At 63.9% G+C, this 55628-nt stretch carries 53 protein-coding genes, 1 tRNA gene and 1 pseudogene (1 of these 55 running past the window's edge); 26 read left to right on the forward strand and 29 right to left on the reverse strand.

The genetic code is table 11. From position 1 onward, the window contains the following. Window positions 1–235 precede the first annotated feature (235 nt). A complete protein-coding gene (locus ACTEK7_RS34375) occupies window positions 236–556 on the reverse strand; it encodes a response regulator transcription factor (protein WP_225124938.1) in 321 nt (106 codons plus the stop codon). A 281-nt stretch (window positions 557–837) separates the two neighbouring features. Between ACTEK7_RS34375 and ACTEK7_RS34380 the strand changes: the two genes are divergently transcribed. Continuing rightward, entirely contained in the window at window positions 838–1059 is a 222-nt protein-coding gene (locus tag ACTEK7_RS34380; protein ID WP_036013472.1) for a hypothetical protein, read from the forward strand. A 174-nt stretch (window positions 1060–1233) separates the two neighbouring features. Then, window positions 1234–1683 (forward strand): hypothetical protein, encoded by a 450-nt coding sequence (locus ACTEK7_RS34385; protein ID WP_225147650.1) that lies wholly within the window; start codon window positions 1234–1236, stop codon window positions 1681–1683. A 1-nt stretch (window position 1684) separates the two neighbouring features. On the opposite strand, the gene ACTEK7_RS34390 is transcribed toward ACTEK7_RS34385, so the two are convergent. Next, window positions 1685–2527 (reverse strand): GNAT family N-acetyltransferase, encoded by an 843-nt coding sequence (locus ACTEK7_RS34390; protein WP_225114983.1) that lies wholly within the window; start codon window positions 2525–2527, stop codon window positions 1685–1687. Between the two features lie 116 nt (window positions 2528–2643). On the opposite strand from ACTEK7_RS34390, the gene ACTEK7_RS34395 reads away from it, so the two are divergent. Next, window positions 2644–3348: an SDR family oxidoreductase gene (locus ACTEK7_RS34395; RefSeq protein ID WP_225147649.1), complete on the forward strand. Its 705-nt coding sequence runs from the start codon at window positions 2644–2646 to the stop codon at window positions 3346–3348. A 9-nt stretch (window positions 3349–3357) separates the two neighbouring features. On the opposite strand, the gene ACTEK7_RS34400 is transcribed toward ACTEK7_RS34395, so the two are convergent. Next, entirely contained in the window at window positions 3358–4527 is a 1170-nt protein-coding gene (locus ACTEK7_RS34400) for a serine hydrolase (protein ID WP_463671664.1), read from the reverse strand. A gap of 169 nt (window positions 4528–4696) precedes the next feature. Between ACTEK7_RS34400 and ACTEK7_RS34405 the strand changes: the two genes are divergently transcribed. Next, entirely contained in the window at window positions 4697–5083 is a 387-nt protein-coding gene (locus tag ACTEK7_RS34405; RefSeq protein WP_036029077.1) for an ArsR/SmtB family transcription factor, read from the forward strand. Between the two features lie 2 nt (window positions 5084–5085). Then, entirely contained in the window at window positions 5086–5577 is a 492-nt protein-coding gene (locus ACTEK7_RS34410; RefSeq protein ID WP_225147648.1) for an SRPBCC family protein, read from the forward strand. A 108-nt stretch (window positions 5578–5685) separates the two neighbouring features. On the opposite strand, the gene ACTEK7_RS34415 is transcribed toward ACTEK7_RS34410, so the two are convergent. The 3 genes from ACTEK7_RS34415 to ACTEK7_RS34425 form a co-directional block, all read right to left on the reverse strand. Further along, window positions 5686–6573 carry a manganese catalase family protein gene (locus ACTEK7_RS34415; protein WP_225147647.1) on the reverse strand — a complete coding sequence of 296 codons (888 nt, stop codon included), beginning with the start codon at window positions 6571–6573 and terminating at the stop codon, window positions 5686–5688. A gap of 140 nt (window positions 6574–6713) precedes the next feature. Next, the gene (locus tag ACTEK7_RS34420) at window positions 6714–7562 is read right to left on the reverse strand and encodes an MBL fold metallo-hydrolase (RefSeq protein ID WP_057029681.1); all 849 of its coding nucleotides are present in this window, start codon (window positions 7560–7562) and stop codon (window positions 6714–6716) included. A gap of 29 nt (window positions 7563–7591) precedes the next feature. Then, window positions 7592–8158, reverse strand: a complete 567-nt coding sequence (locus ACTEK7_RS34425; RefSeq protein ID WP_225124950.1) for a NuoB/complex I 20 kDa subunit family protein — start codon at window positions 8156–8158, stop codon at window positions 7592–7594. Window positions 8159–8418: 260 nt separating this feature from the next. Between ACTEK7_RS34425 and ACTEK7_RS34430 the strand changes: the two genes are divergently transcribed. Together ACTEK7_RS34430 and ACTEK7_RS34435 are read left to right on the forward strand one after the other, a co-directional pair. Beyond that, a complete protein-coding gene (locus ACTEK7_RS34430) occupies window positions 8419–8916 on the forward strand; it encodes a ferritin-like domain-containing protein (protein ID WP_036013491.1) in 498 nt (165 codons plus the stop codon). Window positions 8917–9045: 129 nt separating this feature from the next. Beyond that, a complete protein-coding gene (locus tag ACTEK7_RS34435) occupies window positions 9046–9312 on the forward strand; it encodes a hypothetical protein (RefSeq protein ID WP_081493004.1) in 267 nt (88 codons plus the stop codon). Between the two features lie 17 nt (window positions 9313–9329). Here the strand turns inward: ACTEK7_RS34435 and ACTEK7_RS34440 are convergent, their stop codons facing one another. The 4 genes from ACTEK7_RS34440 to ACTEK7_RS34455 are packed head-to-tail and all read right to left on the reverse strand — an operon-like array spanning window position 9330 to window position 13690. Then, the gene (locus tag ACTEK7_RS34440; RefSeq protein WP_225147646.1) at window positions 9330–10544 is read right to left on the reverse strand and encodes an ABC transporter substrate-binding protein; all 1215 of its coding nucleotides are present in this window, start codon (window positions 10542–10544) and stop codon (window positions 9330–9332) included. 21 nt (window positions 10545–10565) lie between these two features. Beyond that, a complete protein-coding gene (locus ACTEK7_RS34445; protein ID WP_036013495.1) occupies window positions 10566–11552 on the reverse strand; it encodes a Bug family tripartite tricarboxylate transporter substrate binding protein in 987 nt (328 codons plus the stop codon). A gap of 52 nt (window positions 11553–11604) precedes the next feature. Continuing rightward, window positions 11605–12801: a CaiB/BaiF CoA transferase family protein gene (locus tag ACTEK7_RS34450; protein ID WP_225147645.1), complete on the reverse strand. Its 1197-nt coding sequence runs from the start codon at window positions 12799–12801 to the stop codon at window positions 11605–11607. 1 nt (window position 12802) lies between these two features. Next, window positions 12803–13690 (reverse strand): IclR family transcriptional regulator, encoded by an 888-nt coding sequence (locus ACTEK7_RS34455; protein ID WP_036029094.1) that lies wholly within the window; start codon window positions 13688–13690, stop codon window positions 12803–12805. Window positions 13691–13906: 216 nt separating this feature from the next. Between ACTEK7_RS34455 and ACTEK7_RS34460 the strand changes: the two genes are divergently transcribed. After that, entirely contained in the window at window positions 13907–14749 is an 843-nt protein-coding gene (locus ACTEK7_RS34460; protein ID WP_036013504.1) for a hypothetical protein, read from the forward strand. Window positions 14750–14812: 63 nt separating this feature from the next. Here the strand turns inward: ACTEK7_RS34460 and ACTEK7_RS34465 are convergent, their stop codons facing one another. The 4 genes from ACTEK7_RS34465 to ACTEK7_RS34480 all read right to left on the reverse strand — a co-directional run bounded on the left by ACTEK7_RS34465 (window position 14813) and on the right by ACTEK7_RS34480 (window position 19329). Next, window positions 14813–16024 (reverse strand): ABC transporter substrate-binding protein, encoded by a 1212-nt coding sequence (locus ACTEK7_RS34465; RefSeq protein WP_225147644.1) that lies wholly within the window; start codon window positions 16022–16024, stop codon window positions 14813–14815. Between the two features lie 42 nt (window positions 16025–16066). After that, a complete protein-coding gene (locus ACTEK7_RS34470; protein ID WP_225147643.1) occupies window positions 16067–16918 on the reverse strand; it encodes a fumarylacetoacetate hydrolase family protein in 852 nt (283 codons plus the stop codon). Window positions 16919–16941: 23 nt separating this feature from the next. Then, window positions 16942–18465, reverse strand: coding sequence for a bifunctional 3-(3-hydroxy-phenyl)propionate/3-hydroxycinnamic acid hydroxylase MhpA (mhpA, locus tag ACTEK7_RS34475; RefSeq protein ID WP_225147642.1), 1524 nt, complete (start codon window positions 18463–18465; stop codon window positions 16942–16944). A gap of 72 nt (window positions 18466–18537) precedes the next feature. Beyond that, window positions 18538–19329, reverse strand: a complete 792-nt coding sequence (locus tag ACTEK7_RS34480; RefSeq protein WP_036029106.1) for a DNA-binding transcriptional regulator — start codon at window positions 19327–19329, stop codon at window positions 18538–18540. Between the two features lie 148 nt (window positions 19330–19477). Between ACTEK7_RS34480 and ACTEK7_RS34485 the strand changes: the two genes are divergently transcribed. Further along, on the forward strand, window positions 19478–20461 hold the full coding sequence (locus ACTEK7_RS34485; protein ID WP_225147641.1) for a VOC family protein: 984 nt from the start codon (window positions 19478–19480) through the stop codon (window positions 20459–20461). 15 nt (window positions 20462–20476) lie between these two features. On the opposite strand, the gene ACTEK7_RS34490 is transcribed toward ACTEK7_RS34485, so the two are convergent. Both ACTEK7_RS34490 and ACTEK7_RS34495 read right to left on the reverse strand, forming a co-directional pair. Then, entirely contained in the window at window positions 20477–21139 is a 663-nt protein-coding gene (locus ACTEK7_RS34490; protein WP_036029111.1) for a response regulator, read from the reverse strand. Beyond that, window positions 21136–22518 carry a sensor histidine kinase gene (locus tag ACTEK7_RS34495; protein ID WP_225114973.1) on the reverse strand — a complete coding sequence of 461 codons (1383 nt, stop codon included), beginning with the start codon at window positions 22516–22518 and terminating at the stop codon, window positions 21136–21138. Before ACTEK7_RS34495 ends, ACTEK7_RS34490 begins: the two co-directional genes overlap by 4 nt. Before the next feature lie 186 nt (window positions 22519–22704). On the opposite strand from ACTEK7_RS34495, the gene ACTEK7_RS34500 reads away from it, so the two are divergent. Further along, complete coding sequence (locus ACTEK7_RS34500; protein ID WP_225114972.1) at window positions 22705–23589, forward strand: DUF3280 domain-containing protein; 885 nt, start codon at window positions 22705–22707, stop codon at window positions 23587–23589. On the opposite strand, the gene ACTEK7_RS34505 is transcribed toward ACTEK7_RS34500, so the two are convergent. The 3 genes from ACTEK7_RS34505 to ACTEK7_RS34515 are packed head-to-tail and all read right to left on the reverse strand — an operon-like array spanning window position 23579 to window position 26616. Then, the gene (locus tag ACTEK7_RS34505; RefSeq protein WP_225147640.1) at window positions 23579–24610 is read right to left on the reverse strand and encodes an L-idonate 5-dehydrogenase; all 1032 of its coding nucleotides are present in this window, start codon (window positions 24608–24610) and stop codon (window positions 23579–23581) included. The genes ACTEK7_RS34500 and ACTEK7_RS34505 overlap by 11 nt on opposite strands. 26 nt (window positions 24611–24636) lie before the next feature. Continuing rightward, the gene (locus tag ACTEK7_RS34510) at window positions 24637–25404 is read right to left on the reverse strand and encodes a glucose 1-dehydrogenase (protein WP_225147639.1); all 768 of its coding nucleotides are present in this window, start codon (window positions 25402–25404) and stop codon (window positions 24637–24639) included. A gap of 12 nt (window positions 25405–25416) precedes the next feature. Continuing rightward, entirely contained in the window at window positions 25417–26616 is a 1200-nt protein-coding gene (locus ACTEK7_RS34515) for a mandelate racemase/muconate lactonizing enzyme family protein (protein ID WP_225147638.1), read from the reverse strand. 178 nt (window positions 26617–26794) lie between these two features. Between ACTEK7_RS34515 and ACTEK7_RS34520 the strand changes: the two genes are divergently transcribed. Both ACTEK7_RS34520 and ACTEK7_RS34525 read left to right on the forward strand, forming a co-directional pair. Beyond that, window positions 26795–27559, forward strand: a complete 765-nt coding sequence (locus ACTEK7_RS34520; RefSeq protein ID WP_225114303.1) for a GntR family transcriptional regulator — start codon at window positions 26795–26797, stop codon at window positions 27557–27559. Window positions 27560–27680: 121 nt separating this feature from the next. Next, on the forward strand, window positions 27681–29045 hold the full coding sequence (locus ACTEK7_RS34525; protein WP_057029694.1) for an MFS transporter: 1365 nt from the start codon (window positions 27681–27683) through the stop codon (window positions 29043–29045). Window positions 29046–29054: 9 nt separating this feature from the next. Here ACTEK7_RS34525 and ACTEK7_RS34530 read toward each other — a convergent pair whose 3' ends face one another. Beyond that, a complete protein-coding gene (locus ACTEK7_RS34530; RefSeq protein ID WP_225132550.1) occupies window positions 29055–30305 on the reverse strand; it encodes an arsenic transporter in 1251 nt (416 codons plus the stop codon). Window positions 30306–30430: 125 nt separating this feature from the next. After that, window positions 30431–32908: a hybrid sensor histidine kinase/response regulator gene (locus ACTEK7_RS34535; RefSeq protein ID WP_036013532.1), complete on the reverse strand. Its 2478-nt coding sequence runs from the start codon at window positions 32906–32908 to the stop codon at window positions 30431–30433. A gap of 217 nt (window positions 32909–33125) precedes the next feature. Here ACTEK7_RS34535 and ACTEK7_RS34540 point away from each other — a divergent pair, with 217 nt between their 5' ends. From ACTEK7_RS34540 to ACTEK7_RS34555, 4 genes are all read left to right on the forward strand, one after another. Continuing rightward, window positions 33126–34196 (forward strand): zinc-binding metallopeptidase family protein, encoded by a 1071-nt coding sequence (locus ACTEK7_RS34540; RefSeq protein ID WP_225147637.1) that lies wholly within the window; start codon window positions 33126–33128, stop codon window positions 34194–34196. A 179-nt stretch (window positions 34197–34375) separates the two neighbouring features. Next, window positions 34376–36391: an acetyl-CoA carboxylase biotin carboxylase subunit gene (locus ACTEK7_RS34545; RefSeq protein ID WP_225147636.1), complete on the forward strand. Its 2016-nt coding sequence runs from the start codon at window positions 34376–34378 to the stop codon at window positions 36389–36391. A gap of 164 nt (window positions 36392–36555) precedes the next feature. Next, window positions 36556–37425: an isocitrate lyase/PEP mutase family protein gene (locus tag ACTEK7_RS34550; RefSeq protein WP_225147635.1), complete on the forward strand. Its 870-nt coding sequence runs from the start codon at window positions 36556–36558 to the stop codon at window positions 37423–37425. Continuing rightward, window positions 37422–37721: an acylphosphatase gene (locus ACTEK7_RS34555; protein WP_225144571.1), complete on the forward strand. Its 300-nt coding sequence runs from the start codon at window positions 37422–37424 to the stop codon at window positions 37719–37721. The genes ACTEK7_RS34550 and ACTEK7_RS34555 overlap by 4 nt, the downstream gene beginning before the upstream one ends. A 129-nt stretch (window positions 37722–37850) precedes the next feature. Here the strand turns inward: ACTEK7_RS34555 and ACTEK7_RS34560 are convergent, their stop codons facing one another. After that, window positions 37851–39368 (reverse strand): PAS domain-containing sensor histidine kinase, encoded by a 1518-nt coding sequence (locus tag ACTEK7_RS34560; RefSeq protein ID WP_225147634.1) that lies wholly within the window; start codon window positions 39366–39368, stop codon window positions 37851–37853. Between the two features lie 136 nt (window positions 39369–39504). Here ACTEK7_RS34560 and ACTEK7_RS34565 point away from each other — a divergent pair, with 136 nt between their 5' ends. The 3 genes and pseudogenes from ACTEK7_RS34565 (at window position 39505) to ACTEK7_RS34575 (ending at window position 42173) form a co-directional block, all read left to right on the forward strand. Continuing rightward, window positions 39505–40062, forward strand: a complete 558-nt coding sequence (locus ACTEK7_RS34565; RefSeq protein ID WP_225147633.1) for a GbsR/MarR family transcriptional regulator — start codon at window positions 39505–39507, stop codon at window positions 40060–40062. Window positions 40063–40078: 16 nt separating this feature from the next. After that, window positions 40079–40740 (forward strand): annotated as a pseudogene (locus ACTEK7_RS34570) (DUF4166 domain-containing protein). Next, entirely contained in the window at window positions 40737–42173 is a 1437-nt protein-coding gene (locus ACTEK7_RS34575; RefSeq protein WP_225147631.1) for a TIGR01777 family oxidoreductase, read from the forward strand. The pseudogene ACTEK7_RS34570 and the gene ACTEK7_RS34575 overlap by 4 nt, the downstream one beginning before the upstream one ends. A 4-nt stretch (window positions 42174–42177) precedes the next feature. Here ACTEK7_RS34575 and ACTEK7_RS34580 read toward each other — a convergent pair whose 3' ends face one another. Then, a complete protein-coding gene (locus ACTEK7_RS34580) occupies window positions 42178–43032 on the reverse strand; it encodes a LysR family transcriptional regulator (protein WP_225147630.1) in 855 nt (284 codons plus the stop codon). A 112-nt stretch (window positions 43033–43144) separates the two neighbouring features. Between ACTEK7_RS34580 and ACTEK7_RS34585 the strand changes: the two genes are divergently transcribed. Then, window positions 43145–43567, forward strand: a complete 423-nt coding sequence (locus ACTEK7_RS34585) for a tautomerase family protein (protein WP_036029153.1) — start codon at window positions 43145–43147, stop codon at window positions 43565–43567. A 45-nt stretch (window positions 43568–43612) separates the two neighbouring features. Here the strand turns inward: ACTEK7_RS34585 and ACTEK7_RS34590 are convergent, their stop codons facing one another. Both ACTEK7_RS34590 and lipB read right to left on the reverse strand, forming a co-directional pair. Continuing rightward, the gene (locus ACTEK7_RS34590) at window positions 43613–44326 is read right to left on the reverse strand and encodes a DNA helicase (RefSeq protein ID WP_225147629.1); all 714 of its coding nucleotides are present in this window, start codon (window positions 44324–44326) and stop codon (window positions 43613–43615) included. A gap of 197 nt (window positions 44327–44523) precedes the next feature. After that, a complete protein-coding gene (lipB, locus tag ACTEK7_RS34595) occupies window positions 44524–45261 on the reverse strand; it encodes a lipoyl(octanoyl) transferase LipB (protein WP_225147628.1) in 738 nt (245 codons plus the stop codon). A gap of 82 nt (window positions 45262–45343) precedes the next feature. Here lipB and ACTEK7_RS34600 point away from each other — a divergent pair, with 82 nt between their 5' ends. Together ACTEK7_RS34600 and ACTEK7_RS34605 are read left to right on the forward strand one after the other, a co-directional pair. After that, the gene (locus ACTEK7_RS34600) at window positions 45344–45586 is read left to right on the forward strand and encodes a FliM/FliN family flagellar motor switch protein (RefSeq protein WP_018647371.1); all 243 of its coding nucleotides are present in this window, start codon (window positions 45344–45346) and stop codon (window positions 45584–45586) included. Between the two features lie 196 nt (window positions 45587–45782). After that, window positions 45783–45867: transfer RNA gene (locus tag ACTEK7_RS34605), tRNA-Leu, on the forward strand. 983 nt (window positions 45868–46850) lie between these two features. Here the strand turns inward: ACTEK7_RS34605 and ACTEK7_RS34610 are convergent. Next, complete coding sequence (locus ACTEK7_RS34610) at window positions 46851–47066, reverse strand: hypothetical protein (protein ID WP_074448160.1); 216 nt, start codon at window positions 47064–47066, stop codon at window positions 46851–46853. 695 nt (window positions 47067–47761) lie between these two features. On the opposite strand from ACTEK7_RS34610, the gene ACTEK7_RS34615 reads away from it, so the two are divergent. The 3 genes from ACTEK7_RS34615 to ACTEK7_RS34625 all read left to right on the forward strand — a co-directional run bounded on the left by ACTEK7_RS34615 (window position 47762) and on the right by ACTEK7_RS34625 (window position 50397). Further along, window positions 47762–48007, forward strand: a complete 246-nt coding sequence (locus tag ACTEK7_RS34615) for a hypothetical protein (RefSeq protein WP_036013565.1) — start codon at window positions 47762–47764, stop codon at window positions 48005–48007. A 283-nt stretch (window positions 48008–48290) separates the two neighbouring features. Continuing rightward, complete coding sequence (locus ACTEK7_RS34620; protein WP_225147627.1) at window positions 48291–49331, forward strand: PqqD family peptide modification chaperone; 1041 nt, start codon at window positions 48291–48293, stop codon at window positions 49329–49331. A gap of 37 nt (window positions 49332–49368) precedes the next feature. After that, on the forward strand, window positions 49369–50397 hold the full coding sequence (locus ACTEK7_RS34625; protein WP_050996056.1) for a nucleotidyltransferase family protein: 1029 nt from the start codon (window positions 49369–49371) through the stop codon (window positions 50395–50397). A gap of 146 nt (window positions 50398–50543) precedes the next feature. Here the strand turns inward: ACTEK7_RS34625 and ACTEK7_RS34630 are convergent, their stop codons facing one another. Continuing rightward, window positions 50544–50930, reverse strand: coding sequence for an H-NS histone family protein (locus ACTEK7_RS34630; protein ID WP_081493007.1), 387 nt, complete (start codon window positions 50928–50930; stop codon window positions 50544–50546). A 716-nt stretch (window positions 50931–51646) separates the two neighbouring features. Between ACTEK7_RS34630 and ACTEK7_RS34635 the strand changes: the two genes are divergently transcribed. After that, the gene (locus tag ACTEK7_RS34635) at window positions 51647–52015 is read left to right on the forward strand and encodes an H-NS histone family protein (protein WP_036013596.1); all 369 of its coding nucleotides are present in this window, start codon (window positions 51647–51649) and stop codon (window positions 52013–52015) included. Between the two features lie 62 nt (window positions 52016–52077). Here ACTEK7_RS34635 and ACTEK7_RS34640 read toward each other — a convergent pair whose 3' ends face one another. Then, window positions 52078–53547 carry an exopolysaccharide biosynthesis polyprenyl glycosylphosphotransferase gene (locus ACTEK7_RS34640; RefSeq protein ID WP_225147626.1) on the reverse strand — a complete coding sequence of 490 codons (1470 nt, stop codon included), beginning with the start codon at window positions 53545–53547 and terminating at the stop codon, window positions 52078–52080. Between the two features lie 148 nt (window positions 53548–53695). Beyond that, on the reverse strand, window positions 53696–55628 hold the 3' portion of the coding sequence (locus tag ACTEK7_RS34645) for a hypothetical protein (protein WP_225147625.1). Its footprint extends 80 nt past the window's final position; only the last 1933 of its 2013 coding nucleotides appear in the window; the start codon falls outside the window, past its right edge — the gene reads right to left on this strand; the stop codon is at window positions 53696–53698.

The raw sequence follows: 55628 nt of genomic DNA on the forward strand, positions 1-55628 counted from the left end.
TTTGCTCACGGCTCTCCGCCCTGCAAACCCTTTCGCGCCAACGCCATCAGCGTCCACCGCCCCCCGGCCCGCGTTCGTGACGATCGCGATACGCCCCTCTTCCTTGGGCCGGGTTGCGCGACACATAGGCGATTTCCGAATTTCGGTAAAGCGGAATATTTTGGGCCGCGTGCGTTGACCCATAGATTGGATGTTTTGCCCGTCGGGCAACGCAAGGGATGGTAGCTGCAACCATTCAATCCGGCGCGGTCTGCGCCGCCGGTGGATTCGGTGCAAGCGCCTGCGCCGGCTTCGTCGCGGCCGGATAGAGCTCGGTCTTGGCGAGATCGCGGCGGAGCGACGATGGCGCCGCGTGCAGGGCAAAGGCGATCGCGATCTGCGTTCTGTTCTGAAGCCGGTACTTGCGCATGATGTTGCCGATATGCGCCCGCACCGTGTTCTCCGAGATGTTGAGCTCGTAGGCGATGTTCTTGTTCTGCATTCCCCGCGCGATCAGCGTCATCAGCTCCCGTTCGCGCGGCGTCGGTGCGATCAAGTCCTTCGGATCCGAGCTCATGGCTGATGCCTCCCTGGCCTTTGCGAACATCCCGGCATGCTCTCACTCCGTCTTGAGCGCCTCGATCGGGCTCAGCTTGGACGCCTTGTGGGCTGGATAGACCAAAGACGAGGCCGGTCGCGATCGAGAAGACGAGAGACAGGCCGATCGCCTGGCCGTCGATCGAGGTGACCCAACCGGCCATGCGGGCGACCGTCATCGAGAGCGTGATGCCGCCGGCGACGCCGATGGCGCCGCCGAGCAGGCAGAGGACGAGCGCTTCGGAGAGAAACTGCAGACGGATGTCGCGCATTCGCCCACCGAGCGCCCCGGGCGACGGTCACACCACAATGGTCCAGGACGAGAACGGCACGTCGGTGATCACGCAGAGCGGCGATCGGCAGAAGGAGCCCGGGCGCACGACGGTCACTCGCCGCAGCGGCGGCAACACCGCGATCGTGACACAGGGCAGCGCAAGCCCGCAGGACATGCTCGACTGGCTGCGCAAGCTGCAGGGCCACTGATGCACGAAGCCATTGAAATGAGAGAGGAATTCCGGGCGTTCTGCCGCACCTTGTTCCCGGTTATTCGCGTGCCTTAACCAATAATTAATTATACGTTTGCGGGTGGGCGACAGCCCGGCCTAGCCTCCTTTCGGGGAGCCGCTATCGCGAAGCCAAACGAGTGTGGTGCGTATCATGATTGCCAGATCATATGGGGCGTTGTTCGCCTCGCTCAGCGCAGCTGCGCTGCTGCTTAGCTCCAGTGACAGTCTTGCCGGACCCGCCGGCGCCACTGCGTCAGGCGCCGCAACTGCCGCCGCGCCGCCGGCTGCGGCACGTCCGGCGATCGGGCCGGGCGCCAGGTTCCACCGCCGCAGCGCTCCCTGGGTCTATTGGCCGGGCGGCGGCAGCTACTTCTACGACGGCGCCGGCTACAGCCAGCCCTTCGCCGATGTGAACCAATCGCTCTCCGCCGATGTGCGCTACACCTACACCTATGATGTGCCCTGGGACTGGACGCATCGCTATCCGCCGAACGTCGTGCCGTCCAATCGGCCCTACGTGCCGAGCTGCCCGACGGAGCAGGTGACGGTGCCCGGCCGTGGCGGCAGCGAGCACACCGTCAACATCATGCGCTGCTACTGAGTTAGCCCAACTCGAAGCTGGTGACGCCGAAGACGCGGTCGAGCCGCAGCGGCGCGATCTGCCCCGTATACATCCGCGCCGTCTCGAACACCGGCTCGAGGCCGAGCTCCTCGGCGAGCGCGATCGCGACGGGATTGACGGCGGGGACGTCGAGGAAGACCTCGCCGGCGCCCGCGCTTCCGAGCAGCGCCTGCACGACTTGATCCGCGGCGTCGCGGTCGTCGGCGACGAGCGGGCCGATCTTGTAGCCCGTCCGGCAGGGCCGGATCACACCCCATGCAGCGAGCCTGCCCTCGCGCAGCAACGCGCGGCCGACATGACCTCGCGTGTTGATCCAGGCGCGCAGGAAGGCGCTGCGCGCGGCGGGGAATACACGGGCGTCATCGGCGTCCACCAGCGCAAACGGGACCTTGTCGAGCGCCACGACATCGGCCGGCGGCTTGACGGATCCCGCAACGGTGCCGCCATAGCGGATGTTGGCGTAGGCGAGCCGGAATCCCGACTTCTTGTAATTCTCCTGCTGCGCCACCACGCCGTCGAGGCCGATCACGCGCGCGCCTGCATGCGCAATCGCGGCATTCCAGATGCGTAGGCCATGGCCCGCGCCGCGAAAGCGCTCGCGCACGATGTAGAACCCCAAAAAGGCGAAGCGGTCGTCGTAATTGACGCAGGAGACGGTCGCGACCGGCTCGCCGTCGATCTCGCCGACGAAGAAGCCTCGGGCATCGGGGATCGCGAAGCAGGCGGCATCCGCCAGCCCCGGATTCCAGCCCTCCGCCGCGGCCCAGTCGACGGCGAGGGCGATTTCGTCGGGGCGCAAATTGCGGATCTGCAGATCACTCATTTCAAGCGCCTCATGATGGATGTCTTCGGCCATGGACCTGCCGACGGGTCTGGCTGTAGAAGGCCTCATGATAGGCCGAGCCTGCGGCTCGCCTCAACTGAAGGGATCATCGGATCATGGCAGTAGAGAAGGTTGCGCTCGTCACCGCCGGCGGCAGCGGCATGGGGGCGGGGGCTGCGCGGCGGCTGGCGGCGGACGGGTTTCGCGTCGCGATCCTGTCGTCCTCGGGCAAGGGCGAGGCGCTGGCGGCCGAGCTCGGCGGGCTCGGCGTTACCGGCTCGAACCAGTCGAACGACGACCTGAAGCGCCTCGTCGAGGCTGCGATGGCGAAGTGGGGACGGATCGACGTTCTCGTCAACAGCGCCGGGCACGGGCCGCGTGCCCCCATCACCGAGATCACCGACGAGCAGTGGCACACCGGCCTCGACACTTATCTCTTGAACGTGATCCGTCCGACCCGGCTGGTGACGCCGCTGATGCAGGCGCAGAAGGGCGGCGCCATCATCAACATCTCGACCGCTTGGGCGTTCGAGCCCAGCGCGATGTTCCCGACCTCGGCGGTGTTCCGCGCAGGGCTCGCCGCCTTCACCAAGATCTTCACCGACGCTTACGCGGCCGACAATGTCCGCATGAACAACGTGCTGCCGGGCTGGATCGACAGCCTGCCGCAACAGGACGCGCGGCGCGACAGCGTGCCGATGAAGCGCTACGGCAAGGTCGAAGAGGTCGCGGCGACAATCTCGTTCCTGGCCTCCGACGGCGCCGCCTACATCACCGGCCAGAACATCCGCGTCGACGGCGGGCTGATGCGCTCGGTCTGAGCGGCGGCCTCAATGTGAGGCGATGAGCCGCGCCAGCTCCGGCAGGATCTTGTAGCGGGCGATCTCGTGCGGATACTCGCCGCGATTGGCCAGCAGGACGATGCCGATCCGCCGCGCCGGCACCAGGCCGATATAGCCGGAGGCGTTGTTGAGGCCGCCCGGCTTGTCGACGATGGTGACGCCTGGAAGGCGCACGGTCTCCCAGGCCAGGCCCTGTCCGAATTTTTCGTCGACGCGGAAGGCCTCACGCTGCGTCAGCCGCCGCAGGGCTTCGCGCAAATGCGGGTCGATCGCGCGGCCGTCGACGCAGGCGGCCGCGAAGATGGCAAGGTCGCGGGCGGAGGCGAACATCTGGCCCGTGCCGGGAAAATCGAAGTAGCTCTGCTGGTTGCCGATCGGCCCGATCGCCATGCCCTGGTCGGAATAGCCCTGGACCACGCGCTGCATCGCCGCCGCGTCCATGACGGCGCGATGGTCCGGACCGCGCTCGGGGAGGAAGGTGGAGCCCATGGCGAGGGGGCGGAGAATGCGGTGCTGGATCAGCGCATGGATCGGCTTGCCGTAGCAACGCTCGAGCACGAGCTGAAGCAGCACATAGCCGGCATGGGTGTAGACGCGTTGCCGGCCAGGTGCGATGCCGGGTGCCGGCGTGAAGGCGTTCAGCAGGGCGATGAACTGCTCGCGCGTAAACTCTTCGTTCGGCCAGGGCGGATGGTCGGTCGGCAGCAGCAGGCCCGACGTGTGCGTCGCCAACTGGCCCACAGTGACGTTGCGGATGTAGTTGCCGCTCAGCTCGGGCAGGTATTTCGGCAGACGATCGTCGAGCCGCAGCTCGCCGCGCAGCACGCCGAGCGCCACGAGCGTGGCCTCGAACGGCTTTCGCAACGAGGCGAGGTTGAACAGCGTGTCGGGCGTCACCTTCCGTCCGGTCGCATCGTCGGCGAACCCGTAGCTGAAGAACTCGACATGGCGGCCGGCATAGAGCGCTGCGGCGAGGCCGCCCGCATGGTCCGCCGTCGCGGTCGGCGCCGGCGCGCCGGCGACGATGTCGCGCATTTGCGCAATCATGTCGGAATCGGCCGAGGCGCGGCGCTGGCAAAGCGCCATCGCCATCGCAATGGACGCGGCCTGGGCGAAGACTCGCCGGGTGATCGGGGATGAGATGACAACGGGCGCCACGTGCTCTGATCGATCATGCTGATGCGCCCCCGGGATGGTTTTAGTGAGGAGGGCGCGAGGTCCCAACTCACGATTGCGCGTTGTGGGTTCCCGCCAATCCAGATCACAAAACTGAGCCGTTCGGCTAACAATTGTTGACGTCCGCGATCCTGCGTGTATAGTTAGCTTCATGGCTAACCAATTATCCAACCTCGACCAGATCTTCGCCGCGCTCGCCGATCCGACGCGGCGGGCGATCGTGATGCGGCTGTGCGCGGGCGAGGCGTCGGTCGGCGAGCTCGCCGGTCCCTTCGACATGGCGCTGCCGAGCTTCATGAAGCACATCCATGTGCTGGAGACGAGCGGGCTCGTTCAGTCCGAGAAATCGGGACGCGTGCGCACCTGCCGTCTCAGCGCGGATGCGCTGGTCGGCGCCGAGGATTGGTTCCAGCAGCAGCGCGCGGTCTGGGAAGCGCGGCTCGACCGGTTCGAGGCCTATGTGATGAAGCTCAAGAAAGAGAAGGAAAGGGCGGCCGCCAAGCGGCCGTCCCGAACAACCGAACGGAAAGGTTCCTGACAATGACGAGTTCTGCCAACCCCGCTCTGTCGCAATGGTCGCTCGACCGCGAGATCGTGATGTCGCGCGTGATCGACGCGCCGCGCGATCTGGTGTTCGAGGCATGGTCCGACCCGAAGCATCTGCCGCAATGGTTCGGCCCGAAGGGCTTCAAGGTCGAGACCTTCGAGATCGACGTGCGCGTCGGCGGCGTCTGGCGCTTCAACATGATCGGGCCCGACGGTACGGTCTATCCGAACCGGATGCGCTTCCGCCGCATCGAGCGGCCGTCGCTGATGGAGATGGATCACGGTACCGACCAGGATGACGATCCCCGCATGTTCCGCTTCACCGTCACCTTTGCCGAGCAGAGCAACGGCAAGACCGTGCTGATGATGCGGCAGCTGGCCTCGAGCACCGAGCAGCGCGATGGCATGATCGGCTTCGGCGCCGTCGAATACGGCTACCAGACGCTCGACAAGCTCGCGGCCTATGTGGCGGGCATCAAGCGGTGAAGGCAGCCCCGCCATTCCCGGGCCCTGAGATGGCGAGCCGGGAATGACGGCGTGCGCGAACGCATTCTGATCAAGCCGCCGTCGAAATGGCGGCTTGCCTCGTACAGGTCAGGTCAGCGCGTTGGTGACCGGCGGCTCCTGCATCTGCTCCACTTGCGCGGCGCTGTCGGGACGTGCGGGTCCAAGCACGGGCTCGTCGCCGAGCGGCTCGAAGGCGGGGCGGAAGCTGAATTCGCCGCGGCCGTCGAGCGACGGACCTTCGTTGTAGCGGCCCGGCTCGAGCGGCGCTCCGCTGCGCTCGGTGCCCATGAACATGTAGCTGAACTCGGTCGCTTCCTTGCTCCGGTCGAAGCTGTTCGGAATCGGCAGCGCGGCATCTCCGCCCAGCTCCTCGATCACGGCGAGCCATTGCTGTTGATGCATGGTGTCGCGCGCGATCAGGTAGCTGAGCATGTCCTGCATGCCCGGATCGCTCGTGGAGTTGAAGAGGCGCACCGCCAGCGTTCGGCCGGTGGCTTCGGCGGCCACGTTGCAATACATATCGGCGGCGAGATTGCCGCTGGCGTAGATGTGCGAACAATCGAACGGGACGCCGTCGGCGTTGGCCGGGAAGGCCGCCATGCCGGTCGACAGGATGTGCCGATGCAGCATGCCCTCGATCACGTGTCGCGGCCGCTCGCCGCCGGACATCACCGCGCCGACGATCGGATTGCCCTGCATGCTGCTCTCCTGCATCGTCGCCGGTGCATTTTCCAGGTTCAGGGCGACCGCGGTCGAAAGCATCTCGATGTGGCTGATCTCCTCGGTTGCGGTGTTGAGCAACACGTCGCGATATTTGGCCGGACCGCGCGCGCCCCAGGCCTGGAAGAAATATTGCAGGCAGACGCGGATCTCGCCTTCCACGCCGCCGATCGCCTGCTGCAGTTGGCGGGCGAAGATCGGGTCGGGCTTTTCGACCCTGACCGGGTATTGCAGTCGCTTGTCGAAATAGTACATGCGCAACTCCTTTTTGTTCTGTCGCATTGGCGCAATGAAGGCCGTGGGGTTGCGTTCCTAATCATCTGCAATCGCGGTTCAGATCGCTTCGAAATTCGCGGACCGCAAAGCCGAAATTGACGCGGTCCCCACCACCACTCCTATGCGCGTCGATGGGAAGGTACGGCGACCTCGTCGAACAACTCGGCCAGAGCATCGAGCGCAACGCGCATCGCCGGTCCTTGCATCGCCGCGCCATGGCCGGTCACGACGATCTCGGGAGCAAGCGCGGCAAGTTCGCGCACCGAGGTTTTTGCGCTGGCCCAATCCGGCGTGAAATACATCGGCGGCCCGTGCATCTCTGGCGTTTGCGTCATTGCCGCGTAAACTGACTCCTGCCGGGTGGTGATGAAGGCGTCGCCGGCGATCAGGACGCGGTCGCGCTCACGCCAGAGCGAGACATGACCGGGCGTGTGGCCGGGCGTCGGGATCCACCGCCAGTCTTGCATGAAGGGCACGCTGTGGTCCGAGGGCAGATCATAAAGGCGGGATGCGACGTTGACGGGTCTTGTCGGAAACAGCGGAGAGAGCAGGGCGAGCAAGCCGCCACCGACACTCGGATCGGCTGGCGGATAGGATTGCGTGCCGTCGAGATAGGGATGCTCGGCGTGATGCGCATAAACCGGGACGTCCCACTCGTTCGCCAGCGTCTCGAGCACACCGACGTGATCGAAATGAGCGTGTGTCATGATGATGCAGGCCGGGCGGCCGTGGCCGCCGAACCGAGCCTTGGCGGCGGAGCGAATCGCCGGTGCCGCTCCGGGGATGCCGGCGTCGACCAGTACCCAGTTGCCGTCGCCAGCACCTTCGCGGCCGACAAAGATCACGTTGACGATGGCAAGCTGCCGGTAGGCAACGTCGGCCACGATCTGTCGTGTGTTGTCGTTTCGCTCGAGGTCGAATTCGGGGTTTTCCGCCTCGGCCGCCGGGGAAAGAGGAATTTGCGTCATGCCGGTCCGTGTCGACCCAGTCTGATGTGTCATCGTTCTATCGTGCCCATCCGCCGGATTTTCTTCTGGAGCAGCATCACGCCGTAGAGCAGCGCTTCCGCGGTCGGCGGGCAGCCGGGGACGTAGATGTCGACCGGCACCACGCGGTCGCAGCCGCGCACGACGGAATAGGAGTAATGGTAATAGCCGCCGCCGTTGGCGCAGGATCCCATCGAGATCACGTAACGCGGCTCGGGCATCTGGTCGTAGACCTTGCGGAAGGCCGGGGCCATCTTGTTGGTCAAGGTGCCTGCCACGATGATCACGTCAGATTGACGCGGTGAGGCCCGCGGCGCAAAGCCGAACCGCTCGGCGTCATAGCGCGGCATCGACATCTGCATCATCTCGACGGCGCAGCAGGCGAGTCCAAACGTCATCCACATCAGCGATCCCGTCCGCGCCCAGGTGATCAAATCCTCGGCGGTGGCGGTGAAGAAGCCCTTGTCCGCGAGGTCATCGCGGATCTGCATGAAATAGGGATCTGAGGCGTTGTCCGGCTGCCCCTGGCCCGGACGCGGCACCGGGAAATTGCTGGCGGGTGAAGGACTGTCGGTCATTAGATCATCATTGTCGCTGGGGTGAGGGCGCAACGTCGCGCTGTGACCACGCGCTGCTGTGAACGGCGGGGCGCAGCCGGCGTTCCCGCGGTCGAAGACCACGTTTCCGTTTGGCTATCGCAGGTTAGCGCTGGGTCCTTCGGCCGGAACAGGCGACGAAGACATGGTCTCTCCTGCGGCAATCAGCGCGGCCGTGTTAGGAACAATCGCCCGTGCTTCCCGGTTGCGCGAACGATGCCCGTCAAATGGAGAACAGGAAAATGGCCAATGCAGCCCGCGATACGTTCGTGGTGGGACTACGCAATGCGCATGCGATGGAAGTGCAGGCGCGAGAGTTGATGGAGCGCCAGTCGGAGCGGCTGGACGAATATCCCGAGGTCAAGGCGAAGATCACGGCGCACCTTCAGGAGACCAATGAGCAGCTGCGTCGCCTCGAAAAGTGCCTGGAAGCCTGTGGCGAGAGCACGTCGAGCCTGAAGGATACGGCGCAGTCGGTGATGGCCAACATGATGGCCATGGCGCATTCGGTTGCCGGCGACGAGATTCTGAAGAACACTTTCGCGAACAACGCCTTCGAGAATTTCGAGATCGCCGCCTACAAGTCGCTGCTCGCGCTGTGCGGCGCGGCCGGCATGCCGGAGGCGAAGGAGCCGCTCGAGACGTCATTGAAGGAGGAGCAGCGCATGGCGGCCTGGATCGATTCCAATGTCGAGAAGGTCACCATGGAGTACCTCACGCATCAGCGCCAGGCCGCGTAGTTCTTCGCGTTCCTCGCTGACAGCGAACCACCGGCGCGCCCCGCGGCCGGTGGTTTTTTCGCGCCGCCGGGTTCCCTGCCATCTGCGCGTGAGCCTAGGAACGATCGCTGCGATCAGGCTTTGGCAGTGATGACGCACATCATCTTCAGCGATTACCGCAATCCCGCGGCGGAGCAGGCCTACGAGATCGCCTGGGACTTTCTTACGCGAACGGGCGCCATCAGCGACGAATTCGACGCCTGCGTGTTCCTGGCGCAGCGCATCACCGTGATGGTCGAGGAGGGACACACGAATCGGATCCGCATGGCCAACCGCGCGATCTCCGAATACCAGCGCCATGCCGCGGAACGCGACGATCTCATCCGTGGCGGCGGCCGTTACGCCGAAAGGCGTTGAGCGCCGGCGAAGCGGGTTCACTCCCTGGCTTCGTCCGTGACGATGTCGCCGAGCTTCTGCCAGCGCTGGCCGTCGAACTGCACCATCTGGAACTGCTTGTTGACGCGATAGTCCGTCGGCGTGGTCGTGACCGAGATCCCCGGGAGCGTCAGGTCGAGCTCGACGTTCTTGAGGTTGGCCGCCTGTCGCATCACGTTCTCGCGGGTCAGATCGTCGCCGCATTGCTTCAGCACTTGCACCAGGAGCTGCGCGGTGATGTAGCCGTAGACGTTCAGGTTCGAATCCTTGTCGCCCTCAGGATAGTACTTGGCCATGAAGGCGAGGTAGCGCTTCATGCCCGGGTCGTCCTTCCATTCGGGATCCGCGGCATCCTTGACGTATCCGACGCTGATGATGCCCTTGGAATTGTCGAGCCCGGCGGGCTTCAGCACGGCGCTGAGCGAGGAGGCGTTGATGTCGATGATGTGCAGCGCCTTCCAGCCGATCTCGGCGACCTTCTTGATGGCCTGCGCGGCCTGCTTCGGCGTGGTCGCGCTAAACAGCACGTCGGCGCCCGCATCCTTCAACCGCAGGATCTGCGAGTCGATCGTCGGCTCGTTGATCTCGTAGGAGGTCTCGGCGACGACCATGCTCGCCTTGTCGCCGAGGCCCGCCTTGAGGCCGGCGAGATAATCCTTGCCGAGATCGTCGTTCTGGTAGAGCACGCCGATTTTGGCGTTCGGATGGTTCTTCAGGAGGTATTGCGCATAGATCCGGCCCTCGACGAGGTAAGAGGGGTTGAAACCCATGGTCCAGGGGAAGTTCTTTGGATCGGTGAAGCGTGCGGCGCCGGTGGCGGCGAAGAGCTGCGGGATCTTCTTGGCGTTGAGATATTTCTGCACGGCGACGTTCGGGGCGGTGCCGATGATCTGGAAGGTCAAAAGCACTTCGTCGCTTTCGACGAGCTTGCGGACCTGCTCCACCGTCTTCGGCGGCGAATAGGCATCGTCATACTGGATCAGCTCGACCTTGCGGCCGTTCACGCCGCCCTGGTCGTTGATCATCCTCAGATAGGCGGCCTGGGTCTTGCCGATCACCGCGTAGGCCGAGGCCGGGCCGCTGAGCGGCACGGTCTGGCCCACCTTGATCGCGGTGTCGGACGCGCCGGGATCGTATTTCTTTTGTGCCTGCGCTGCCGCGACCGAGAGGAGAAGGGCGGAGGTGGCGATGAATTTGGTGACGACGTTTTTCATGTCGGTTTCCTCCAGCAATCCTCATTCGCCCTTGAGGCCGGCGTCGCGGATCAGCTTGGTCCATTTCTGCGTTTCGGCGTCGATGAACTTGCTGAACTCGGCGGCGGTGCCTGGGCGCACTTCGAGGCCCTGCGCGGTCAGCTTGTCCTTGATCGCAGGCTCGGCGAGCGCCCGCAGAACCTCGGCCTGGAATTTGTCCACGATGGCGCGCGGCGTCGTGGACGGCACCATGAAGCCGTACCAGCCGGCCGCAGCCACATTGGGAAAGCCCTGCTCGCGCAGCGTCGGTGCCTGCGGATACAGCGCGCTGCGCTCGGCCGAGGCGACGCCGAGCACGGTGAACTTGCCGCTCTGGATGTAGGGCAAGGCCGTCGGCAGCGCGGTCAGTGTGGCGTCGACGCGTCCGGCGAGCAGCTCGGTGTAGGAGGCCGCATCGCCCCGGAACGGGATGTTCAAACCCTTGACGCCCGCGTCGCGGAACAGGAGCTCTCCGGCAAGATGCGGCTGCGAGCCGGCGCCTGGGGAGGCGAAGGTGAGGCCGTCGGGCTTGGATTTGCCGTAGGCGATCAGGTCGGGAAGCGTCTTGAACGGCGCGTCGGCGCTGATGATGAGGAACAGCGGCGCGATCACCACCATCGCCACCGGCGCCAGATCCTTGCGCTCATAGGTCAGCTTGCCGAACAGCGCCTCGGCGGTGGCGTAGGGCGCCGCGACATAGAGGATGGTGTAGCCGTCGCCCGGCGCATGGGCGACCATGTCGTTGGCGATGCGCGTGCCGGCGCCCGGCTTGTTCTCGACAATAAACTGCTGACGCAGGCTGCGGCCGAACTCTTCGGCGAGCAGACGCAGCGAGATGTCGTTGGACCCGCCGGGCCCGTAAGGCGAGATCAGACGGACCATGCGCGAGGGCCAGGCGTCCTCGGCATGTGCCCTCATGCCTGAGCCGGCCGCGAGCCCGCCCGCGATCGTGCCCAGCAGAGCTCGCCGCGTCACCTTGAACGATGCCACTGTTGTCTTCCTCCCTGTATTTGTTTCTCTTTTATCTGCCGCTCTTACGACCTCAGATCACCTTTCGTTGGGTGAGCTGCTCGATCCTGGCGTCCGAGAGCCCGAGCCAATCCCGGTAGACCTCGTCATTGTCCTGGCCGACGTCGCCCGCGGCATGGCGCAGGCGCGCGGGATCGACGGTGAAACGCGGCACGACATTGGTCATGGCGACCGTGCCGAAATCCCGGTCGGCAACGCGCGTGATCACCTCGCGCGCCTTCACCTGCGGGTCGTCGGCGATCTGATCTATCGAATAGATCGGGGCGAGCGTTCCCTGCGCGGCGTTGAAGCTCGCGAGGACCTCGTCGAGGGGATGCGCGGCGCACCAGGCCGCGAAGATGTCGTTGAGTTCGACGGCGTGCTTGACGCGCTGCTCATTGCCGGCAAAGCGCGGATCCGCGATCAGATCGGGGCGGCCGATCGCCCGGCAGTTCGCTGCAAAGAGCGCGTTGGTCGAACCTGCGAGCGTGACCCAGTGACCGTCGCGGGTGCGAAACACCGCGGCCGGTGCTGAATAACCATTGGCGTTGCCGATGCGGCTGCGAACGGTGCCGAGCTGGTCGTGCTCGATGGCGAGGACGTCGAGCAGGCGGAAAGTGGCTTCGGTCAGCGCGAGATCGATCTCCTCGCCCGGCGCATCCGGGTCGCGCGCCCGCTTCCACAGCGCTGCCAGCACGCCGACGGCGCCGAACAGGCCGCCGATCGAATCCCCGATCGGGTATCCGGGATGGGTCGGTTCGCCGCCGCTCTCGCCGGTGATGTAAGTCAGTCCGCCCATGGCCTCGAAGATGCGGGCGAAGCCGGGGCGCTCCCGATAGGGACCATCCTGCCCGAAGGCGGTGGCGCGCAGAATCACGAGACGCGGCTGGATCGACCACAGCACCTCCTTGGGAAGCCCCCAGCGATCCAGCGTTCCCGGACGAAAATTCTCGATCAGCACGTCGAAGCGTGGAAGCAGCTGCTTGAACAGCGCAAGCCCTTCCGGCGTGCGCAGATCGAGCGTGGCAAACTTCTTGTTGCGGTTGGCGGCCTTCCACCACAGCGGCTTGCCGTTCTTGAACGGCGGAAACGACCGCACGCCGTCGCCGTGCCCGGGCATCTCGATCTTGAGCACGTCCGCGCCGTAGTCGGCCAGCAGCGTGGCGGCGAACGGCGCGGCGATGATCGTCGCGATGTCGAGAACCTTCAATCCTTCGAGCGGTCCAGCCATATCATGTTCCGGCGCTTGTGATTTTCTTGGTTTTGCGCGGCGGCGGCTTGAGCTCGGCCTGCCCGACCATGGCGCGGATGCTATCGGCGAGCGCCGCGATGCGCGGACCGATTTCGCCCTCGAGCTGCCCGGGCTGCAGCCGGAAGGCGGGGATGCCGCAATTGATCGAGAATGATTGTTTCGCTTCGCCGATATGAAACAGCGGCGCGGCGACGGCATGGATCGAGGCCATGTACTCGCCCCAGCAGGTGCAGAAGCCGCGGCTTTTGCATTGCGCGATGCCGGCGCGGTATTTGTCGCGGAGCGCCGACCACAATCCGGCATCCTCGGCGGCGAGATTGCGTTCCAGCCGGTCTGCATCGGCCGGCGGCAAGGTCGCCGCCGCGGCGCGGCCCATGGCGGTCATCACGACGGGAATGGGCATGCCGATGTCGGGCACGTGCGGGCCGACATCGCCGGAGCGCGCGGTCTCGACATAGATCATCGACGTCGCATCGAGCAGGCCGATCGACACCGTGCCGCGGACGCTGTGCGCCAGCTCCTGCATCATCGGCCGCGCCACCTGGCGGAATTGCATTCCGGCGAGCAGGGGATGCGCCATCCGCAGCGCCCGTGCACCGACGCGGTACTTCGACCGCTCGGCGTCGTAGCGGAGATAGCCGAGCTCGGCCAAGGTATGGGTCAGCCTCGCCACCGTCGGGCGCGGGATGCCGGTCAGCGTCGACAGCTCCATGTTGCCCAGCAGCGTGCTCCCGGCCTTGAACGCCTCGAGCACGACGAGCCCCTTGGCCAGAGTGGTGGCGAAAGCGGCGTCATCAGCGCTCTCGGCCAGCACGGCTGCGGCAGAGGAGAGCGGGCGCTGCGGCTTGGGTGAGTCAGTCGGAGCCATCCGGGCATATCAGACGGACGGATTTCGAATGTCCAATAGATTCGCCATCCATGAGAAAATTGTCCGATATGTGGACACTCGGCTCGCAGCGCTTCTTGCGCCTTCCGAGCACCGCTGGAACGACCGGGCACACAGATTTTTGTCGTGATTGCGTGTCGTTCTGTGACAGGATTATTACGACGACGTGTCAGATCGATAATTTTTGCGGAGCGGTTCATGTTGCAGTGGCAGGCGCGGTCAAATCCCCTGGCGTGGTGGTGGGGATCCCTCACGCTTGTGAGCAGCGCCAATATCCTCGTCTGGTTCATGCTCTATCGTGAGTTCTATCCGACGCCTTCGGCCAGCCTCGGTGGCGGCTCGGACATCGGGTTGATGTTCCTGCTGTGCGCCGGCTATGTGTTCGGCTGCGCCTTCCGTTCGGTGCTGCCGCGCGCCGACGTGCAGCGCATCTGCCTGTTCGACACCTGGCTCTCCAGCGTCGCCGTCGGCCGGACGGTGGCGACGGTGGCCGAGCTCTGCTTCGCCGCGCAATGGGCCATCATCCTGCATCAGCTCGGCAAGATGACGGGCGCGGAGACCGCGGTGAACATCGCGCTCGTGATCGTGCCGATCATCATCATCGCGGAATGCTTCTCCTGGTACGCGGTGGTGACGACCAACTTCCTCTACAACGCGATCGAGAATTCGCTGTGGGCTGTGACCTTCTTCCTGGCCGGCATCGCGCTATGCCGTCTGATGCCGGAATTCCAGGGCGTAGTGCGCTGGGCGCTGATGTCAGGCATCGTCGGCATCGCCTGCTTCCTTGCCTTCCTCATCACCGTCGATGTGCCGATGTATCTCAGCCGCTGGCGGGCAGGGCATGAAGAGGGCAACACATTCCTCGGCTTCCTCGAAGGACTGCATGACGTCTCGACGCGCTGGGTGGTGACCCATGACATCGCGCACTGGAAGGGCGAGCTGACCTGGATGTTCCTGTATTTCAGCGCCGCGGTGTGGTCGAGCCTCGCGCTCTGCGCGCTCTACGCGATGGAAGGCTATCTGACGCGCTATCTCGCCTGACGGTCAGATTCCAACTTGACGCGTTCTCTGAAGCGAAGCGGTATCCACTTCGCTTCAGAGGCTTTATTTGCCGACCAGGCTGCATTTGCTGCGATCGAGCGGGCGGAAGGCCTGGTCGGGCGGGATCGTCGCGACCAGCTTGACGAAGTCCCACGGGCCCTTGGATTCCTCCGGTGTCTTGACCTGCACCAGATAGAGATCGTGCACCATGCGTTGGTCCTCGCGAATGCGGCCGTTGGGGGTGTAGGCGTCCGACACCGGCGTCGCCTTCATTTTGGCCATCACGACGGCGCCCTCATCGGAACCGGTGTCCTTCACGGCCTGCAGATAGTGGCGCACGGCGGAATAGACGCCGGCCTGAATCTGCGAGGGCATCGCCTTGCGGCGAGCATAGAACGCATCGGAGAATTTCCGGGCTGCCGGCGAGACATCCTCGAAGAAGGAGGTGACGATGAGATCACCGCGCGTCGCTTTGAGCCCAACCGCCTCGATGTCGACGTTCTGGAACGACATCGGCACGATCTTCATGCCTTGGCTGGCGAGGCCGAACTCCTCGGCCTGCTTGATCGCGGTCGCGTTGTCGCCGGCAACGTTGATGGCCAGGATCTTGGCGCCCGACGACTGCGCCTGGAGCAGGAATGAGCTGTAATCGGGCGTGCCGAGCTGCGCCTTGACGCTGCCGGCGACCTTGCCGCCGAGTGCGGCGATGCGCTCGCGTGCGGTCACCTCGATCGAATGGCCGAAGGCGTAGTCGCCGGTGATGAAGAACCAGGGCTCCTTGCTGGTCTGCATGATGCCGGAGACCACGGCGGTCGCGGTGGAATAGGCGTCCTGGGTCCATTGCACGCTGGTTGGCGCGCACGCTTCATCGGTCAGCTGGTTCGCGCCGGCGCCGGAGATGAGGAATATCTTGCCGTTGCCGCGCACCAGCTCCTGCACCGCCAGCGCTGCGCCGGAGCTGCCGCCATCGGCGACGGCCTGGACCCCGTCGCTGAACCATTTTCGCGCCAGCGATGCGGCGAGATCCGGCTTGTTCTGGTGATCGGCCTGCAAGATCTCGATCGGCTTGCCGTCGATCTTGCCGCCGAACTCCTCGGCGGCCATTCGCGCCGCTTCGACCGAGCCCGGACCCATGGCGGTCGCGAACACGCCGTTCATGTCGGTGAGGACGCCGATGCGGATGGCCTCGCCCTTGATCTCGGCCCGCGCGGGGAGGGGCGCGAGCGCAAGTGCGATCAGGAGGGTGGCGGCGGAGGTGGTGCGGGTCGTGCCCATGGCGTTTCCTTGATGTTATCGTTGATTGATCGATGTTGACGGTCAGGCCTGTTCGGCGATCACCGAGTTGCGCAAGGTGCCGATGCCGGAAATCTCGACCTCGACGGTGTCGCCGGGGCGCATCCACAGCGGCGGCGTGCGCTTGGCGCCGACACCGCCCGGCGTGCCCGTGACGATGACGTCGCCGGGCACGAGCGGGCAGATGGTGGAGATGTAGGCGATCAGCTCGGGGATGGCGGTGATCAGGAGATCCGTCGTGGTGTCCTGCACGACATTGCCGTTCAGCCTTGTCTGCAAGGTGAGCTTTGACGGATCCGGAATCTCGTCGGTCGTCACCAGCCACGGACCGAAACTGCCGCTCTCGGCAAAGGTCTTGCCGGCGAGGAATTGGCTGGTGTGGCGCTGCCAGTCGCGGATGCTGCCCTCGTTGTAGCAGGAATAGCCGGCGACGTGGTCGAGCGCGCGGCCGGGGGGAATGTGACGGCCCGCCGTGCCGATGACGAGCGCGAGCTCGCCTTCATAGTCGAAGTCGTCGCTCACCCCAGGTTTGACGATGGGCTGGAGATGGCCGACCTGGCTACAGGCAAAGCGCGCAAACAGCGCCGGCTTTTCGGTGACGGTGCGGCCGGTCTCGGCGACGTGGTCGCGATAGTTGAGGCCGACGCAGATGATCTTGCCGGGATCGGGAATCACGGGCGCGAAGTTGATCTTGTCGAGCGGATGATCAGGGGCCGCGGAGGCGGCCAGCCTTGCCGCCTCGGCGAGCTGACCGGCTTCGAGCAGCTCCCGCAGCGTGGTGCACGCCGCCATCCGCGCGCCGAGATCGACGACGCCGTTGTCCTTGACGGCGCCGAAGGAGGGGCGTCCGTCCACACTGAATGAGAGCAGCTTCATGAAATGTCCTTGACAGGGTTCGGTCAGGCCGCGGAGGGCGCTTGGGCTGAAGGAATTCGGGTTGCAGGGGCGATGGCGGCGATGAGGCGGTCGAGCTCGGCCTCGTTGCGGGCGGAGCCGCGGATGTAACGGTCGGGACGAACCAGTGCGGCGATGATGCCGTGCTCGCGCAGCCAGGGCCCAAGATCGTTGGCATCGTCGCTGGTCAGGATCTTGATCCCTGCCTGCGACAGCGCGAGACGCGATGAGAGTGCCGCCGCTGTCTCGACGAGCAGCACGTGGTTGTAGCCGGTCCGGTCATCGCTGCGGCTGGCGTCAGTCAACGTGAACTGCGGCGCGAGATGTCCGGCGAGCGGCAGGTCGCCGAACTCTAGTCCGGGGCCGAGCAGGGGCTTCTTCACATCCAGTTTGACCGGCGCGTTCTCGCGCGCTTCGCCGGCGGCAAGGCCGGCCTCGATCGCCTTGGTGTTGATGACACCGCCGAGGCGAATGGCGAGCTCGATGAACTCGCGCACATGCGGCAGGCGTTCGCTCTGATAGGTGTCGAGCAGATCGGGCGCGGCGCCTTCGCGGATCACGCTCGCCAGCTTCCAGGCGAGGTTGGCGGCATCACGGATGCCGGCGCACATGCCCTGGCCGAGGAAGGGCGGGGTCTGGTGCGCAGAATCGCCCGCGAGCAGCAATCGCCCGTTCCGCCATTGCTGCGCGATGACCGAATGGAACGTGTAGACCGCGGCGCGCTCGATCTCGGCATCGGCGGGCGTGATCCAGCGCGACAGCAGCTCCCAGACCTTCGCGGGTTGCGCAACGTCCTGCGAATCCTCGTCCGGGAGAACCGTGATCTCCCAGCGGCGCCGCGTGCCGGTGCCGCGCACGTAAGTCGCGGGCCGGCTGGGATCGCAGTGCTGAAGGCTGTAATCACCGAGGTCGTCGCGCACGCGCTTGAGCAGGACGTCGATCACGAGCCAGCGCTCGTGGAAGCCGAGGTCGTCCATGCCAGAACCGATGAAGCGGCGCACCAGCGAGCGGGCGCCGTCGCAGCCGATCACGTAACCGGCGCGGACCTCGCTGAGCCTCCCGTTGGAGAGGTCTTCGCAGCGGACGCGCACGCCGTGCTCGTCCTGATCGAGCGCGAACACCTCGCAGCGGTTGCGCAAGGTGACGTGTGGCCAGCGGGCGAGGCCACCGATCAACGCGTCCTCCAGATCCGGCTGGTGGAAGCGGTAGCTGAGATGCCAGCCCATCGGCGTCAGCGTTTGCGGACGGGACCAGTCCAGCAGCATGCGGCCGGCTGCATCGAGAAACAGCATGCCGGGACTGAGAATGACGTGCGGCAGGATCGCCTCGGCAAGCCCGATGGTCTGGAACACGCGCATGCATTCATCGTCGAAATGCACCGCGCGCGGCAGATGATAGGTCCGCGCCTCGCGCTCCAGCACCAGAGTCCGCACGCCGCACAGGCCGAGCAGGTTGGCGAGCGTGGCGCCCACCGGCCCGCGGCCGACGATCACGACGTCAAACTCTTCCGGGGTGGATTTATCTTGCATGGGGTATCTCTTCCCCAAGCAGGGCCGGCGCATCAACGCCGGCGCGGCAAGTGTCCGCCCAGCGGACGGCCTCTATTCCGCAACAGGAATGGCCGACGCCGTTTCCAGCAGCTGGCTCGCAAACTGCGCGACCGCTTCCTCGATCCCCAGCGCCGAGCGGATCCAGATGATCGAGATGCAGCCGAATACGGCGCCGTCCCGCACGATGGCAACGGCAATCGAAGCCGTCTTGGGATTGTATTCGCCCTCGGTTCGGATGGCGTAACCTCGCGCCGCGGTCTCGGCGATCATGCGGTCGAGCCGGCCCTGGTCGAGGAAGGGGCGGTCGTCGGCCTCATCGATGCGGCGGAGATGATTGATGATGAGATCGCGTTCGCGCGCAGGGCAGGCGGCGAGATAGGCGCGGCCCGCAGACGTGCGCAGCATCGGCAGGCGCTTGCCGATCATGCCGCGGTCGATCGAGAGCGGGCTGCGAGAGTGGGTGGTCTCCTGCACCACCATCGCCGCGTTCTCGTAAGTCGAGAGATCGACCGGCCAGACCAGCTTCTTGCTGAGATCGGCGAGATAAGGCGCCGCCGCCTGGCAGATCACCACGCCGGGATCGTAGCCGTCGCCGAGGCTTAGGGCACGCCGGGTGACACGAAATCGGTCGTCGCTGGCGCTGCGGGCGATATAGCCGAGCTCCTCCAGGGTTTCGAGGAGGCGGTAGACGGTGGGTCGGGGCAGGTCGAGCGCGCGGGCGACGTCGCCGGCGCGGATGCCGCCGGAGCGGTTGACCTCGTGCAGCACGTCGAGCCCGCGCTTGAAGGCACGGACGCCCTCAGACTGCCGAGGCTGGCCGTTCCGCGTCCGCTCCTTGGACACTTCCTATTTCCTCCCTTGTGGCACATCGCGGCGCGCTTATTGTCGCCTGCGAACGCGAGGCGATTGCGGAACGCCACCGTAGGATCGCGCGCGGCCGGTATCAAGCTCGCCGCAGTACGGTGATCGCGTCGCCTTCGGGAGGAGTTCGATGGAAATCGCAGCGCTCGGCTATATCGGAATCAGTTCATCCCAGCTCGAGCAGTGGAGCCGGATGGCGACCGGGCTGCTCGGCATGCAGCAGGTCGATCGCGGCGGCAAGATGCGGGCCTTTCGCATGGACGACCGCAAGCAGCGGCTGATCGTCGACGGCGGCAGCGATGCCGGCCTTGCGGTGATGGGATGGGAGGTTCCTTCGACCGCCGAACTGGATAAGCTGGCAGGACGGCTCGAAAGCCATGGCATCAAGGTGGCGAGGGGCTCGCGCGCACTCGCTGACGAGCGGCATGTCGCCGAGCTGATCGCGTTCACTGACCCCGCCGGCAACCGGCTGGAGGCTTTTTGCAAGCCGGAGCTTGCGAGCGAGCCGTTCAGGCCGGGTCGCCCGATCTCGGGCTTCCGCACCGGCGCGCTCGGCATGGGGCATGTCGTGCTCAATGTGGAGGACGTGGAGCCGCTGTTGCCGTTCTATCGCGACGTGCTCGGCTTTCACGTCTCCGATTTCGGGCTGAAGCCTTACGGGCTTTATTTCTTCCACGTCAACGGCCGCCACCACTCCTTTGCGATGGTCGGCTCGGGGCGAAAGGCGATGCATCACTTCATGGTCGAGCTCGGCTGCCTCGATGATGTTGGGCAGGGCTACGACCTCGCGCAGATGGACGAGGGGCGCATCGCCTACACGCTGGGCCGGCACACCAATGACCACATGACCTCGTTCTACGTGAATACGCCGTCCGGCTTCTTCATCGAATATGGCTGGGGCGGACGCGTCATCGATCCCGAGACCTGGCAGCCGCACGAGACCTTTGATGGGCCCTCGCTGTGGGGCCACGAGCGGCTGCATATGCCGGAAGAGCAGCGCAAGCGGTTGCGCGAGATGCGGCTGGATGCGGCTGCCCGCGGCGTGCGCGTCGCCGATCCGCGCGTGCCGCCACTCAACTGCGCGTGGCTGGACTCGGTGGTCGCACGTGAGTGATCCGCGACGCCGCGATCAGGCTTCGCCGAGATCAACCTCCGTCAAGATCCCCTGGCGCAGCGCCAGCCGGACCAGCTCGATGTCGGAGCCGACGCCGAGCTTGTCCTTGATCAGCGAGTGCAGGTTCGCCACCGTCTTCGGGCTGACATGCAGCGTCTCGGCGATCTCCTCCGTCGTGTTCTCGGCGAGCAGCAACCGCAGCACCTCGAACTCGCGTGGCGTCAGCACGTCGGCGGCGGAGCTCTCGCCGCTGATGCGGCTGAGCGCAAGCTCGTGGTCGATGTCGGGGCTGATGGCAATCTTGCCGGCGAGCACGTCCTTGACCGCGCGCACCAAGGTCTCGGGCGGGCTGGTCTTGGTGACGTAGCCCCGTGCACCGGCGCGGATCGCCTGCACGGCAAATCCGGCGTTCTCGTGCATGGTGAAAACGAGAATCCGTGCCGCCTTGTCCCACTGCCTGATCCGCCTGACGGCCTCGATGCCGCCTATGCCGGGCATGCTGAGGTCCATGATGACGAGGTCGGGCGTCTCGGATTTGTAGAGGCGATAGGCTTCCGCTCCGTCGGCCGCCTCGGCGACAACGCGCAGGCCCGGCTGCTTCTGCAGCACCGAGCGATAGCCCTCACGGACGACGGAATGGTCGTCGACCAGCAGGATGGTCGCTTCCGCCGTGCTCATGCAGCGTGCTCCAGGGCCTCAGAGGCGGCTGCCGGGAGCGGAATGAATACGCGCAGCGAGGAGCCCTGAAGGCCGGTCTCGAAGCTGATCCGGCCGCGAAGCGCGGCGACGCGCTCGCGCATGCCCAGCAGGCCCATGCCCGATTTTGCGGAAGCCTCGTTCGGGCGGCCGTCGTCCTCGACCACGAGAGCAATCTCGCTGTCGGCCATGGTCAAATGCAGGCTAACCTTCGTTGCACCGGCATGCTTGGCCGCGTTGGTGAGTGCCTCCTGCACGATGCGGTACAGGTTGGCACTGACGGAGGCGGGCACGCTGTCGAAGGCGCCGTCGAACCGGATCTCGAAGCGCGGCTGGCCGCGGCTGCGGCCGTTCCACCCCGAGATCAGGCCTTCGAGACTGGCGACCAGGCCGAGCTCCTCGACATCGGGCGGCCGCAGCCGGAACAACGCGCCGCGCAGCGTCTCCATCATGCCTGTCGCGGTGCGGGCGATGCTGTCGCATTCGCCGAGCAGGTCGGGACAGTCCTGTGCCGCAGTCTGGCGGGCGGATGCGGCCAGCGCGCGGATCGCGGCGAGGGACTGGCCGAATTCGTCGTGCAGTTCGCGGGCGAGATGGCGGCGCTCCTCGTCCTGGAGCGCGATCAGCTTCCGCGTCAGCTCGTTGCGCTCGGCAAGCGCAGTGTCGAGGCTTTCGGCGAGGTGGTTGAAGACGTCGCGGATGGCGGAGAGCTCGGCGAGATCGAACGGCGGCAGCCGCGTGGTGAGGTCGCCGGCGGCGATGCGTTCGAGGCCGCTGCCGATCATGCGGGTGGGGCGCAGGGCACGGGCCAGTGCGGCATAGACCAGCGCACAGAGCAGCGGCAGCGCGATCGCAAGCGCGATCATCAGGCGGCCGGCCTCATGCCAGGCCTCTGCCGTCTGCACCGCCGGGTCGATCGAGACCACGGTCTCGCCGAGTTTGGTTCCGCGCACGATCACGGGCCGCGCCGCCTCGCGGCCGGGGTCGAACAGGCTGCGATAGAAGGCGGAGAAGGCTTGCGGCGGCGGGCTCGCCGGGGCAGGCGCGCCGCTACAAAAGCGCTGCAGCATGTCGCCGCTCGCGCTGCGGAAGCCGAGGCAGAGGCCGGGCGTCATCACATGGGCCGACACCGGGTCGAGGTCCGGAAAGTCCGAGCGAGGGCTCGCCGCCCACTGCACCTTGCCTTGCTGCAGCTCCAGCGTCTTGGCCACGATGGCGGCGATCCCGTCGATGCGCGCATGCGCGGCGCTATCGGCGGTGACGAGGAAATAGGTCGATATCACGGCGAAGCAGGCAGCCGATATCGCCGCCACGCGCAGCGTCAGACGGACCTTGAGATCGAATCTCGGGCGATTCCACATCGGCTTGCACCTGGTGCGAACGGGCTTGTCGCGCCTCATTAAAGGGCAGAACGCCGGCGGCGGGAAGCGTTCCCGACTTGCCGCACCGCAATGTCGTGAAAATTTCCCGGCATTGGTCGGGATCGTGGCAGCTGCGGGGCCTGAGGCGGCCCGTCTAGATTTTCGTCCCATCCACGAGGTTCGTTCATGCACCGCTGCCGCCTTGTTCTCTCCGCCTGTCTCCTCCTCGTCCTCTCTTGCTCGCCCCTCGCTGCGCAGGCCGCCATCGGCGTCGCCATGGACGATTTCAGCTACACCGACACTTCGGGCGAGCCGACCGACCAGACCGCGGCCCACGAGCGGCGGCTGGCGGCGTTCATGGCCGCGCTTCGAAGGGACATCGAGGCAGACCAGCGCTACCGCTTGGTGCGATCCGTCCAAGACGGAGCGGTGTTCAAGGTGGTCGGCGGCATTCAGAAGACGAGCACGCTGGTGCAATGGGCCAAGGTCGCCGTTATCGACGTCGGCGCCAAGACGCTTGTGCTGGACAAGCTCTACAGCTTCCGCGGCGACAATGACGAGGCATGGGAGCGCGCCCAGATGTTCGTGTCTCGCGAGGTCATGGCCGCGCTCGGCACGCCTGCGCCGGTCGCGCTTGCCGTGTTCGATTTCGAGCTCGAGGACATGACGGCCGCCTCAGCGGGGACGTCCGGTGCGTCGGATGCGTCATATCTCGCGGAGGTCACTGGCGGTGTGCGCGAGGCGCTCGGCCAATCCGGCCGCTATCGCATCGTCGAGGTCGGCGCAGAGGCGGGGAAGGCCGGCGCTTTGCGGGATTGCGGCGGCTGCGAGGTCTCCATTGCGCGCAAGCTCGGCGCGGACCAATCACTGATCGGCGTGGTGCGCCGCGTCAGCCGCACCGAATACACGCTCGGCTTCCAGGTGCGCGATGCCAGGACCGGCGCGGTGCTGGCGCGTGGCGACAGCGGACTACGCATGGGCGCCGACTATTCCTGGAAGCGCGGGGCCGTGCGGCTGGTCACCGACCGGCTGATCGAGGGGCAACAGGCCAACGACGCGCCTAGAAGGTAAGCTGGACCTTCATCGACTGCGCGCGGTCGCTGGCGAGCTCGAAGGCCGCGGCCGCATTCTCGAACGGCATGGTGGCCGTGATCAACGGCTTGACGTCGATCAGGCCGTCGCCCATCAGGCGCACCGCCAGCTCGAACTCGGGATCGAAGCGGAATGTGCCGCGCAGCTGCAATTCCTTGGCCACGATGGAATTGATCGGCAGCGTCATCTCGCCGCCGAGGCCGAGCTGCACCAGCGTCGCACCGGGCCTCAGCACGTCGAGCGCGGTGCGGAGCGCGGCCTGGTTGCCGGAGGCCTCGAACAGCGTGTCGAACACGCCCTTGCCGGCGCGCCAGGGATCGAGCGCAGTGGCATTGGTCGCGACGTTGATGGCATGCGTGGCGCCGAGCTTTTTCGCGACCGCGAGCGGAGCGTCGGCCACATCGGTGACAACGATCTCCGACGCGCCGCCGAAGCGCGAGACCAAAATCATCAGCGCGCCGATCGGACCGCAGCCGGTGATCAGCACGCGCTTGCCGAGCAGGGGACCGGCCTGCTTGCCGGCATGCAGGCACACCGCAAGCGGCTCGGCGACCGCGGCTTCCGCCAGCGACAGCTTGTCTGAGATCGGCACGGCCTGCGTCGCGTCGACCGTGATGAACTCGCGAAAGCCGCCCTGCACATGGGGAAAGCGCATCGCGCTGCCGAGGAAGCGCATGTCGAGGCACTGGTTGCGCATGCCTTCCTGGCAATGCAGGCAAGCCCCGCACGGTTTGCTCGGGTTGACCGCGACGCGCGTGCCCGGCCTGACATTGGCGACGCCGTCACCGACGTCAGCGACGACGCCGGCGATCTCGTGACCCAGGGCCATCGGTTGCTGAATCCGCACGACACCGAAGCCGCCGTGATGATAGTAGTGCAGATCGGAGCCGCAGATTCCGCCATTGGCGATCTTGACGCGGACCTCGCCAAGGCCGGGGGCCGGATCGGCAAAATTGTCGATCCGCAGGTCCTTCGGGGCGTGAATGACGACGGCGCGCATGGCTTGCTCCTTCGCGGTCTTGGCGATCACATCGCGGCGATCATGCCGCCATCGACATAGATGATCTGGCCGTTGACGTAGGTCGACGCATCCGAGGCGAGGAAGATCGCGGCGCCCACCAGCTCATCCGGCTTGCCCCAGCGCTTGGAGGGAATGCGGCCCATCAGCCAGGTATTGAAATCGGCGTTGTTGACCAGCGCCTCGTTCATGTCCGTGAGCATGTAGCCGGGGCCGATCGCATTGGCCTGGATGCCGTGCTGGGCCCATTCCACCGCCATCGAACGGGTCAGGTTCTTGATGCCGCCCTTGGCCGCCGTGTAGGGCGCAATGGTGGGGCGGGCGAGCTCGCTGCCGAGCGAGCCGATATTGATGATCTTGCCGTGCTTGCGCGGGATCATGCGCTTGGCCGCCTCGCGGCCGATCACGAAGGCGCTGGTGAGGTTGGTCTCGATCACCTTGCGCCATTCGTCGGTGGTGAACTCCACCAGCGGCTTCCGGTGCTGGATGCCGGCATTGTTGACGAGGATATCGACGGCGAGGCCTTGTCTGTCGAACTCGTTGAAGGCGGCGACGATTGCGGGCTCATCGGTGACGTTGAAGGCGGCGCCTTCGGCCTGGTGGCCGGCGGCGCGAAACTCGGCGGCGGCCTGCTCGACGCGCTTGGGATCGACGCCGTTGATGATGATCTTCGCGCCGGCCTTGGCCATGCCCTCAGCAATGGCGCGACCGAGGCCGCGGGAGGAGCCGGTGACGAGCGCGGTGCGGCCGGAGAGATCGAAGAGGGAAGTGCTCATCTCAAGAATTCCTCAGACGTTGGAGCGGCGCACGGTCAGATCGGTGCGCTCGAAGACGGCAGGCAGGAGGTCGACGCCCAGGCCGGGGCCTTCCATCGGAAAGACGTAGCCGTCCTTGATGGTGGGCATCGTGGTGACGAGCTCATTGTACCAGCCCTTGTAGAAGGCGCGCACTGATTCCTGGATCAGGGTGTTGGGCTGGCTGAACGACATGTGGATGGCCGCGATGAAGCCGATCGGGCCAATACAGTCATGAGGAGCAAAAGGCCGATGATAGGTCTCGGCCATTGCCGCGATCTTGCGGCCTTCGGTGAGACCCCCGGTCCAGCACAGATCAGCCATCACCACGTGCATGGCATCGCGGTCGAGCATGTCCTTGTAGGGGAAGCGTGAGCCCAGCGTCTCGCTGGCGCAGACCCAGACGTCGGTCGAACGGGCATATTCGGCCAGCGCCTGCGGCGAGTTCATCCGGATCGGGTCCTCGTACCAGGTCGGCTTGTAGGGCTCGAGCGCACGGGCGATCTGCTTGGCGGTCGGCAGATTCCAGAGCGAATGGAGCTCGACCATGATCTCCATCTTGTCGCCGACGGCTTTGCGGATCTTCTCGAACGGCTCAATCGCCTGCTTCATCTGTGCGGCGGTGATGTAGAGGCCCTTGTTCTCCTGCGCGGCGGGATCGAACGGCCAGATCTTCATCGCCGAGATGCCGCTTTCGAGCAGGCTTTCGGCGAGCGCATCGGCATGGTTCATGAAGCCGTCGAGATCTTCATAGGGCCCCTTGGAGGCGCCGAGATTCCAATTGGCCACCGGGCTGATATTGGTCGAGCGCACATATTGCGTGCCGGCGCAGGTGTTGTAGATGCGCTGCTTGTCGCGGCAGAGGCCCCCGAGCATCTGGTGCACCGGCTGACCGCAGACCTTGCCGAATAGATCCCACAGCGCGATGTCGATCGCTGATGCCGCGCGGTATTCGACGCCGGTCGAGGACTGCGCCATCGGCAGATTCAGCATGTCGCGATGGATCGCTTCGATGTGCAGGGGATTGCGGCCGAGCAGGCGGCCGGCAAAGGTGTCGTGGATCTGCGCTTCGACCGCGCCGGCGCCATAGAAGGTTTCGCCGAGACCGATCAGACCAGTGTCGGTGTGGATGCGGACCCAGATGACGTTGGAAAATTCCTCGGTGCGCAATGTCTCGAGCGACGTGATCTTCACGGCAAGTATCCTCCCATCGAACGGCGCTTCGCACCTGACGTCTCATTTTGCGCTGCAGCATGCTGCAGGTCGTGCCGACGTCTTACGCTTGCTTGTAATATATCACAACATGTTTTAAGGGTGCCACAAACAAGGCGCCACCCAGCAACGAGAGCGCGGGCTGACGGGAGAGGACGGCATGGCACGGCGCAAGCGCGCACTCGCGGTGGTGAGACACGGCGACGGGGAGGGCAGGCCCTCCCGGCGCAACCGTCTCAACTTCTTCGAGCTGGCTTATCAGAGGATCGAGGAGCTGCTCGTTCATTGCGAGCTCAAGCCCGGACAATTCATGACGATGCTGGAATTGCAGCAAATCACCGGTTTCGGCCGCACGCCGGTCCATCACGCCGTCAATCGTCTCTCCGCCGACACTCTCATCGTCATCCGGCCGCGTCACGGCCTGCACATCGCGCCGATCGATCTGGCGCGCGAGCGCATGCTGCTGGCCTTACGCCGCGACATGGAACGCTTCGTGATCCGCCTCGCCGCCGATCGCGCCACCCTGTCGCATCGCAATCAGGCGATGCACATCGAGCGTCTGCTGCGCGAGCGCCGCGCCAGCCTCACCCTCGACGAATTCAATCATATCGACCGCCGCATCGACGCGTTGGTGCTGGAGGCCGCCGGCGAGCCGTTCCTGGTGCACACGCTGCGGCCGCTGCACACGCTGTATCGGCGCATCGGTTACATCCACCATCGCTTTATGCCGGGGCAGGCGGATCTGTCAGGCACGATCGATCATCATCTCGCCATTCTTGCAGCCGTCGCCAACCGCCGCGTCGAGGAGGCGGTGAAGGCGAGCGACGCGTTGATCGACTACATGGGCGAGATGTTTACGGGCATGGAGGCGGGGATCGATCCGCGCCTGCTCGATTGCAGCATCGAGCCGCTGCTCGGCGCGTAGAGCATGATCCGGAAAAGTGTGAGGCGGTTCTCCGAAGAGATCATGCGCAAGACAACAAGCTAAAGCGTGATGAGATCCTGATGTCATCGCGCTTTAGGGAGTTCTGAAGAAAGGAAGAAGAATGTCAACGATGGCGATGCCACAGGCGACCGCGAGCGAAGCCGCGGTCCGCTACCTCATCACGAACTACAGTCCCAAAGGCAACAAGGTCGGTTGGCTGATGATGGCCTCGATCCTGGTCGAGGCCTGGGACCTCTATTCGATCGCCTTCGTGCTGATCTTCATCAAGGAACAGTACAATCCCGATCCACTGATGCTCGGCCTCGCCGCCGCGGGCACGCAGGGCGGTGCCCTGATCGGCGCGCTGCTCGGCGGTTGGCTGTCCGACAAGATCGGCCGCCGCGTGATGTTCCTCGTGACGATGGTGCTGTTCATCGTGCTGGCGCTGGCGCAAGCCTTCGTACCCAGCGTCGGCTGGCTCGTCGTGATCCGCTTCCTGCTCGGCATTCCGCTCGGCTCCGACATCTCGACCGGCTACACCTACATCATGGAATCCATGGCCAAGGGCGAGCGCGAGGTCATGGGCAACCGCTGGCAGTTCATGTTCGCCGTCGGTGAAGTTCTCACCATCGGCGTCATCGTGATCTTCCTGCTGGTCGACATGAACCACGAGATGCTGTGGCGCGTGACGCTCGGTCTCGGTGCGGTGCCGGCACTGATCATCCTGATCATGCGTCACGACGTGCCGGAGACGGCGGTGTGGCTGGTGCAAAAGGGGCGCTACCGCGAGGCCAAGCAGGTCGCGCGCGAGATGTTCAACGACAATCTCGACATGCTGCCGGATCGGGACGTCGAGGTTCCCAAGACCAGCACGCGCGCATTCCTCGCTGACCTCAGGAAGGATCCGATTCGCTGGCGCGCCACCCTTTATGGCTGGATCGCCTGTTTCGCCCAGGCGAGCGAATTCTCGACCTTCGCATTCTATCTGCCGGTGCTGTTTGTGATGGTCGGCGTATCGAGCGTGCTCGGCATCAATGTGGTGACGATGGCGCTGTTCTCTTTCGCCGCCCTGTCGGGCTGGGTCGGACCCTTGCTGACGCCGAAGATCGGCCATCGTGGCATCGCCATCGCCGGCTTCGGCATCGTGCTGGTTTCGCTGCTGGTCGCGGCCTTCGCGCTCTACACCGACAACAAGATCCTGCTGCCGTTCGCCGCCGCCGGCATGCTCTGGGGCCATTATTGGGATGCGTCGAACTGCATGACAATCCCGACCATGGTCGCCCGTCCGCGATATCGGGGCACCGCAAGCGGCTTCGCCTACATGTTCGTGAAGCTGCCGTCGTTCCTGGCGATCTTCCTGTTCCCAACGGTGTTTGCCGCGATCGGGCAGGCGAACGCCACGCTGATGGTCGCGATCTTCCCGCTGGTAGGCCTGCTTGCCGCGATCTTCATCCTGCCGGAAGTCTACGGCTACGAGAACGACTGACGATGAGCGCTATCTGATCGCGGCGGCTAACGCCGCGATCAGGGCCGGCGGCGTCACCAGCAGGCCGAGCTTGAGGAACGGCCAGGCGCCGACCTCGATTTTCTCGCGGCGGAGCGCGACCAGCCAGAGGATGGTGGCGAGCGAGCCGGTGACCGACAGATTGGGGCCGAGATCGACGCCAATCAGGATCGCGCTGACGACGGGCACCGGCAGATGATCGCCGGCGGCAACCGAGCCGGCGACGAGGCCGACCGGAAGATTGTTGGCGATGTTGTCGGCGAGCGCGGTGGCAATGCCCACGCTCCAGGCCGCCTGCGGGACCGATTGAGCTACCGCCTGGTGCAGCAACGCGTTGAGCTGCGCGATCACGCCGGTCTTGATCAACGCCTCCACCATGACGAAGAGCCCGCCGACCAGCGGCAACACGCTCCAGGACACCCCGCGCAGCACGGGCAAGGGTGATTGCCGGCTGAGCAGCAGCACGATCGCGGCCGTCACGCCGCCGCAGATAAAGGTCGGCAGGCCGAGCTGCTTGTCGAGCGCTGACGCCGTGACCAGCACGATGCCGATCGCGACGATGCCTATTGCGGTGAGCTTGCCGCCGCGGCCGAGCTTGGGATGCGGCACGCTGCGCGCGATCGTCTCTTCCTTCAGCGCGTGGTGCTGGGTCAGGCGCAGCACGATGTAGGTCAGCAGGATCGACGCCGCCGAGGGCAAGGCGAACAGGCGTAGCCATTCCGTCAGGTGCGGCATGCGCGCGCCGAACACGACGAGGTTGGCGGGGTTGGAGATCGGCAGGACGAAACTCGCGGCATTGGCGATGAAGGCGCAGACGAACAGATAAGGCAGCGGCTTCGCGCCGGCCGCGCGCGTCGCGGCATAGACGGCCGGCGTCAGCACGATCGCGGTAGCATCGTTGGAAAGCAGCACGGTCACGAGCGTGCCGACGAGATAGATCAGCAGGAACAGCCGCTGCGGCGAGCCGCGTGCGTATTCCACCGCGAGCGCGGCGAGATAATCGAACAGGCCTTCGAGCCGCGCCAGCTCGGCGATCAGCATCATTCCGATCAGGAAGAGATAGACGTCGAGGCCTTTCTCGATGCCGACAAGCGCGTCCTGCCAAGGCAGCAAGCCTGATAGCACCAGGGCGCTCGCGCCGATCGCGGCCCAGATCGCCTCGGGCAGGCGAAACGGCCGGATGATGACGCAGGCGGTCGCGACGAAGATGATGCTCCAGGCCCAGATGGCGTCAGACGGCACGTTCAGTCCTTGAGGTTCGGTCAGTCATTCGGCATCGATAACCGATGCGGGAACGGCTGTCTTCCCCTAGAGTCTTGCCGCGGCAACGGACTGGAATTCGTGGCTGCTTCTCGCGAATGTGACACTCACCTTGCCACCGACAGCTTCTCCATGATCGCCTTGCGCAGGATGCGCGAGAGCGATTCCACCGAATACGGCTTCTGGATCAGCTCGAATCCGCGGTGGGCGTTCTCGGCCAGCACGTTGCTGTAGCCGGAAGTGAGCACCACGGGCAGGCCCGGATAGCGCTCGCGGATGATGCCGGCGAGCTCGACCCCGTTCATGCCGGGCATGATGACGTCGGAGAACACGAGGTCGACGGCAAATTCGTTCTCGCCCAGGATCGCCAGCGCCGCGTTGGCATTGGCGACGCGGCGCACGACATAGCCGAGATCCTCCAGGAGCTCGGTGGAGAAGCGGCCGACCTCGTCGTCGTCCTCGACCACGAGCACGCGATAACCACGCCCGGTCGTGGCCGCCTCGTGGCTCAGGGCCGCTGCTTCCTTCTCCGTAGTGGGGCTTTGCGCCTGCGGCAGGTAGATGGTGAAGGTGGCACCTTCACCTTGCGTGCTCGTCACCGCAATGTCGCCCTCGGACTGCTTTGCGAAGCCGAAGGCCTGGCTGAGCCCGAGGCCGGTGCCCTTGCCGACCTCCTTGGTGGTGAAGAACGGCTCGAAGATCTGTTCGAGATGTTCCGGCGCGATGCCGCTGCCGGTGTCGGTAACGGAGATCGCGACATAGTCGCCGCGGCGCGCCGATTGTGCGCGCAGGCTCGGTATTCCCGAGACCTTGCGCACGGCGATGGTGAGGCGGCCTTCGCCGTCCATGGCATCGCGGGCGTTGATGGCGAGATTGATCAGCGCGGTCTCGAACTGGGCGATGTCGGCCACCGTGAAGCAACCGGTGTCCCGAACCTCCACGGCGATCTCGATGCGGGCGCCGACCAGCGGCCGCACCAGCTGCGCCACGCCCTCGACCTGGCTGCCGACGTTGAAGATCTGCGGCTTCAGCGGTTGCCGGCGCGCGAAGGCCAGAAGCTGCGCGGTCAGCTTGGAGGCGCGCTCGACCGTGTCTGAGATGGCATCGACGTAGCGTCGGCGGCGCTCCTCCGGCAGCTCGCGGCGGCGCAGGAAATCGGTCGCAGAGCGGATGATGGTGAGAAGATTGTTGAAGTCGTGAGCGACGCCACCGGTGAGCTGGCCGATCGCCTCCATCTTCTGCGACTGCCGCAGCGCTTCCTCGCCGCGGCGCCGCTCGGTGATGTCCACCGCCTCGGGCACGGCGCCGGTGATGTTGCCCTGGCGGTCGAGCACGGGACGCATGCCGAAGTCGAAATCGCGCTCGCCGATCGGAAGGCGCAGGCGCATCTCCAGCCGCACGGGTTCGCCCTTGAGCACGGTGTCGAAGGCCTCGCGCACGGCGGCACTCATGCCCTCCGTGCCGGTGAACCAGGGTGTGTCCCAGAACGGCTTTCCGACCACGTCCGCGGAATTCGCCTTGATGCCGGCGAGCGCGGTCTTGTTGGCGTAGACCAGCTGGCCCTCGAGATTGACCAGGCCCTGATACTGATTGCTCGTCTCCAGGATCGCGCGCAGCCGCGCCTCGTTGGCTTCGAGCTCGGCGGTGCGCTCGGCGATGCGCTCTTCCAGCGTCTCGTTCAGCCGCCGGAGATCGATCTCGGCCTGCTTGGCGACGGTGACGTCGTGGGCGACGCCGATGAAGCCGATATGCTTGCCGGTCGCATCCCAGCGCGGCTGCGATTCCGAGCGGAGCCAGCGCCATTCGCCGCTGGCGTTCTTGTAGCGCGCTTCCAGCACGAAGGGTTTGAGGGACGCTTCACCCTGGACGGATTGCTGCAGCACGTGCGGCAGGTCGTCGGGATGCAGCACCTTGCGCCAGTCGAAGTCGATGGCCTGGTCGTAGGGCAGGCCGACGAAATCGACATAGGCCTGGTTGGCGAAGGACCGCTTGCGGTCGAGCTTGGTGACCCAGATCGGCACCGGCGCGCTGTCGGCGATCAGCCGGAAGCGCTCCTCGCTTTCGCGCAGCGTCTCGCGCGCCAGCGCCTGATCGGTCATGTCGATATGAGCGCCGACGAGCCGGATGGCGCGGCCGTCCTTGTCGCGCTCGATCTTTGCGACGACCCGGATCCAGCGGGTCTCGCTGTCGCTGGGGCGGATGATGCGGTATTCGGCGCTATAGTCCTCGCTCGCTCCGGCGAGCGCTTCGAAGAAATGCTTGACAGTGGCGTCGCGGTCGTCGGGATGGATACGGTTGACCCAATCCTCGTGCGACTCCTCGGCGGCTTCCGGCGGAAGGCCGTGGATCATCAGATATTCGGGCGAACGCCGGTTCTTGAAGCCTTCGCGGAAATCGACCTCGACGCCGCCGACCTTGCCGATGCGCTGGATGCGCGCCAGCTCGGCCTCGCGCTCCTGCAGCGCGCGATAGGCATTGTCGCGCTCGCGCGCGACGTCTTCGAGGTGCTGGCGCAGCCTTTCGGCGGCGATGGTCTCGGGCAAGGGTTCGTTCAAGGCATCGGCCGTTGTCATGCAGGTGCGCACGTGCCGGACCGATATTCACACAGACGGAGCGTGATGGCCATTGTTTAGAGGGCAGGTGGTGCCGGGAAATGGGGGCGCGCGCCTGAACGCAGAGAAGTACGCGGTGGTAACGTCCGGTCTGGCAATTTGTTCCGAATACTGGAACGATCGGCGGATTGAGGCGTCGTCGCGAGGTGCCAGCGCGCTCATAGGCTTTCCTTTCCCACGAGGCTAAATCTTGAAGCTCTTTATCTGCCAGGCCTGCGGCAACGTCCTCTATTTCGAGAACCGCGCCTGCGAACGCTGCGGCCATCGGATCGCCTTCCTGCCAGAGAAGGAGACGATGTCGGCGATCGAGGCCGACGGAGACGCCTGGAGCATCCTCGCCGACAAGAGTGAGAGCCGGATGCTGTGCCGGAATGCCGAGTACGACGCCTGCAACTGGCTGACCGACGCAGGCGATAGCACCGGCTATTGCCGCGCCTGCCGCCACAACGGGACCGTGCCGAACCTTTCGGATCCGGCGCAGCTCGCCGGCTGGCGCGAGCTGGAGGTGGCCAAGCACCGGCTGTTCTATTCCCTGATCCGCTGGAAGCTGCCGCTCCAGACCCGCCAGGACAATCCCGAACATGGCCTGATCTTCAACTTCCTCGCCGACGATCCGCACAGCGGCGAGAAGGTCATGACCGGCCATGACAACGGCCTGATCACGATCGCGCTGACCGAGGCCGACGACATTGAGCGCGAGCGGCGCCGGCTCGAGATGGGCGAGCCCTATCGGACGCTGCTCGGGCATTTCCGCCACGAGGTCGGACATTACTTCTGGGATGTGCTGGTGCGCGATGGCGGCAAGCTCGACCAGTGCCGCGCCGTCTTCGGCGACGATAGCGCCGATTACGGCCAGGCCCTGCAGCGCCATTATGCCGAGGGCGCGCCGCCGGACTGGCAGCAGAACTACGTCTCGGCCTATGCCACGACGCATCCGTGGGAGGATTTTGCCGAGACATGGGCGCATTACCTCCACATCGTCGATGCCCTGGAAATGGCCGCCGAGTTCGGCATGGAGGTGCGTCCCAAGGTCGACCGCGACGGGGAGCTGACGGCGCGCATCCGCTTCAACCCGTACGAGGCCAGGGATGTCGAGGCGCTGGTCAACGCATGGCTGCCCTTCACCTTCGCCATGAACAGCGTCAACCGCGCCATGGGCCTGCGCGACCTCTATCCCTTCATCCTGTCGCCCGCGGTGGTCGGCAAGTTGGGCTTCATTCATGACCTGGTCCGGGACGCGGCCAAGGCCGGAAAGTCCTAGGGATGCCGCACGGCAGGCGCGCCGGGCCCATTTCGGTCTTGCGCTGGTACGCCAAAGGCGGCCCGATTTAGACCGTTGCCTCCGGCCCATTTTGATGTACCACGGGAGCCACACGGCCCCTCCCAAAGGCCCCAACGGCCAGGGAAGGGTCCCGCCCAAGGTCGAGACTCAAGAAAAGCATGTTCAAACGCATTCTGATCGCCAATCGCGGCGAAATCGCCTGCCGGGTCATCAAGACTGCCCGCAAGATGGGAATTCAGACGGTCGCGGTCTATTCCGAGGCCGACCGCGATGCCCTCCACGTCGAGATGGCCGATGAGGCGGTGCTGATCGGCCCGCCGGCCGCGGCAGAGAGCTACCTGGTGATCGAGAAGATCGTGGAGGCCTGCCGGAAGACGGGTGCCGAGGCTGTGCATCCCGGCTACGGCTTCCTGTCCGAGCGCGAGGCGTTTCCGCGCGCGCTGGAAGCCGCAGGAATCGTTTTCATCGGCCCGAATCCCGGCGCGATCGCCGCAATGGGCGACAAGATCGAGTCCAAGAAGGCCGCCGCAAAAGCAAAAGTCTCGACCGTGCCGGGCTATCTCGGCGTCATCGAGGACGACAAGCACGCGGTGCGGATCGCCGACGAGATCGGCTACCCCGTCATGATCAAGGCCTCCGCCGGCGGCGGCGGCAAGGGCATGCGCATCGCCCATTCCAAAGCCGAGGTTGCCGAGGGCTTCAACCTCGCCAAGGCGGAGGCAAAGGCCTCGTTCGGCGACGACCGCGTCTTCGTCGAAAAGTTCATCGTCGATCCCCGCCACATCGAGATCCAGGTGCTGGGCGACAAGCACGGCAACGTGATCTATCTCGGCGAGCGCGAATGCTCGATCCAGCGCCGCAACCAGAAGGTCATCGAGGAAGCGCCGTCGCCGCTGCTGGACGAGGCGACCCGCCGCAAGATGGGCGAGCAGGCGGTCGCGCTGGCCAAGGCCGTGAACTACGATTCCGCCGGCACGGTCGAGTTCGTCGCAGGCCAGGACAAGAGCTTCTACTTCCTGGAGATGAATACGCGCCTCCAGGTCGAGCATCCCGTCACCGAGCTCGTCACCGGCATCGATCTCGTCGAGCAGATGATCCGCGTCGCGAGCGGCGAGAAGCTCGCCATCGCGCAGAAGGACGTCACGCTGACCGGCTGGGCGGTGGAATCGCGCCTCTACGCCGAAGATCCGTTCCGCAACTTCCTGCCCTCGATCGGGCGCCTGGTGAAATATCGTCCGCCGGCGGAAGCGAGCCACGACGGCATCACCATCCGCAACGATACCGGCGTGCAGGAGGGCGGCGAGATCTCGATCCATTACGATCCGATGATCGCCAAGCTCGTCACCCATGCGCCCTCGCGCGCGGCGGCGATCGAGGCGCAGGCGACTGCACTGGACTCGTTCTATGTCGATGGCATCCGCCACAACATCCCGTTCCTGTCGGCCTTGATGCATCATCCGCGTTGGCGCGAGGGACGGCTCTCGACCGGCTTCATCGCCGAGGAATTCCCCAAGGGTTTTGCGGTGCGCGTGCCCGAAGGCGAGGTCGCGCGTCGCATCGCCGCGGTCGGCGCCGCGATCGATCACGTGCTGGGGGCGCGCAAGCGGCAGATCTCCGGCCAGATGGGCGGCCGCGTCGTGCAGCGCGAGCGGCGTCGCGCGGTTTGGCTCGACCGCCAGGAGATACTGCTCGAGGTCGCGCGCGAAGGCGAAGCGATCACGATCCGCTTCATCGACGCCGACGGCAAGGCCGGCAACACGCATCTGTTGCAGTCGCCGTGGAAGCCGGGCGATCCGGTCTGGCAGGGCACCATCGACGGTCAGTTCGTCGCCGTGCAGACCCGCCCGATCGCCAACGGCATCCGCCTCGCGCATCAGGGCGTCGAGGTGCCGGTCTATGTCTGGACCGAGGCCGAGGCGGCCTCCGCGCGGCTGATGCCGGTGACCACGGCCTCCGACAGCGGCAAGAAGCTGCTCTGCCCGATGCCGGGCCTCGTCATCTCGATCGCGGTGAGCGAGGGGCAGGAGGTCAAGGCCGGCGAGACCCTGGCGGTGGTCGAAGCCATGAAGATGCAGAACGTGCTGCGCGCCGAACAGGACGGAACCGTGAAGAAGATCCACGCCAGCGCCGGCGCGACACTCGCGGTGGACGCGCTGATCCTGGAGTTTGCGTAAGATAAAAGATGTGAGTGGGGGTCTTGCCGGGCCCCAAGCTCACCGTCATTGCGAGCGCAGCGAAGCAATCCAGACTGCCTCTGCGGAAAGACACTGGATTGCTTCGCTGCGCTCGCAATGACGGAGTACGTTGCGGCTGCGTCGCAATAATTGGGAGGGCAACCATGGCCTTTCGTTCCCGCCGCGAGAAACTGCGATCGATCCTGTCGGGCGGGACGTGCGTCCATCCCGGCTCGGTCTATGACGCGATCTCGATCCGGATTGCCGAGGATCTCGGCTTTCCGCTTGGCATGTTCGGCGGATCGGTGGCTTCGCTCGCCGTGCTCGGCGATCCCGATGTCACGCTGATCACGCTCACCGAGCTTGCCGAGCAGATGCGGCGGATGTCGCGGGCCTCGGCGCTGCCGGTGCTCGTCGACGCCGATCACGGCTATGGCAATGCGCTGAACGTGCGCCGCACGGTGCAGGAGCTGGAGACGTCGGGCGCGGCCGGCCTCACCATCGAGGACACACTGTTGCCGGCCGCATTCGGTGCGACGAAGGCACAGCTGATCTCGCTGGAGGAGGGCGTCGGCAAGATGGAGGCGGCGCTTGGCGGCCGCAGCGATCCCTCGCTGGTCATCATGGGCCGCACAGGCGCAGCCGCGATCACCTCGATCGAGGATGCGGTGCGCCGCGCCCAGGCTTATGAGGCCGCCGGCGTCGATGCGCTGTTTTTCACCGGCATCAAGTCGCGCGCCGAGCTCGAGGCCATCGTCTCCGCCACGCGGCTGCCGATCGTGCTCGGCGGCGCGTCCGAGGAATTGAGTGGGCTCGATTATCTCCAGGGCCAGCGCGTGCGCATCGCGCTGCAGGGCCATGCGCCGATCGCCGCCGCGACGCAAGCCGTCTACGAGACACAGAAGGCGTTGCGCGAGGGCATGGCGCCAAAAAGCCTCAAGGGCCTGGCATCGTCGGAGCTGATGGCGCGCGTTACGCGCGAGGCCGCGGTCAAGGCGCGCAGCTCCGATTTGCTCGGATGGAAGAAGACATGAGTCGGGCGATTCTCCAGGTCATGATCCGCGGCCGCGTGCAGGGCGTCGGTTATCGAGCCTGGGTGGAGTCTCAGGCCATCGCGTATGCCCTCGAAGGCTGGGTCCGCAACCGCCGTGACGGCAGCGTGGAAGCGCTGTTCGCCGGCGCGCCGACGCACGTTGCGGACATGGTCGCGCTGTGCCGCCACGGCCCGCCGTCCTCGCGCGTCGACAGTGTCACCAGTGAGACGGCAAGCGTGGATGAACTGAGTTTGCGCAGGGCAGGGGAAGCGTTTTCGGTGCTGCCGACGGTGTGATAGTTCACAAGAGATCGTCATGCCCGGGCTTGTCCCGGGCATCCACGTTCTTGGTGCCCGTGTCCAGGCGTGGATGGCCGGGACAAGCCCGGCCATGACGGCGAGTTGGCCTTGGTAAGCGGTGAACATTCACCTCGGCAATTTCGCGATCGCCTCGCTCAGCTCGTGGATCTCATAAGGCTTGCGCAGAATCGGGAAATCGCCGCGGACGCCGGCGGCGACCTCGCTGTAGCCGGTGGCGAGCAGGATCGGCAGGCCAGGACGGATCTGACGGAGGTGATGGGCGAGGCTGAGGCCGTCCATCTTGCCGGGCATGACAATGTCCGAGAACACGAAGTCGACGCCATCGCTCTCGATCTCACGCAATGCCGCTTCTGCATCGGCGACACGGCGCACCCGGTAGCCGAGCTGCTCCAGAAGACCGATGCTGACCAGCGCGACATCGGGATTGTCCTCGACCAGCAGCACCGTGCCGCTGCCGCGGAACGCCGCTTCCGGTACCTCCCGCGACGGCATAGCGTTGCCGCGCGGCAGGACGATGGTGAATGTCGTGCCCTGGCCGAGCTCGCTCGCGACCTTCACCGTGCCGCCGGCCTGGTGGGCGAAGCCGTGGACCTGCGAAAGGCCGAGGCCCGTGCCTTTTCCGATCGGCTTGGTCGTGAAGAACGGCTCGAAGATCTTGTCGAGAACGTCGGAAGGAATTCCGAGCCCGGTATCGCGGACGTCGATTGCGACGAAATCGCCGACGAGGGGCGCCTCGTTCAGCGCGAGATTGCGCGCACCTATCGTCACCGTGCCGCCGTCCGGCATCGCGTCGCGGGCATTGATGACGAGATTGAGCAGCGCGGTCTCGAGCTCGGAGACGTCGGCCTTGATCGGCCAGGTGTCGGAGTGGATGTCGAAAGCGAGACGCACGGAGCTGCCGACGCCCGCGTCGAGCACCTCGCGGATCGCCGCGACGCGGTCGGCAAAATCGATCGCCTGCGGGTTGACGCTTTGCCGACGCGCGAAGGTGAGAAGCTGGTTGGTCAGCGCTGCGCCGCGCTTGGTCGCGGTGTCGATCGCCGAGATGGCGCGCTCGAGCTTGGGATCGTCTGCGGCGCCTTTCTTCAGGATGTGCAGGCTGCCGCTGATGATCATCAGAAGATTGTTGAAGTCGTGGGCGACCCCTCCGGTGAGCTGCCCCAGCGCATCGAATTTCTGCGACTCGGCCAACTGCTTCTGCATCGCCTCGAGCTTGAGCTGGGCATTGCGGCGCTCTGTGATGTCGCGTGTGATCTTGGCGAAGCCGATCAGCCTGCCGTCCTCGTAGATCGGGTCGATCACGACGCTCGCCCAGAAGAACGTGCCGTCCTTGCGGACGCGCCAGCCTTCCTCCTCGTATCGGCCTTTTTCCCGCGCGATGCCGAGCGCCCGCGCCGGCTTGCCGTTGGCGCGGTCGGTTTCGGTGTAGAAACGGGAAAAATGCTGGCCGAGGATCTCCTCGGGGGAATAACCCTTGATGCGTTCGCCGCCGATGTTCCAGCTCGTGATGATCCCGTTAGGGTCGAGCATGTACAAGGCGTAGTCGGCAACCCCCTCAACTAACAGCCGGAAACTGCGCTCGCTCTCGAACAGGTCTCTCTGTTGACTGAACTTTTCGGCCATTCCGGACCCCGCCTCGACGGGAACAAACGCAGCAATTGCGGGATGGTTCCCGCGCTGTGGGACATTTTTAGGCAGGACTGACGGGCCGCATGCAAGGCGTCTTGACAAGAAAGCGAGTTCGTCAGAGATTTCTGTTATGACAGAAATGACCGGAAAGAAGAAACTCCCTGCGGCCGTTGAGCGCTTCATCCTGCACTGGGGCGACATGGGGGACGAGTGGGGAGTGAACCGCTCGGTCAGCCAGATTCATGGGCTGCTTTATCTCGCCGAGGCGCCGATGACGGCCGAGGACATCGCCGAGACGCTCGGCTTGGCACGGTCCAACGTCTCCAACTCGCTGAAGGAGCTGCTCGCCTGGAACCTGATCCGGCGGGTGCCGATCCTGGGCGACCGCCGCGACCATTACGAGGCCGAGACCGACATCTGGGAGATCGCCGCGAGGATCGCGGCGCGGCGCAAGGAGCGGGAGATCGACCCGGCGATCGCTGCGCTTCGCGCCTGCGTGTCCGATGCCACGGACGATCCCGGCATCAGTCCCGTTGCAGCCAAGCGCCTGAAGGAGATGCTGGCGTTCACCGAGCTCGCCGACCACTGGTTCATGCAGATGCTGAAAGTGCCGCGGCCGCGGCTGGTCGCATTGATGCGGCTTGGCGAGAAGATCGCCAACCTGCTGCCGATCGGCAAGGTCAAATAGCATCGAGGAGGTTGCGATGACGTCGGCAAGACTATCGGGCTCCAACGCATCGACCTCCGCTCACGTAAGTCTGCTCGACGACCGGCGTTTCCGCACGCTGCTGTCGGACGAGGATTGGGGCCGCTTGCCGCTCGCCACCTGGGGCGCTTCTCGAAACGGGTCGCCGACGGCGACAGTATCGTCTATGTCGGCGTGGTCGACGAGATCGCCTTCAGCGATTTCGGCTGGTGGTTTGCGCAGGCCGCACGCCTGATCGGCGGACCGTTGCCGACCGGCCGCGATATCGGTGTGCCCATGATCGTCACGGTCACCGAGGACGGCGCGACCGGCCAGACCTGGACGCGCATCTGCGCGCGCAAGCGCGGCTTTCCGCAGGTGATCCATTCCGCCAAGCGTTTCGCCGGTCCGACCGGGCTCGAGGAATATGTCGGCTTCGGCGTGTCGATGGCGCTGCGCATCGCGGTCGAGGATCAGGTACTGATCTTTCGCAGCGCCGGCTATGGCCTCCAGCTTGGACGGCTGTGGCTTCCGCTGCCGGGCTGGCTGACGCCGGGCGAGCTCATCGTGACACATCGAGATCTCGGCGAGGGCGCCTTCCGCTTCAGCTTGGATGTCACTCACCCGCGTCACGGTGCGCTGATCCATCAGTCCGTCTGGTTCAGGGAGGCCGTATCATGACGCCGCTGCTGTGGACACTCATCGCCATCCAGATCATGATGGGCGTGTTCGACACCTTCTATCACCACGAATTCACCGAGCGCCTGGCCTGGCGACCGTCGCAGCGCTTCGAGCTGAAGCTGCACGGCATCCGCAACATGCTCTATGCGCTGCTGTTCCTGGTGCTCGGCTGGCTCGAGGTTCACGGCGTGCTGGCGCTGTTGATCGTCGCGGTGCTGGTCGCCGAGATCGTCATCACCTTGATGGATTTCATCGAGGAGGACCTCAGCCGCAAACTGCCGCCGAGCGAGCGCATCAATCACACGCTGCTTGCGATCAATTACGGCGCCATTCTGGTGCTGTTGATACCCGTGCTAATCGCCTGGGCGATGCAGCCCGTCAGCGTGATCGTCGTCTATCAGGGCCTGCTCAGCATCGCCGCGACCGCCTGCGCATTTGGCGCGGCACTGTGCGGCCTCAGGGATTTCGCGGCGGTGCGGCGGCTCGGTCGCATGAAGAGCGTGCCCGCAGCCGGGCTTGTCGAGAAGCTACGCGGCCGCAAGACCGTGCTAGTCACTGGCGCCACCGGCTTCATCGGCAGCCGGCTTGCGGCAGGCCTTAGCGGGGCAGGGCATCACGTCATCGCGCTGATCCGCAATCCCGCGAAAGCCGAGATGCTGCCGCCGCCGGTGACGCTGATCACCAGCCTCGACCAGCTCGCCGCGGACACGCCAATCGACGCCGTCGTCAATCTCGCGGGTGAGCCGATCGGCAACGGCCTGTGGACCGACGCGAAGCGTGCGAAGATCATCGGCTCGCGCATCGACACGACCGGCGAGATCGTCAAGCTGATCGCGCGGCTCGCGCGCAAGCCCGAGGTGCTGATCAGCGGCTCGGCGATCGGCTGGTACGGCCTTTGGGCCGACCAGGTGCTGACGGAATCGGCAAAGTCGCATGCCTGCTTCAGCCACGAGCTGTGCGCGGCCTGGGAGACAACGGCGCGGCCGGCGGAGGAGCTCGGCGTGCGCGTGGTGTATTTGCGCATCGGCCTCGTGCTCGGCACGGAAGGCGGCTTCGTCACGCGCATGTTGACGCCATTCGAGTTCGGCCTCGGCGGCCCGCTCGGCACCGGGCGGCAGTGGATGTCCTGGATCGAGCGCGACGATCTGATCCGGCTGATCGCCTATCTGATCGCGACGCCGGATCTGTCGGGTCCCGTCAACGCCACGGCGCCGATCCCCGTCACCAACGCGAAATTCACCGAAGAGCTCGGCCGCCGCCTGCACCGGCCCGTCGTGTTCCGCATTCCCGGCGGCCTGCTGCGCCGGATCGGCGGCGGCTTTGCCGACGAGCTTCTGCTCGGCGGCCAGCGCGTGCTGCCGAACAAGGCGCTGAGCCGCGGTTTCGTGTTCCGCCACGAGACGCTGCGCAGCGCGTTCGAGGCGATCCTGTGAGCGTTCAGGTCGGCGCCACACTCCGAAATGTCGCCGCCACCGCACGCAGCGCCGCGAGTTTCGCAGGATCGCTGACCTTCGAATGCAGCATCACCTTCGAGCTGCCGAGCTTCGGCAGCTTGTGCGCTGGGCCGATATCGACCAGGCCGGAAGGCGCGATCCGTCGCGCCAGCGGCGCGATCGCAAGCCCCGCTAGCGCGGCCGCGACCACCGCGGTGACGCCGCCGCCGACGAAGCGCTCGCGCCAGGAGATGCCGGCCTTGTCGAGCGCGCGCACGGCGACGGCGCGGACGCCACAGGGCGGGGCGAGCGTTGCGAGCGGCAACGGCTCCCCTTTCGGCAGGGTGAAGCGGCGTGCGGCGAACCAGCCGAACTCGTCCTCGGCCAATTTTTCGCCGCCGCGGCGGCTGCCTTCCTGGCGCACGATCACCGCATCGAGCTCGCCCGCATCGTAGGCATCCTGCATCTCGCGCGAGAAGCCGATGGTGACGGCGAGGGTGAGGTTGGACGACATGGCGTGCAGGCGCTCAAGTAGCGGCACCAATTCGGGGCCAGCGGCGTGATCGGAGATGCCGAGCGAGAGCGACTGCGCGGCCGGCGCGTCGCCCGACAGCGCGAGATCGTGTGCCGTCATCAACGCGCGGGCGCGATCGAGGAACGCGGCGCCATCGGCGGTAAGGCGGACTGCGCGCGGCGAGCGCTCGACGAGGCGCTTGTCCAGCAATGTCTCCAGCCGCTGCAGCTTGAGACTGACGGCGGCCTGCGTCGTGCCGAGCGCTTCGGCGGCGCGGGTGAAGCTCTGAAGGTCGGCGACCAGAAGGAAGGCCTGGACGGTGGCGATGTCGAGTGTGGGGTTCATTATAAACCATTATCACTGATATCAGGATAGATAAGATACCAAAATGACAGCGACAGGTCTAGTTTCTCCTCCAACGCCGCGCAACTTGCGCAGCTTATCGAGGAGAACGACAATGCCCCTGATCACCGTATCTTACACCACGTCCCGCCAGTCCCCCTCGCTGAAGGCCGATATCGCGAGCGCGGTATCCGAGCTCACAGCAAGTATCCTGCACAAGGATCCCAAGGTGACCGCGATCATCGTGAAGTCGGTCGAGGCAGGCGACTGGTTCGCTGGCGGCAAGTCGCTCGCCGAGCAGAAGCTCGCGAGCTACTGGATCGACATCCACGTCACCGAGGGCACCAACACCAAGGACGAGAAGGCAACCTATCTCGCCGCCATGTTCAAGCGCATGGCCGAGATCCTGGGCCCGCTGCATCCCGAGACCTACCTGCATGTCGACGAGGTCAAGGGCGACGCCTACGGCTTCGGCGGCCTGACCCAGGAGCGACGCTACATCGCAGGCAAGCTCGAGGTTTCGCTGCAGGCGGCGTGATGCGAGAGGCCGCGGGTGAGCCGTCTCACCCGCGGCCTGCAGCCATCAGCTCGCCGCGCGGAATTGCACTTCGGCTTTGTTGATGAAGCATGTTTTGTCGAACAGCGTCAGGTCCAGCGGGTTGGGCAGGCGGACATCGCTGAGATCGGGGCAGGGCTTCGCTGCGGGATCATAGGATCGATCGATCTGCGAGATGAAGACGAGGATCAGCCCCGTGTCGCGCGCGAACGACCTCAGCGCCCGCACCTGCACCGTCAGGTCGGGGTTTTCCCGCCTCTGATCGAGCAGTTGCAGATAGTCGATCACGACGAAGGTGCCGCGCGGCGCCGCTTCCATCTGCTTGACGATGTAATCGGCGCTGATTGCGTCCGAGCAATCCACCTCGAACAGCTTGTCGAACTGTGTGGGCTCCACGCCGATCGCACGGAGGCGGTCCAACACATCTCGCTCGGTGTACTCCAGTGAGAAGAATGCGGCGCGATGGCCGGACTTCATGGCTTCGACGGCAAGTTCGAGGCTCATCAACGTCTTGCCCTGGCCGGGACGGGCCCCGACCAGCACCAAATCGCCCGGCCGGAACTGCGCGAACAGTTTGCTCGCCGCCGTCAGTGCGGCTGCTTTCGCCGCGAGCATGCTCCAGGCGGAAAAGCCCTCCGTCGCAGCGATGCGGTCAAGCGCGTCGTGGAGCGGAATGCCGGCCTCGCGGGACAGGCGCCTGGCCTTGCGCTTCAGATGGTAGATGGGCGCAGACAGTTTCATCGTCAAAACCTCCCATTGCGAGCATGGATCGCAACCCCTCCTTATGCCTGGCGCTCGAACAGTCGGCCGATGATCAACTCGCCCGGCATGAGGTCTGCTTTCCCGGCGGAGGGAGGAGGCGTGGGCGGCACCGAAATGAAGCGTAGCTGATTCCGCGACGGGCGGAGAGCGGCGCGGTCGGCTCAACAAAAAAAGTATTAGACTGCCGCTTCCGGCAGCAGCGCGCGGGTCGGTCCGAACAGCTCTTCGAACGCCTGCCTGAGCGCGATGTCGACGTCGGCCATGGTCACGAGCTGGCCGAGATCGACCAGCGAGGTGACGCCGTAACGGGGGTCGACGACGCCGCAGGGCACGATGCCGGCGAAATGCGACAGCTCCGGCTCGACATTAATGGCGATGCCGTGAAACGAGACCCAGCGCTTCAGGCGGACGCCGATCGCCGCGATCTTGTCTTCGTGTCCAGGTCCCTTGTCGGGCCGCCTGACCCAGACGCCGACCCGGTCCTCGCGCCGCTCGCCGCGGACGTTGAAGGCGGCGAGCGTCTTCAGGATCAGCTCTTCCAGGCTCGCGACATAGGCCCGCACGTCCGGCCGGCGGCGCTTGAGGTCGAGCATGACGTAGGCCACGCGCTGGCCGGGTCCGTGATAGGTGAGCTGCCCGCCGCGCCCTGTCGCGAAGGTCGGGAATCGGGAATCGAGCAGGTCGCTTTCCTTGCCCGAGGTGCCGGAGGTGTAGAGCGGGGGATGTTCCAGCAGCCAGACCAGTTCAGGGGCCTCGCCCGCGGCGATCGCCGCGACACGCGCCTCCATGGCGGCCACGGCCTCCGGATAGGGCACCGGGGCATCCGAAATCCGCCATTCGACGACTTCGCCGCCTGCGGCGGAAAACGACGTCAAATCGAGGTCTTGGCGGTGGCTTTCAGCGGAATTAACCATTGGCTAACCATAACGTGGTGATCATCTCTGGAGCAAATGAAGAGTCCCAAGTCCCAAGTCTCAAGTTGCGGCGGTCCTGACAGTGCCCACTCTCGACAAAGTCACCGTGGATCTCATGGTCGTCCTCGGGACGACCACGATGCCGATCCATCAAGTATTACGTCTTTCCCGCGGCGCCATCATCGAGCTGGACGCAACTGAGGCCGACGAAGTCAAGGTGCTCGCCAATAATCTGCCGGTCGCCTCCGGCGTCGTGCTGGTCGACCGCAACAGAATCGCGGTCGAGGTCAAGCAGATGCTGCCGCGCTCGCCGGGGACGCGGTAGGCCCCCGGTCACACGGGACCGGGCAAGCGGTAGCGGCCTGGGTATCCTATAAGGCCGATCTCCTGGGGAAGGGCGGCGTTTTTCCTGCCAAGCTTGTGGAATTCAGGGCTTTTGCAGGCTTGTATCCCCCTGATGGATTTGTTAGATCGGCGCCGCTGATCCGGCCGCCCGAACGACCTCAGGCCGGCATCTCCTAGCGCTCGTGGCGGAACTGGTAGACGCGCTGCCTTGAGGTGGCAGTGGGTAACACCGTGGGGGTTCGAGTCCCTCCGAGCGCACCACAATTTGCAAATCGCTGGCGGGTTGCCCACCGTGGCGGTGAATACGAGTGTGCAAGAGCCGTCGAAAGTGAACGCAAGCTCACTGTGTGGCTTGCTCGTTGCCCTCAAGATTTCACCCCCCATCCTAAGTAATGATGAGTTTCAGCGGAGAGCCGGCCGCAATGATCCCACGCCTGTCGGGCACGTTGCGGACGATTGGGGGCGATAATCCGGGAAAATGCCTGGCATGCTCAGTTGCCGACGCTGCTGTTGAGCTCGCCAAACAAGCGGCGGATCGCGTCCACGTTCTTCGTCATCGAGTAGAGGTTGCACACGTTCAGGTCTCGGGAGGTGCCTGGCGAGGACGGTTGTCAGTTGCGGGTTTGGCATGCGCCAGCTCGCGGGTCGGTCAGACATACCAGCTAGAACATAATGGGAACGAAAGAGGCGATACGGTCGCTCGTTATCGTTCTCCTCGCCCGTTGGGCATCGATGAAGCGGTCCTACACTAACGGGGATCCAGAAGAGCGCTTGCAATTCCATGCTGGCCTTCAACTCCAGGGAGCATAGTCGTCACAATTGCCCCTGAACTGCGGATGCCTTGCGTGCGATGTCTCATGCTCGGCGGCCTCGGGCGCGCGATGCCGACGATGATCGTCGTCTTTGTCCCGAGCGCCGTGCTTCCGCCCTTCTTACTCTCTCGCGGAGCCGCCTCAATTGGGCCAGCAGGCTGACGAGCTCGATTCTTGTGTCACGCAGAACAGCCAGGCTGGAAATCCCACTACTCACTACAACACCCCCAAACAGGCCTTTGCCGAATTCGTGACGGAAGCTCGGATTTGTGGCGACGTGCCAACAACGTCTAAGCGATGGCCACCGGGGGCGTCGGTTCGTTTTACGACAATGCGCGAAAATATTCTAAATGGCTGCAATGCATTGCAACAGCAACGCGCTATCGGAAGGGGAATATCAACACACTCTCCGAAGCGCGCGCGTCATTTGCATCAGCACGTTGGCGCTGTACGAGCTACCTCTACTGTTCTGACGATCGGCTCCTCGACCCAGGCCTCGCGGGCAAACCAGTTGTGATTGGCCCGACAGTCCGGACAAAGAGTATTGCCGAAAAACACGATGCTTCGCAGGAAAGTCTCACGATCGGATTTGATGCCGGTCGGAATCGCGCGGCCGGATTGCGGACATTTGACCATGATCATGCCCATACGAGCCTCCCTGAAACACGTATTTGTCGAGAAAAAGGGCCGGCCGGCTGGAGTGCGCTCTCGTCGGTGCGGGTGACTTGGGGGGCATCGCACCTGGGGTCGTTGTTCGAGCAAAAGGGCAGCTTGCTCGTGACGACGCTTCTCCAACCGACCGGATTCTTGCTTGGCGAATTCTTGGGATAGCTGCGGGCTTTCGCCGCAACTCTGAATAATGTCCGACCTCAACCGAACGCTTCTGGGAGGCGCCTAATAACCGTCATGTCGAAATACCCGCGACTTCGTGTCGAACGTTCCCCCTGCGACAAAACCATCAATTTCCTCTCGACGGACAGATCAGCCAACCGCATCACTGGTGTCACTCCCCTCGGTGCAGTCCATTAACTATTCTCTTTTTTATTATTTGTGCAAATTAAAACTCGCCTTGTCGGTCTGATTTACGACTCTCGGCTGATTTATTTTTGCGCGGCGCGATGCATTACCGAAAAACGTCAGTCCCTTTTCTAGTAGGCTTCTGCAGGCCACCATTCTCAAGTCGGTTCGGCACGTGGTTGCGCTTTGTCACGGTATTGAATGCTCGCCCGAGGTTCAAATATGAAACAAATTTTGATTATAAGCAAAATCTGCAAATCTCGTTGGTTAATTGCTGCCGATCACGTAAGGTACACTCGTCCAGGTTTCTTCGGCTGGAGGAGACAATGTGGGAATTAATTCTTAACGAGTACAACCTCACCTCGGAGACGCTGCAGCTGGCTCAGATGCGCGCAGAATTGGTCAGCATTGGCGAGAAGGAACGCATTCTAAGAGAACGGAGTGCCGATCGCGAAGCTTATCGGTACCTATTGGATGCTCATCGGTCGATCGCCAGGCCGAGCCTCATGGGAGAGCAGGGGTTGAACATTTCTCCTCAAGACGGGGGCAAGGACGGTCAGCTCGCGGCATGACCAGCCGGATTGACATGTCCAAACGAGCCGGACCGGTGGCGTGTGTTCGGGTGAACGAAATCGCAGGCGCGGCAGACCGGGCTAGATTGAGTCTCGCAGGTGGCGGCGGGTCCGCTTGTCCGGTGCCGCGACAACATCGCATCCCGGAGGCTGTCGCCGCCTCGCCGGTACAGGCGAGGCAGAATGGTTCACATTGGTGGAAGCCGTGCTGGAAAGATCGTCGGCAGAGATAGTATTGAGACCGGCTCCGGATGCAGTATTCGCGCTGTTGGATGGTCGACCAATGATCTTCAGCGAAGCGGGGCAGAAGATTTTTGAACTCGACCGAGTAGGGGCATTCATCTGGTGCAAGTTAGGGGAAGGCTCCTCGCTTGGAGACATTTATCGGGGGCTTGCGGCGCAAGGCATTGACGAGCACACGGCACGCCAGTTCACGCGACAGGTCGTAGATGTCTGGGTCGATCGAGCGTTGCTCGAAGTCGATTGGCGAATGCCGACCGATTGCGCCTTCTCAGCTCATCTGGGTCGCCACAGAATAGACATCCGGGCTGCAAATCCGGACCTCTTGAGGCGGCTGCTGTCGCCATTCAGTGTGTCGGACCAGAGTGCCGGCGGCGACGGCGACATCGCGATCGAGGCAATGATGCTGGATGAACAAGTGTTCTTGCGCGCAGAAGATTCCAGCATTTCCAGATGCGAAGTCGATGCACTAGCCCCTACGATCAAAGCTCACGTCACCGAGCGGCTTATTCGAAACATTCGCTGGGTGTTCTCCCTTCATGCCGCTTCTCTCGTGAACGACGGCATGGGCCTGTTGTTATGCGGCCATCCGGGAGCAGGAAAGTCTACCCTCACATTGCAACTGGTGGACGCCGGATTTCGGTACGCTGGCGATGACGTCGCGCTGGTTGGCGGTGACGGAACGATCTGCGGAGTACCGTTTGCGCTCACCCTCAAGGAAGGATCGTGGGACTTGCTCTCGCGACTACATGGCGACCGCTACGATGCGACGCATTGCCGCTCCGACGGCGTTCGGGTGCGGTACGTACCCATTCCTGATGCGCAGAACGAAAGCTTCTCCGCAGGCTGGATCATCTTCTTGAACCGGGTCGCGAGCGGTCCGACCGAACTAACCGAAATAGTTCGTTTGGATTCGATAAGGCGGCTCATCGAGCACGCATTCGCCAGCGATGGTAGACTGTCGCAGACTGGCTTTCTTGCTTTAAGGCGGATTGTCGCGGGTGCGCAATCGCTTCAACTCACCTACTGCGAGGCCGGAGAGGCTCGGCGCCTGCTTGTGGATCTGTGCAATGGCAAGGCATAGCAGCGCGGTCAGGAGCCTCTGCAATTGCTTGCGAGGCATGCCGCCTGTCGACATGGAGTGGACCTCAGTCATCGGGCTCGCAAATCAGACCCTGACGACGCCGGCGCTCATCGACTTTGTCGACAAATTCGCGTCGGTGCTGCCGGAGGACGTCTGCGCCTATATTCGCCATATCCACCGCCGAAACGGGCTGCGCAATAACCGCCTCGTCGCTCAACTCGAAGAGGCCGTCGTTGCGCTGAACGGTCATGGCATTACGCCGGTCCTACTCAAGGGGGCTTCGACACTGGCGACCGCGCCCGAGGCGCGAAGAGGTGTTCGGATAATGTCCGATCTGGATATCATGGTCATGCCGGACGAGGCCAGAACGGCAGTCGCCGCGCTATCTGGAATTGGTTACGATATCCATAACCAGACCCCTCCCGAAAGCCATAGATGGTATGCCGATCTGAATCGCCCCCAGGATGTCGGGTCGATCGACCTGCAGCAGGCAGCTCCAGGTCCTGCGTACCTCTACCAGAACTTCGGGCATGCGCTGAACCATTGTATTCCTGCGCCGCTCGGACGGGCGCGCGTATATATCCCCACGCCAACCTTCCAAGCGCTGATGTTGATCATCCATGATCAGTTTCAAGACTATGGTTATTGGCTCGGCGACCTCGACCTGCGGCACCTTGTTGAATTGCGCGACCTAAGCCATTCAGCCGAGCCTGTCGATTGGGAGAAGCTTACCTCTCGTGTCTCGGGCGACTTGATGAAGAACGCGGTTGAAACCCAGCTGATCGCCGTTGCCGAGCTGCTTGGCGTCGATATTCCACACGCGTTGCGCTCCCGACTGATTCCTCGCCTGCAGTTCATGCGTCAGTTGATGCAAGCACGCTTTCCGGCTACGCGCGTGCCTCTCCTGGCGATGAGCCTTCTGGACTTCAGAAACTACCGCAGAGAGGCAACTATCGTCTCGACAAAAACAGGGGCGAACCGACGGGGATTGTGGACTGTGCCAAGAGCTAGCACCTTACGACTTCTTTTGAACGCGACGACCGCAGCTCGTGCGGGCAAGGTCTAAGGCCAGCGAACGTCATCGCTTTCGCGATTGAGGCGTCGGTTGGCCAAGCGGGTTTTCGATCCGCCGCCTGTTCGAGGTGGAATTCGCCGCTCGGGACGCACGGTGGAAATTCCCAGCTCAATGCGGTGTGTCCGACTTTCGCGCATCTAGGAATGCTCTCGACCACCAGCATTCCGTTCTGACGATTCACCGTTCTCGGGGATCTTGAACTCCTCGAGCGTGTGGCCCGATTGCAGGGCGGCAACGAGCCAGCGGGGCTGCTTACCACGTCCGGACCAAGTCTCTGTTGGCTGAAGCGGATTGAAGTATTTCGGCACGACCTTCGGGTATTTGCGACGAGGCGGCTGGCCTGTTCCCGCCTCAGTCGCCCCGCTTTCAGCTCCGCCGAGTTGATCCGGCTGGTTGAGCTGCGCAAGACGCTTTTCTAGCTCTCGCTTTTCGGCGGTGATCTTTTCGGCGAGAATCTTTGTCAGCTCCTCGTGAAGGAGCCAAAGTTCCTCAAAATCCATGGCTTCGAGATCTTGCCTTCGCATTAGCATTTCTCGACACCGTTCGACTGACCCGTCGTCATCCAGCCATTCTTCGTCCGAGTGACAAATGAATGTTTGACCAAATCAGTGCTCAAATTGACCATGCAATAAATCTATTATATATTATTTAATAATTAATGCGACGATTATTTTATTAATTGATCTTGGTGGCAAAGAATCTTGCGAAGATGCGTAGAGGAGGCATGGTTTGATCGAGTATCCTCTTGAACGTCTTCAGGATTCAGTCGGCCGGTTTGCGGCTCCGTCGACCGTGTTGTCCGATATCCGGGCCCTGAGCTTCCAAATCGAGCTCAGACGGCGCGCGCTGAAGGATATTGGGATTATTAGCTGCCGTTTGCGTCTCTGGGGAGGCCGCAAGGCGGTAGGCCAGCCGAGGCTTAACAAAAGCAGTCCGGCGCGTCAGCATCTAATGCTGCGGCGTGGCAGGTCCCTGACGGGATCGGCTCATATGCCATCTCTGATGGGGCTTGAGCAGTTCCCGCGCGGTGATTAAGCAAATAGATGTGCGCATCTCTTGTCCGCGGTTAAATTGTGCGGATCGCTCATTTTCCCGGCTTGATTATTAACGTGGACCCAGTTATCTGGAGCGCCAGTTCCAGTTCGGTTCCAAACATTCTTCTGGGATAATCGGGCTCTCTGTCTTGATTAATATATCGACAGAGGCAATATTGGGTTGGGCGCAACTACACGGTGAGATCATGGCGGCTAAGAAACTTGAGTTAGAAGCGATGTCCCTTGACGATCTCTGGTCGCTTCATGAGGAAATCAGCGGGATCCTGTCTGACCGGATCAAGGCGGAAAAGAACGAGCTGGAAAAGCGCTTAGCGGCACTTGGGGGCGGGATGGCTGTTTTGGCGGATTCGAGCCCGGCAGGCGCGTCTTCGACCGGCAAGCCGAGACGCAAATATCCTCGGGTGCTGCCGAAATATCGGAATCCGCAGACGGCCGAGACCTGGTCGGGACGTGGTAAGCGGCCGCGCTGGTTGGTTGCCGCAATGAAGTCTGGCCGGAGAATTGAAGAGTTTCGCATTGGCGAAGCAAGTCCGAAGCTTCGCCAGCGCGCGTGACTAATCGGTAATTGGCAGGAGTGTAAGGGCCAATAAGAGGCGCTACTCGCATGATCTGTGCTCTAGTAGGCATTGCGCCCTCGCAAGACCTCTACCGGAGTTCGCAGGAGGATTGCGAGATCCAACCCAAGACTCCAGTTGTCGATGTACCAGAGATCATATTGGACACGTGTTTCGACCATGACTGCTGTGGGAGTGGCGCCCCGGCAGCCATGGACTTGAGCCCAGCCAGTTAATCCCGGCCTGACCCGGTGCCGAAGCGCGTAGTTTCGCACAAGCTTGTCAAATTCACTGTCGTGAGCCACGGCGTGAGGACGCGGGCCCACGAGCGACATGCTGCCATCGAGAACGTTTAGCAGTTGCGGCAATTCATCGAAGCTCATTCGGCGCAGCCATTTGCCGACGCGGGTAACGCGTCGATCGGCGCGGTTGGCCTGAAGGATTACGGGCCCGTCCTCGAGCACACGCATGGTCCGGAATTTACGGATCAAGAAGATTCGGCCGTTAAAGCCACAGCGTTGCTGCCGAAAGAATACAGGACCCGGGGAATCTAACTTGATCGCCACCGCGGTGAGCGCAAGCAGCGGGGCGAGCATCACCAATGCGAGGCCCGCACCGATAACGTCAATCGTCCGCTTGATCGCGCACTCCAGCGGTGTGAGGGGGCCACGCTGGAGCTCTACACAAACGGCGCTTCCAAGACTCCGCTTGGGGTGTCGAAGCAATTCGGATGTCGTGCCAACGGGCACGAATATAATCGGGAAGGGCAAAACGCGCAGATCGGCAACAAAGGCTCGCAGTTCGGGCCATCGCTCCGGTTCAGCTTCCACCACCACCTGATCAAGATGGCAAGTGCGGATGTAGTCGATGACGCGCGTCGTGAGCCGCCTTCGGCAGGCAGGACCGAAGCCTAACGGCGGCAAGCTGAACCGTTTCTTGACGAGATACCCGTGCATCGACAAGGTCTCGGACAATCCCACGTTCTTCGCCAATGGTTGATCGCTGATCAGAACAATGTTTGTAGTGGCGAACCTCCTGCCGCTCAGGGCCCTTCCGAGAAGCACCTTGACTCCCCACCGTTCGCCCAAAAGTAAGCTCAGGCTCAAGACCGCGAAGAGCAGGCCTGGGTGCTGAGAGGTCTCCGGGCGAATTGCGAAGCCGTACACCGCCAAGATGAAAAGTACTGAAGACATCCAAGCTAAACAGACCGCGCGCATCTGGTTTCGGAGGACGAGGAGCTCAACCGGCTGATAAAGGCCGTAGGTCTTCAGCAGGCAAACGAGACAAGCTGCGCTAACCAGCGCCAAGCCAAGGGCGTTGACCAAGTTGGCCGCGGCTTGCCCATACTGAGCTTGGTAAAGCAATGTAGAGACGAGACTGGCGAACAGAATAGTCGCAACATCAGCACCGAGCACCACGTGCTCGATCGCGTCATAACGGAGGGGCCATTTGGGCTCGCGGAATACCGTCGGTTCGGGACTGAGGCGATCCGTAACCTCCCGATCGGGGAAATGTCGGTTCACGAAATTCATGTGCCGGGGGCTCTGCGATTTAATATTTAATTATTTATTAATTAATCGCGCTTATCAAGCAAAAACCCGGGTTCCGCAAATTTAATGGAGTGCGCCCCTTTGTCGCCGATCTGCGATCGTGGCGTGGGCTGAGGCGCGGCTCTTGAGGTTATCGAGAACCCCTTTGCGAACTCTGCGCGTGCACCTGGTCGAGGAACGTCGGATCGAGTTCCGAAATCAGGCCTTCGAAATAGATCTTACCATCAGCCGAGGCTGACCGGTACGCGGTCACAAGGGCTGGCTTGAGGGCAGGGCGATGCCTAACGACGAGGCTGACGTCCCGTTTGATCAATTCCCGCAGGTCGGGCTCCCGCACCATGACATCTGCGGCGAGTGCGACCGATACGCGCAACGGAAGCAGGTCCAAATCATTCGGCGCAGTATAGTATGACATTCTGAGCATCGCTGCCGTGTTGGGCTGGGGCGAACTGTGCTTCGACGTCGCCGCGAGCAAGAGCCAAATGTCGCCGCGGAGTGGCGAAGAGCGCAATGCACGGGCAAACTCGTCCGAAGTCATGGGAGGAGCTGTCCTTTGTTCGTCGGCAGCCAGAGCTGAATCCCGGTTGAATGTTGATTCCCCTCGGATCAACAAATCTTTGCGCGCTGCCGCAAGGGAAATCGTCTTCGACATCGCGCTCGGCCCTGCTGCTGCAGTCGACAGAACTGCCGGCAAAGACGATCTTGCACCGAGATACCGCTCAGGAAGGGCCATCCACGCTGCCTCCACGATCAGCACAATACCAAGTACCATCAGGCTAACGCGGGGCCAAATGGCGACTACCGTTGGGGTCAACGTTCGGCGAGGCGCAGGTGCTTGAACTGCAATTTGGTCAGACGTCGCTTTCGGCTCAGAAGATATGGCGTCACGTCCTGCGTCGGAGAGGCTTTGACCGAACGCCAGCCCAAAAAGCGCAGCGACCAGAAGCGATGCTCCTAAACCCAGAATACCATGATCGGAAAACGCGAGTATCGTCACTGCAATCAATGCACCGGCGCCCAGCGCTGGGAAGACGTAATCGTAAGCACGCGACAGAGCACGTCTGATCAGCACAGAAGCGCAGAGCAAGGCAGCAACCACGACCGCGCAGAGAAAAGCCCACCCCATGTCTATAACGATCGTGGCGGCGGCGGTTGGTCTTTCCGGCGAGTCGCCAACTCCGGCGTCCTGATAAATCGGCAAAAGTACCGTCGAAGCACCCGCACCGGATCCTGCCGGCGCGACGTCCTGCAGCATCCGTTCTGTCGCGGCCTGACTGCTCATTGACAAGACGATCGTCAGATCGGTGTTCGTTCTGAAGGGAATGACCGTAGCCGTGGCAATGAAGACAATCGTGGCAGTCGCAAGGACGCCAGCGGTACCCCACAATCCCGGGAACCACCTGCGAACCGCGAACACCGAGAGCAAGATTTCTGAGCCGAGGAGGGCCGAGACGAGTGCAGTTGAGTTGCCCCGAATGAGCAGCGCCGCCATACAGACAATCAATGCGATGGTCGCGACGGACAACGCAGGGAGAGGGCCTAGCGCAATTGTTCCTGGCCGACTGCGTCGGAGTATTTGATCGACCGCACGAATTGCCGTTGCGCAGGAGAGCAACACACCGAGCACCGCGACGGTTGAGCCATCGGGCCCAGCCACACCGGTTATTTCCCTGCCGAACCACAAGGCGGTAACGATTGTGGCTATCGACAGCAGAATATGTAGCAGTCGCGCTGCGCGATGTCGGTCAAGCGCGATGACTGCTGCAGTGAGACCTGCAGCAAGCACGGCGCAATACTGCACGAGCGAGAACATGGTCGCCGTGGTGTCGACTGTGATTTTTTCGGCGAGGGGCTCGTTTAAGGTCGCCGATGCAGTAGCCCAAATGGGATTGCCGAGTTTGCCAATCGGCATCGGCACCGCCTGCAAAGCCATCCAGAGCGCCGGAGCCGCGAGTACAACGACGAGACTAGGACGGAGCAGTTTAGCAAGCCCGAGGGAGGAGGGAGGTAGAAAGATCGCGACCGTTAGCGCCGCTGTTGCGAGTACCACCGATATCAATACC

Source organism: Bradyrhizobium sp. JHI2711, assembly GCF_056156565.1.

Bases quoted from the DNA above. Each gene is read 5' to 3' on its own strand.
- mhpA (WP_225147642.1), bottom strand. From the start codon at position 18,465: ATGCAAGATAAATCCACCCCGGAAGAGTTTGACGTCGTGATCGTCGGC.
- ACTEK7_RS34440 (WP_225147646.1), bottom strand. From the start codon at position 10,544: ATGAAAAACGTCGTCACCAAATTCATCGCCACCTCCGCCCTTCTCCTC.
- ACTEK7_RS34405 (WP_036029077.1), top strand. From the start codon at position 4,697: ATGGCTAACCAATTATCCAACCTCGACCAGATCTTCGCCGCGCTCGCC.
- ACTEK7_RS34460 (WP_036013504.1), top strand. From the start codon at position 13,907: ATGTTGCAGTGGCAGGCGCGGTCAAATCCCCTGGCGTGGTGGTGGGGA.
- ACTEK7_RS34390 (WP_225114983.1), bottom strand. From the start codon at position 2,527: ATGAGTGATCTGCAGATCCGCAATTTGCGCCCCGACGAAATCGCCCTC.
- ACTEK7_RS34510 (WP_225147639.1), bottom strand. From the start codon at position 25,404: ATGAGCACTTCCCTCTTCGATCTCTCCGGCCGCACCGCGCTCGTCACC.
- ACTEK7_RS34525 (WP_057029694.1), top strand. From the start codon at position 27,681: ATGTCAACGATGGCGATGCCACAGGCGACCGCGAGCGAAGCCGCGGTC.
- ACTEK7_RS34640 (WP_225147626.1), bottom strand. From the start codon at position 53,547: ATGAATTTCGTGAACCGACATTTCCCCGATCGGGAGGTTACGGATCGC.
- ACTEK7_RS34385 (WP_225147650.1), top strand. From the start codon at position 1,234: ATGATTGCCAGATCATATGGGGCGTTGTTCGCCTCGCTCAGCGCAGCT.
- ACTEK7_RS34560 (WP_225147634.1), bottom strand. From the start codon at position 39,368: ATGGCCGAAAAGTTCAGTCAACAGAGAGACCTGTTCGAGAGCGAGCGC.
- ACTEK7_RS34450 (WP_225147645.1), bottom strand. From the start codon at position 12,801: ATGGCTGGACCGCTCGAAGGATTGAAGGTTCTCGACATCGCGACGATC.
- ACTEK7_RS34425 (WP_225124950.1), bottom strand. From the start codon at position 8,158: ATGACCGACAGTCCTTCACCCGCCAGCAATTTCCCGGTGCCGCGTCCG.
- ACTEK7_RS34490 (WP_036029111.1), bottom strand. From the start codon at position 21,139: ATGAGCACGGCGGAAGCGACCATCCTGCTGGTCGACGACCATTCCGTC.
- ACTEK7_RS34485 (WP_225147641.1), top strand. From the start codon at position 19,478: ATGGAAATCGCAGCGCTCGGCTATATCGGAATCAGTTCATCCCAGCTC.
- ACTEK7_RS34590 (WP_225147629.1), bottom strand. From the start codon at position 44,326: ATGAAACTGTCTGCGCCCATCTACCATCTGAAGCGCAAGGCCAGGCGC.
- ACTEK7_RS34565 (WP_225147633.1), top strand. From the start codon at position 39,505: ATGACAGAAATGACCGGAAAGAAGAAACTCCCTGCGGCCGTTGAGCGC.
- ACTEK7_RS34555 (WP_225144571.1), top strand. From the start codon at position 37,422: ATGAGTCGGGCGATTCTCCAGGTCATGATCCGCGGCCGCGTGCAGGGC.
- ACTEK7_RS34575 (WP_225147631.1), top strand. From the start codon at position 40,737: ATGACGCCGCTGCTGTGGACACTCATCGCCATCCAGATCATGATGGGC.
- ACTEK7_RS34630 (WP_081493007.1), bottom strand. From the start codon at position 50,930: ATGCGAAGGCAAGATCTCGAAGCCATGGATTTTGAGGAACTTTGGCTC.
- ACTEK7_RS34415 (WP_225147647.1), bottom strand. From the start codon at position 6,573: ATGTACTATTTCGACAAGCGACTGCAATACCCGGTCAGGGTCGAAAAG.
- ACTEK7_RS34380 (WP_036013472.1), top strand. From the start codon at position 838: ATGTCGCGCATTCGCCCACCGAGCGCCCCGGGCGACGGTCACACCACA.
- ACTEK7_RS34620 (WP_225147627.1), top strand. From the start codon at position 48,291: ATGATCTTCAGCGAAGCGGGGCAGAAGATTTTTGAACTCGACCGAGTA.
- ACTEK7_RS34470 (WP_225147643.1), bottom strand. From the start codon at position 16,918: ATGAAGCTGCTCTCATTCAGTGTGGACGGACGCCCCTCCTTCGGCGCC.
- ACTEK7_RS34580 (WP_225147630.1), bottom strand. From the start codon at position 43,032: ATGAACCCCACACTCGACATCGCCACCGTCCAGGCCTTCCTTCTGGTC.
- ACTEK7_RS34420 (WP_057029681.1), bottom strand. From the start codon at position 7,562: ATGACGCAAATTCCTCTTTCCCCGGCGGCCGAGGCGGAAAACCCCGAA.
- lipB (WP_225147628.1), bottom strand. From the start codon at position 45,261: ATGGTTAATTCCGCTGAAAGCCACCGCCAAGACCTCGATTTGACGTCG.
- ACTEK7_RS34430 (WP_036013491.1), top strand. From the start codon at position 8,419: ATGGCCAATGCAGCCCGCGATACGTTCGTGGTGGGACTACGCAATGCG.
- ACTEK7_RS34465 (WP_225147644.1), bottom strand. From the start codon at position 16,024: ATGGGCACGACCCGCACCACCTCCGCCGCCACCCTCCTGATCGCACTT.
- ACTEK7_RS34585 (WP_036029153.1), top strand. From the start codon at position 43,145: ATGCCCCTGATCACCGTATCTTACACCACGTCCCGCCAGTCCCCCTCG.
- ACTEK7_RS34505 (WP_225147640.1), bottom strand. From the start codon at position 24,610: ATGCGCGCCGTCGTCATTCACGCCCCGAAGGACCTGCGGATCGACAAT.
- ACTEK7_RS34455 (WP_036029094.1), bottom strand. From the start codon at position 13,690: ATGGCTCCGACTGACTCACCCAAGCCGCAGCGCCCGCTCTCCTCTGCC.
- ACTEK7_RS34635 (WP_036013596.1), top strand. From the start codon at position 51,647: ATGGCGGCTAAGAAACTTGAGTTAGAAGCGATGTCCCTTGACGATCTC.
- ACTEK7_RS34375 (WP_225124938.1), bottom strand. From the start codon at position 556: ATGAGCTCGGATCCGAAGGACTTGATCGCACCGACGCCGCGCGAACGG.
- ACTEK7_RS34410 (WP_225147648.1), top strand. From the start codon at position 5,086: ATGACGAGTTCTGCCAACCCCGCTCTGTCGCAATGGTCGCTCGACCGC.
- ACTEK7_RS34615 (WP_036013565.1), top strand. From the start codon at position 47,762: ATGTGGGAATTAATTCTTAACGAGTACAACCTCACCTCGGAGACGCTG.
- ACTEK7_RS34500 (WP_225114972.1), top strand. From the start codon at position 22,705: ATGCACCGCTGCCGCCTTGTTCTCTCCGCCTGTCTCCTCCTCGTCCTC.
- ACTEK7_RS34550 (WP_225147635.1), top strand. From the start codon at position 36,556: ATGGCCTTTCGTTCCCGCCGCGAGAAACTGCGATCGATCCTGTCGGGC.
- ACTEK7_RS34395 (WP_225147649.1), top strand. From the start codon at position 2,644: ATGGCAGTAGAGAAGGTTGCGCTCGTCACCGCCGGCGGCAGCGGCATG.
- ACTEK7_RS34610 (WP_074448160.1), bottom strand. From the start codon at position 47,066: ATGGGCATGATCATGGTCAAATGTCCGCAATCCGGCCGCGCGATTCCG.
- ACTEK7_RS34435 (WP_081493004.1), top strand. From the start codon at position 9,046: ATGACGCACATCATCTTCAGCGATTACCGCAATCCCGCGGCGGAGCAG.
- ACTEK7_RS34625 (WP_050996056.1), top strand. From the start codon at position 49,369: ATGCCGCCTGTCGACATGGAGTGGACCTCAGTCATCGGGCTCGCAAAT.
- ACTEK7_RS34545 (WP_225147636.1), top strand. From the start codon at position 34,376: ATGTTCAAACGCATTCTGATCGCCAATCGCGGCGAAATCGCCTGCCGG.
- ACTEK7_RS34520 (WP_225114303.1), top strand. From the start codon at position 26,795: ATGGCACGGCGCAAGCGCGCACTCGCGGTGGTGAGACACGGCGACGGG.
- ACTEK7_RS34495 (WP_225114973.1), bottom strand. From the start codon at position 22,518: ATGTGGAATCGCCCGAGATTCGATCTCAAGGTCCGTCTGACGCTGCGC.